Source organism: Embleya sp. NPDC055664 (genome assembly GCF_053618075.1).
The window spans coordinates 57,672-114,759 of record NZ_JBSHGZ010000034.1; the positions used below are offsets into that span (position 1 = coordinate 57,672).

General features: G+C 71.4%; 52 protein-coding genes (2 of these 52 only partly in view). 18 read left to right on the forward strand and 34 right to left on the reverse strand.

Annotation, left to right across the window (positions count from 1 at the left end):
- Positions 1–6,829, forward strand: partial view of an amino acid adenylation domain-containing protein gene (locus tag ACWGR4_RS37365; RefSeq protein WP_452128604.1) — the 3' portion only. The gene continues 410 nt to the left of window position 1, outside the view; only the last 6,829 of its 7,239 coding nucleotides appear in the window; its start codon lies off the left edge, out of view; its stop codon occupies positions 6,827–6,829.
- An 82-nt stretch (positions 6,830–6,911) separates the two neighbouring features.
- Here the strand turns inward: ACWGR4_RS37365 and ACWGR4_RS37370 are convergent, their stop codons facing one another.
- The 5 genes from ACWGR4_RS37370 to ACWGR4_RS37390 all read right to left on the reverse strand — a co-directional run bounded on the left by ACWGR4_RS37370 (position 6,912) and on the right by ACWGR4_RS37390 (position 12,906).
- A complete protein-coding gene (locus ACWGR4_RS37370) occupies positions 6,912–7,670 on the reverse strand; it encodes an AfsR/SARP family transcriptional regulator (protein WP_452128603.1) in 759 nt (252 codons plus the stop codon).
- 135 nt (positions 7,671–7,805) lie between these two features.
- A complete protein-coding gene (locus ACWGR4_RS37375) occupies positions 7,806–8,096 on the reverse strand; it encodes a helix-turn-helix domain-containing protein (protein WP_078975919.1) in 291 nt (96 codons plus the stop codon).
- Positions 8,097–8,363: 267 nt separating this feature from the next.
- A complete protein-coding gene (locus ACWGR4_RS37380) occupies positions 8,364–10,559 on the reverse strand; it encodes an MMPL family transporter (protein WP_452128602.1) in 2,196 nt (731 codons plus the stop codon).
- Positions 10,560–10,720: 161 nt separating this feature from the next.
- Positions 10,721–11,503, reverse strand: coding sequence for a 4'-phosphopantetheinyl transferase family protein (locus tag ACWGR4_RS37385; RefSeq protein WP_452128601.1), 783 nt, complete (start codon positions 11,501–11,503; stop codon positions 10,721–10,723).
- 422 nt (positions 11,504–11,925) lie between these two features.
- Positions 11,926–12,906, reverse strand: a complete 981-nt coding sequence (locus tag ACWGR4_RS37390; protein WP_452128600.1) for a trypsin-like serine peptidase — start codon at positions 12,904–12,906, stop codon at positions 11,926–11,928.
- Between the two features lie 448 nt (positions 12,907–13,354).
- Here ACWGR4_RS37390 and ACWGR4_RS37395 point away from each other — a divergent pair, with 448 nt between their 5' ends.
- The 3 genes from ACWGR4_RS37395 (at position 13,355) to ACWGR4_RS37405 (ending at position 16,013) form a co-directional block, all read left to right on the forward strand.
- On the forward strand, positions 13,355–14,896 hold the full coding sequence (locus ACWGR4_RS37395) for an ATP-binding protein (protein ID WP_452128599.1): 1,542 nt from the start codon (positions 13,355–13,357) through the stop codon (positions 14,894–14,896).
- Positions 14,829–15,305: a Rieske (2Fe-2S) protein gene (locus ACWGR4_RS37400; RefSeq protein WP_380009072.1), complete on the forward strand. Its 477-nt coding sequence runs from the start codon at positions 14,829–14,831 to the stop codon at positions 15,303–15,305. The genes ACWGR4_RS37395 and ACWGR4_RS37400 overlap by 68 nt, the downstream gene beginning before the upstream one ends.
- A gap of 132 nt (positions 15,306–15,437) precedes the next feature.
- Complete coding sequence (locus tag ACWGR4_RS37405) at positions 15,438–16,013, forward strand: DUF4383 domain-containing protein (RefSeq protein ID WP_380009069.1); 576 nt, start codon at positions 15,438–15,440, stop codon at positions 16,011–16,013.
- A gap of 99 nt (positions 16,014–16,112) precedes the next feature.
- Here the strand turns inward: ACWGR4_RS37405 and ACWGR4_RS37410 are convergent, their stop codons facing one another.
- Positions 16,113–17,630, reverse strand: coding sequence for an MFS transporter (locus tag ACWGR4_RS37410; RefSeq protein ID WP_452128598.1), 1,518 nt, complete (start codon positions 17,628–17,630; stop codon positions 16,113–16,115).
- A 168-nt stretch (positions 17,631–17,798) separates the two neighbouring features.
- Here ACWGR4_RS37410 and ACWGR4_RS37415 point away from each other — a divergent pair, with 168 nt between their 5' ends.
- The 4 genes from ACWGR4_RS37415 to ACWGR4_RS37430 all read left to right on the forward strand — a co-directional run bounded on the left by ACWGR4_RS37415 (position 17,799) and on the right by ACWGR4_RS37430 (position 22,008).
- A complete protein-coding gene (locus ACWGR4_RS37415) occupies positions 17,799–18,521 on the forward strand; it encodes a TetR/AcrR family transcriptional regulator (protein ID WP_380009063.1) in 723 nt (240 codons plus the stop codon).
- A 106-nt stretch (positions 18,522–18,627) separates the two neighbouring features.
- A complete protein-coding gene (locus ACWGR4_RS37420; protein ID WP_452128597.1) occupies positions 18,628–19,725 on the forward strand; it encodes a P1 family peptidase in 1,098 nt (365 codons plus the stop codon).
- 132 nt (positions 19,726–19,857) lie between these two features.
- Positions 19,858–20,727 carry an MHYT domain-containing protein gene (locus ACWGR4_RS37425; RefSeq protein WP_380009057.1) on the forward strand — a complete coding sequence of 290 codons (870 nt, stop codon included), beginning with the start codon at positions 19,858–19,860 and terminating at the stop codon, positions 20,725–20,727.
- A gap of 150 nt (positions 20,728–20,877) precedes the next feature.
- Positions 20,878–22,008 carry a hypothetical protein gene (locus ACWGR4_RS37430; RefSeq protein ID WP_380009054.1) on the forward strand — a complete coding sequence of 377 codons (1,131 nt, stop codon included), beginning with the start codon at positions 20,878–20,880 and terminating at the stop codon, positions 22,006–22,008.
- Between the two features lie 217 nt (positions 22,009–22,225).
- On the opposite strand, the gene ACWGR4_RS37435 is transcribed toward ACWGR4_RS37430, so the two are convergent.
- The 4 genes from ACWGR4_RS37435 to ACWGR4_RS37450 all read right to left on the reverse strand — a co-directional run bounded on the left by ACWGR4_RS37435 (position 22,226) and on the right by ACWGR4_RS37450 (position 26,755).
- A complete protein-coding gene (locus tag ACWGR4_RS37435) occupies positions 22,226–23,350 on the reverse strand; it encodes an NAD(P)H-dependent flavin oxidoreductase (RefSeq protein WP_452128596.1) in 1,125 nt (374 codons plus the stop codon).
- A 114-nt stretch (positions 23,351–23,464) separates the two neighbouring features.
- Complete coding sequence (locus ACWGR4_RS37440; RefSeq protein WP_380009048.1) at positions 23,465–24,622, reverse strand: thiolase domain-containing protein; 1,158 nt, start codon at positions 24,620–24,622, stop codon at positions 23,465–23,467.
- On the reverse strand, positions 24,619–25,686 hold the full coding sequence (locus ACWGR4_RS37445; protein ID WP_395799050.1) for a lipid-transfer protein: 1,068 nt from the start codon (positions 25,684–25,686) through the stop codon (positions 24,619–24,621). Before ACWGR4_RS37445 ends, ACWGR4_RS37440 begins: the two co-directional genes overlap by 4 nt.
- 73 nt (positions 25,687–25,759) lie before the next feature.
- On the reverse strand, positions 25,760–26,755 hold the full coding sequence (locus tag ACWGR4_RS37450) for a Zn-ribbon domain-containing OB-fold protein (RefSeq protein ID WP_452128595.1): 996 nt from the start codon (positions 26,753–26,755) through the stop codon (positions 25,760–25,762).
- A 177-nt stretch (positions 26,756–26,932) separates the two neighbouring features.
- Between ACWGR4_RS37450 and ACWGR4_RS37455 the strand changes: the two genes are divergently transcribed.
- Positions 26,933–27,343 carry a VOC family protein gene (locus tag ACWGR4_RS37455; protein WP_380009039.1) on the forward strand — a complete coding sequence of 137 codons (411 nt, stop codon included), beginning with the start codon at positions 26,933–26,935 and terminating at the stop codon, positions 27,341–27,343.
- A gap of 44 nt (positions 27,344–27,387) precedes the next feature.
- Here the strand turns inward: ACWGR4_RS37455 and ACWGR4_RS37460 are convergent, their stop codons facing one another.
- From ACWGR4_RS37460 to tgmA, 6 genes are all read right to left on the reverse strand, one after another.
- Positions 27,388–27,780, reverse strand: a complete 393-nt coding sequence (locus ACWGR4_RS37460; RefSeq protein ID WP_380009036.1) for a helix-turn-helix domain-containing protein — start codon at positions 27,778–27,780, stop codon at positions 27,388–27,390.
- Between the two features lie 115 nt (positions 27,781–27,895).
- A complete protein-coding gene (locus tag ACWGR4_RS37465; RefSeq protein WP_380009033.1) occupies positions 27,896–28,660 on the reverse strand; it encodes an SDR family oxidoreductase in 765 nt (254 codons plus the stop codon).
- A gap of 200 nt (positions 28,661–28,860) precedes the next feature.
- Positions 28,861–29,490, reverse strand: a complete 630-nt coding sequence (locus ACWGR4_RS37470) for a phosphotransferase (protein WP_452128594.1) — start codon at positions 29,488–29,490, stop codon at positions 28,861–28,863.
- Between the two features lie 568 nt (positions 29,491–30,058).
- Positions 30,059–31,279, reverse strand: a complete 1,221-nt coding sequence (gene tgmC, locus ACWGR4_RS37475) for an ATP-grasp peptide maturase system methyltransferase (protein ID WP_452134304.1) — start codon at positions 31,277–31,279, stop codon at positions 30,059–30,061.
- The gene (gene tgmB / locus ACWGR4_RS37480; protein ID WP_452128592.1) at positions 31,177–32,133 is read right to left on the reverse strand and encodes an ATP-grasp ribosomal peptide maturase; all 957 of its coding nucleotides are present in this window, start codon (positions 32,131–32,133) and stop codon (positions 31,177–31,179) included. Before tgmB ends, tgmC begins: the two co-directional genes overlap by 103 nt.
- 3 nt (positions 32,134–32,136) lie before the next feature.
- Positions 32,137–32,397 (reverse strand): putative ATP-grasp-modified RiPP, encoded by a 261-nt coding sequence (gene tgmA / locus ACWGR4_RS37485; RefSeq protein ID WP_452128591.1) that lies wholly within the window; start codon positions 32,395–32,397, stop codon positions 32,137–32,139.
- A gap of 178 nt (positions 32,398–32,575) precedes the next feature.
- On the opposite strand from tgmA, the gene ACWGR4_RS37490 reads away from it, so the two are divergent.
- Entirely contained in the window at positions 32,576–34,159 is a 1,584-nt protein-coding gene (locus ACWGR4_RS37490) for a hypothetical protein (RefSeq protein WP_452128590.1), read from the forward strand.
- Positions 34,160–34,519 carry a signal peptidase I gene (locus ACWGR4_RS37495; protein ID WP_452128589.1) on the forward strand — a complete coding sequence of 120 codons (360 nt, stop codon included), beginning with the start codon at positions 34,160–34,162 and terminating at the stop codon, positions 34,517–34,519.
- Positions 34,520–34,619: 100 nt separating this feature from the next.
- Here ACWGR4_RS37495 and ACWGR4_RS37500 read toward each other — a convergent pair whose 3' ends face one another.
- Positions 34,620–35,195, reverse strand: a complete 576-nt coding sequence (locus tag ACWGR4_RS37500) for a TerD family protein (protein WP_452128588.1) — start codon at positions 35,193–35,195, stop codon at positions 34,620–34,622.
- 252 nt (positions 35,196–35,447) lie between these two features.
- Between ACWGR4_RS37500 and ACWGR4_RS37505 the strand changes: the two genes are divergently transcribed.
- Entirely contained in the window at positions 35,448–35,948 is a 501-nt protein-coding gene (locus tag ACWGR4_RS37505) for a flavin reductase family protein (protein ID WP_452128587.1), read from the forward strand.
- A gap of 16 nt (positions 35,949–35,964) precedes the next feature.
- On the opposite strand, the gene ACWGR4_RS37510 is transcribed toward ACWGR4_RS37505, so the two are convergent.
- Genes ACWGR4_RS37510 through ACWGR4_RS37525 form a run of 4 tightly spaced genes read right to left on the reverse strand, consistent with a single transcriptional unit; the run spans position 35,965 to position 39,465 of the window.
- On the reverse strand, positions 35,965–36,597 hold the full coding sequence (locus ACWGR4_RS37510) for a response regulator transcription factor (protein WP_380009004.1): 633 nt from the start codon (positions 36,595–36,597) through the stop codon (positions 35,965–35,967).
- Complete coding sequence (locus tag ACWGR4_RS37515) at positions 36,594–37,784, reverse strand: sensor histidine kinase (RefSeq protein WP_380009001.1); 1,191 nt, start codon at positions 37,782–37,784, stop codon at positions 36,594–36,596. The genes ACWGR4_RS37510 and ACWGR4_RS37515 overlap by 4 nt, the downstream gene beginning before the upstream one ends.
- 2 nt (positions 37,785–37,786) lie before the next feature.
- Positions 37,787–38,575: an ABC transporter permease gene (locus tag ACWGR4_RS37520; RefSeq protein WP_452128586.1), complete on the reverse strand. Its 789-nt coding sequence runs from the start codon at positions 38,573–38,575 to the stop codon at positions 37,787–37,789.
- A gap of 5 nt (positions 38,576–38,580) precedes the next feature.
- Positions 38,581–39,465, reverse strand: coding sequence for an ABC transporter ATP-binding protein (locus ACWGR4_RS37525; RefSeq protein ID WP_380008995.1), 885 nt, complete (start codon positions 39,463–39,465; stop codon positions 38,581–38,583).
- Positions 39,466–39,741: 276 nt separating this feature from the next.
- On the opposite strand from ACWGR4_RS37525, the gene ACWGR4_RS37530 reads away from it, so the two are divergent.
- The gene (locus ACWGR4_RS37530) at positions 39,742–40,797 is read left to right on the forward strand and encodes a cupin domain-containing protein (protein WP_380008992.1); all 1,056 of its coding nucleotides are present in this window, start codon (positions 39,742–39,744) and stop codon (positions 40,795–40,797) included.
- 259 nt (positions 40,798–41,056) lie between these two features.
- Complete coding sequence (locus tag ACWGR4_RS37535; protein ID WP_452128585.1) at positions 41,057–41,875, forward strand: AfsR/SARP family transcriptional regulator; 819 nt, start codon at positions 41,057–41,059, stop codon at positions 41,873–41,875.
- 113 nt (positions 41,876–41,988) lie between these two features.
- On the opposite strand, the gene ACWGR4_RS37540 is transcribed toward ACWGR4_RS37535, so the two are convergent.
- Positions 41,989–42,693 (reverse strand): L-2-amino-thiazoline-4-carboxylic acid hydrolase, encoded by a 705-nt coding sequence (locus ACWGR4_RS37540; RefSeq protein ID WP_452128584.1) that lies wholly within the window; start codon positions 42,691–42,693, stop codon positions 41,989–41,991.
- A gap of 183 nt (positions 42,694–42,876) precedes the next feature.
- A complete protein-coding gene (locus ACWGR4_RS37545; RefSeq protein ID WP_452128583.1) occupies positions 42,877–44,052 on the reverse strand; it encodes a 4-hydroxybenzoate 3-monooxygenase in 1,176 nt (391 codons plus the stop codon).
- 233 nt (positions 44,053–44,285) lie between these two features.
- Here ACWGR4_RS37545 and ACWGR4_RS37550 point away from each other — a divergent pair, with 233 nt between their 5' ends.
- The gene (locus ACWGR4_RS37550) at positions 44,286–44,981 is read left to right on the forward strand and encodes a hypothetical protein (RefSeq protein ID WP_452128582.1); all 696 of its coding nucleotides are present in this window, start codon (positions 44,286–44,288) and stop codon (positions 44,979–44,981) included.
- A gap of 126 nt (positions 44,982–45,107) precedes the next feature.
- Positions 45,108–45,710: a hypothetical protein gene (locus ACWGR4_RS37555; protein ID WP_452128581.1), complete on the forward strand. Its 603-nt coding sequence runs from the start codon at positions 45,108–45,110 to the stop codon at positions 45,708–45,710.
- Positions 45,711–45,734: 24 nt separating this feature from the next.
- Here ACWGR4_RS37555 and ACWGR4_RS37560 read toward each other — a convergent pair whose 3' ends face one another.
- The 7 genes from ACWGR4_RS37560 to ACWGR4_RS37590 are packed head-to-tail and all read right to left on the reverse strand — an operon-like array spanning position 45,735 to position 51,656.
- Positions 45,735–46,544: an IclR family transcriptional regulator gene (locus ACWGR4_RS37560; RefSeq protein WP_452128580.1), complete on the reverse strand. Its 810-nt coding sequence runs from the start codon at positions 46,542–46,544 to the stop codon at positions 45,735–45,737.
- A 13-nt stretch (positions 46,545–46,557) separates the two neighbouring features.
- The gene (gene pcaC / locus ACWGR4_RS37565; protein WP_380008971.1) at positions 46,558–46,926 is read right to left on the reverse strand and encodes a 4-carboxymuconolactone decarboxylase; all 369 of its coding nucleotides are present in this window, start codon (positions 46,924–46,926) and stop codon (positions 46,558–46,560) included.
- Positions 46,923–47,702, reverse strand: a complete 780-nt coding sequence (gene pcaD / locus ACWGR4_RS37570; RefSeq protein WP_380008968.1) for a 3-oxoadipate enol-lactonase — start codon at positions 47,700–47,702, stop codon at positions 46,923–46,925. Before pcaD ends, pcaC begins: the two co-directional genes overlap by 4 nt.
- Entirely contained in the window at positions 47,699–49,087 is a 1,389-nt protein-coding gene (gene pcaB, locus ACWGR4_RS37575) for a 3-carboxy-cis,cis-muconate cycloisomerase (protein WP_452128579.1), read from the reverse strand. Before pcaB ends, pcaD begins: the two co-directional genes overlap by 4 nt.
- 10 nt (positions 49,088–49,097) lie before the next feature.
- Entirely contained in the window at positions 49,098–49,682 is a 585-nt protein-coding gene (gene pcaG / locus ACWGR4_RS37580) for a protocatechuate 3,4-dioxygenase subunit alpha (RefSeq protein ID WP_380009226.1), read from the reverse strand.
- 41 nt (positions 49,683–49,723) lie between these two features.
- Positions 49,724–50,455 carry a protocatechuate 3,4-dioxygenase subunit beta gene (gene pcaH, locus ACWGR4_RS37585; RefSeq protein WP_380008963.1) on the reverse strand — a complete coding sequence of 244 codons (732 nt, stop codon included), beginning with the start codon at positions 50,453–50,455 and terminating at the stop codon, positions 49,724–49,726.
- A 13-nt stretch (positions 50,456–50,468) separates the two neighbouring features.
- On the reverse strand, positions 50,469–51,656 hold the full coding sequence (locus ACWGR4_RS37590; RefSeq protein WP_452128578.1) for a thiolase family protein: 1,188 nt from the start codon (positions 51,654–51,656) through the stop codon (positions 50,469–50,471).
- Between the two features lie 210 nt (positions 51,657–51,866).
- Between ACWGR4_RS37590 and ACWGR4_RS37595 the strand changes: the two genes are divergently transcribed.
- Positions 51,867–52,532, forward strand: a complete 666-nt coding sequence (locus tag ACWGR4_RS37595; RefSeq protein WP_452128577.1) for a hypothetical protein — start codon at positions 51,867–51,869, stop codon at positions 52,530–52,532.
- A gap of 57 nt (positions 52,533–52,589) precedes the next feature.
- On the opposite strand, the gene ACWGR4_RS37600 is transcribed toward ACWGR4_RS37595, so the two are convergent.
- Positions 52,590–53,576, reverse strand: a complete 987-nt coding sequence (locus ACWGR4_RS37600) for a quinone oxidoreductase family protein (protein ID WP_380008954.1) — start codon at positions 53,574–53,576, stop codon at positions 52,590–52,592.
- Between the two features lie 141 nt (positions 53,577–53,717).
- On the opposite strand from ACWGR4_RS37600, the gene ACWGR4_RS37605 reads away from it, so the two are divergent.
- Positions 53,718–54,062, forward strand: a complete 345-nt coding sequence (locus ACWGR4_RS37605) for an ArsR/SmtB family transcription factor (protein ID WP_380008951.1) — start codon at positions 53,718–53,720, stop codon at positions 54,060–54,062.
- Between the two features lie 62 nt (positions 54,063–54,124).
- On the opposite strand, the gene ACWGR4_RS37610 is transcribed toward ACWGR4_RS37605, so the two are convergent.
- The 3 genes from ACWGR4_RS37610 to ACWGR4_RS37620 all read right to left on the reverse strand — a co-directional run.
- A complete protein-coding gene (locus tag ACWGR4_RS37610; protein ID WP_452128576.1) occupies positions 54,125–54,709 on the reverse strand; it encodes a pyridoxamine 5'-phosphate oxidase family protein in 585 nt (194 codons plus the stop codon).
- Positions 54,710–54,855: 146 nt separating this feature from the next.
- Entirely contained in the window at positions 54,856–56,385 is a 1,530-nt protein-coding gene (locus ACWGR4_RS37615) for a putative PEP-binding protein (protein ID WP_452128575.1), read from the reverse strand.
- A gap of 352 nt (positions 56,386–56,737) precedes the next feature.
- Positions 56,738–57,088 carry the 3' portion of a MarR family winged helix-turn-helix transcriptional regulator gene (locus ACWGR4_RS37620; RefSeq protein WP_380008942.1) on the reverse strand. It continues 153 nt past the right edge of the window, so only the last 351 of its 504 coding nucleotides appear in the window; its start codon lies beyond the right edge, outside the window; its stop codon occupies positions 56,738–56,740.

Sequence of the window (57,088 nt, forward strand, 5' to 3'; positions counted from 1 at the left end):
GGACGACGGGCGTTGCCGCCTGGTGTGGACGGTGCACCACATCCTGGTGGACGGCTGGTCGATGGTCTCGCTGATCGGCGAACTGAGCGCGCTGGTCGAGGAGTCGAAGTCGGGGTCCGCCCACCCCTCGCCGACCGGCGCCGCCTCGGCCTCCTACCACGCGTACCTGGCCTGGCTCGGCGCGCAGGACAAGCCGGCCGCCCGGCAGGCCTGGGCACGGGCACTGGCCGGTGTCACCGAGCCGACCCGGCTCGTCCCGGTGGGCCACGCCCACGCCGAGGGCCGGGGCGCGCTGCCCGAGTCGGTTCCACTCGACCTCTCCCCCGAGGTCTCCGCCGACCTCGTCCGGTTCGCCCGCTCGCGGGGGCTGACCGTCAACGCGGTGGTGCAGGGCTGCTGGGCGCTGCTGCTGTCCAGGTCCACCGGCCAGGACACGGTGTTGTTCGGCGCCGTGACGTCGGGCAGGCCGGCCCAGATCCCCGATGTCGAGCACATGGTGGGCCTGTTCGCCAATACGCTGCCGGTCCGCGTCGACGTCGACCCGTCCCGCACCCCGGCCGAGTTGTTCGCCGCGGTGCAGCGGGCCCAGGCCGACCTTCTGCCGCACGAGCACCTGCCTTTGGCGGAGGTGCAGCAGCTCACCTCCGTGCGCGGTGAACTCTTCGACACGGCGCTGATGTTCCAGAACTATCCGATGGGGCCGATGCCGCACACCGCGGCCGCCGGCTCCCTGGTGACCGGCGTCGACATCCGCTCCGCCACCCACTACCCGATCACCCTCACGGTCTTTCCGGGCACCCCGCTCGGCCTCGCGGTCAATCATCGGCCCGGGGTGGTCGCGCGCGCCGAGGCCCACCGGATCGGGCGGCGCTTCGCGCGGCTCCTGGAGTCCGCCGTCGCCCGGCCCGACGTGCCCTGCGGCCGACTCGACATCCTGGACCGGGCGGAGCGGGCACACATCGTCGACGGGCGCAACGACACCGGGGTACCGCTCCCCGGCCACTGGCTGGCGCCGCTGCTCGACGCCCGGGCCGAGCACACCCCGCACGCACCCGCCGTCAGCTGCGGCAACGAGCGGCTCGACTATCACGAACTGCGGACCAGGGCGGATGAGTTGGCCCGCGCGCTGCGTGCGGCCGGCGCGGGCCCGGAACGCACGGTGGCCATCGCGCTCGACCGGTCCTGCGCCCTTGTCGTGGCTGCCCTGGCCGTGCTCAAGTCCGGCGCGGCCTACCTGCCGCTCGACCCCGACTACCCCGCCGACCGGCTGCGCTACATGCTGGCGGACGCCGCCCCCGTGGTCACCCTCACCGACCGACGGGTGCGCGAACTCCTCATGGGCGACGACGAGACGAGCACGGGGCAGTGGTGGGCCCTGGACGAACCGGGGTCCGTACCCACGGTGCCCGTCGTCCCCGGGGAGGCCCCTGCTCCGACCCCGCACGCCGACCATCCGGCGTACGTGATCTACACCTCGGGCTCGACCGGCCGCCCCAAGGGCGTCGTCGTGCCGCACGGCGCGCTGACCAACCTGGTCCACGACATGGTCGAGCGCTTCGCGGTGACCGCCCGGGACCGATTCCTCGCGGTCACCACCTTCGGCTTCGACATCGCCAACCTGGAGCTGTTCGTACCGCTCGCGGCCGGCGCCGAACTGCTCGTCGCCGCGCGCGAGACCGTGCGCGACCCGGCCGTCCTGGCCGCCGCCGTCACCGACCTCGGCGCCACCCTGATGCAGGCCACCCCCAGCCTGTGGGAGTCCCTCGCCGCCGACCACGCCCCCCGGCTGGCGGGTCTGCGGGCCCTGGTGGGCGGCGAGGCGCTGCCCGAGCCGCTGGCGCGCACGCTCACCGCGCACTGCGCGTCCGTGACCAATGTGTACGGCCCGACGGAGACGACGATCTGGTCGACGGCCGCGCCCCTCACGGCGGACACCCCGACCGCGCCCGGCCCGCCGCCCATCGGCGGCCCCCTCGCCAACACGCGTGTGTACGTGCTCGACGGCGCCCTGCGCCCGGTGCCCGACGGTACCTTCGGCGAGCTGTACATCGCCGGGTCCGGGCTCGCCCGCGGCTACCTCAACCGGCCGGGCCTGACCGCGGAGCGGTTCGTCGCCGACCCGTTCGCGCCGCGCGGCGCGCGCATGTATCGCACCGGGGACGTGGTCCGCTGGGACGGCACCGGCAGTGCCCTGGAGTACTCGGGGCGCAGCGACCACCAGGTCAAGATCCGCGGCCACCGCGTCGAACTCGGCGAGATCGAGTCCGTGCTCGCCGCGCAGCCCGGTGTCCGGCAGGCCGCCGTCACGGCCGCCGCCGACCGGGCGGGGCACACCCGCCTGGTCGCCTATGTCGTACCGGCGGGGACCGATACCGACCGGCTGCGGGAGCGGGTCGCTTCGGTGCTGCCCACGCACATGGTCCCCGCCGTGTACGTTCCCCTGGACGCGCTGCCGCTGACCCCGAACGGCAAGACCGACCGCAAGGCCCTGCCCGCGCCGCCCGACGAGCGGGCGGGCACCGGACGGGCGCCCGTGGGCGAGCACGAGGAACTGCTGTGCGCGGTCTTCGCGGAGGCACTCGGACTCGAACGTGTCGGCGCCGACGACGACTTCTTCGCCCTGGGCGGTCACTCGCTGTCCGCGACCACGGTCACCAACCGGCTGCGCGCGGCCCTGGGTGTGGACGTCCCGGTGCGATCCCTGTTCGATGCCCGCACGGCCGAGGCGCTGGCCCGCACCCTGTCCCCGGCCCTCCCCGGTGCCGAGGCCGGGCCGGACTCCGGCGACGCGTGCTCCGCGACGGTGTCCCGTACCCGGCGCCCCGTGCTGCGCTCCGTGCCGGGTCGCCCGTCGTCGGTGCTCCTGTCCTACGCCCAGGAGCGCCTGTGGTTCCTGGACAAGATGGACGGCCCTTCGGGCGCGTACAACATCCCGCTGGCCGTGCGCCTGACCGGCCCGCTCGATGCCGGGGCGCTGACGGCCGCCGTACGCGACGTGGTGGCCCGACACGAGAGCCTGCGCACCGTGTTCGCCGAGGCCGACGGGCTGCCCTCGCAGTTGATCCTGTCCCCCGACGAGGCGGACCGGGCGGGTGCGCGGCTGGTCCACGTCACCCTGCCGGGCTCGGCACCGGCCGGCCCGACCGCGGACACCGAAGCCGCGCTCGCCGACGCGCTCGCCGCCGAGGCCGTCCACCCCTTCGAGCTGTCCGCCCAGGTGCCCCTGCGGGTCCGGCTGTTCACGATCGGGCCCGACCGCCACGTGCTCGCGCTGACGGTGCATCACATCGCGGCCGACGGCTGGTCGCTCGGCCCGCTCACCCGCGATCTCGCCGACGCCTACGCGGCGCGGCTCGCGGGCGGCGCGCCGCGGTGGGAGCCGCTGCCCGCGCAGTATGCCGACTATGCCCTGTGGCAACGGGAGCTGCTCGGTGCCAAGGCCGACGCGGACAGCCTGGTGGCCTCCGAACTGGCCCACTGGCGCCGGGCGTTGGCGGGCATCCCGGAGGAGCTGGACCTGCCCACCGACTTCCCGCGCCCGGCGCGGGCCGGTCACCGCGGCGCGGAGGTCGCGTGTACGGTGCCCGCCGACGTCCACGTGCGCCTCGCGGAACTCGCGCACACGAGCGGCGCCAGCCTGTTCATGGCGGTCCAGGCCGGACTCGCCGCCCTGCTCACCCGGCTGGGCGCGGGCACCGACATCCCCCTGGGCAGCGCGGTCGCGGGGCGCAGCGACGACGCGCTCCGCGACCTCGTCGGCTTCTTCGTCAATACGCTCGTACTGCGCACCGACACCGGGGGTGATCCCACCTTCGGCGCCCTGCTCGCGCGCGTACGCGAGAGCGATCTGACCGCGTACGCGCACGCCGAGTTGCCCTTCGAGCATCTTGTCGAGGAGCTCAACCCGGTGCGCTCGATGGCCCGGCAGCCGCTCTTCCAGGTGATGCTGGCGTTCGACAACGCGGACCCGCTGCCCGGACTGTCGGGGATCTCGGCCGCGGTCGAGCCGATCGGCACGGTGACGGCGAAATTCGACCTCTCCTTCCACGTGACGGAGCAAACGACCGCGGACGGCGCGCCGAACGGCCTCGACCTTCGCCTGCACTACCGCGAGGACCTGTTCACCGAGGCGACGGCGGATCGCCTCGCGCGGGCCCTCGCCACCCTCCTCGGCTCCGCCGCACGCGCCCCCTACTCCCCCCTCAGTGCCCTCGACCTGCTCACCGCCGAAGAGCGCCGCACGCTCCTGTCGGACCGGAGCGGACGCCTGGTCCCGCGGCCCCCGGTCACGCTGCCGGCCCTCTTCGAGGCGTACGCGGCCCAGGCGCCGGACCACGCGGCGCTGATCACTCCCGACGGCGTACCCGCCGGCCCCGGCTCGGTCCGGCTCGGCTACGCGGAACTCGACACCCGGGCGAACCGTCTCGCCCACCTCCTCCTGGCCCGCGGGATCGGCCCCGGGGACGTGGTCGCGCTGGCCCTGCCCCGGTCCGCACGGATGGTCGTCGCGCTGCTCGCCGTCCTCAAGACCGGCGCGGCCTATCTGCCCGTCGACCCCGCGTATCCCGCCGAGCGCATCGCGTACATGCTCCGGGACGCGGCGCCGGCCGCGGTGTTGACCGACGCGGCGGTCGCCGACCGGCTCCCCGACCTGCCCGGGGGCGCCGTCCCGCTCGTCCTGGATGCCCCCGCCGTCCTGGCCGAGTCGGCCGAGCGGCCCGGCACCGCCCCCACCGACGCCGACCGCACCCGGGCGCTGACCCCGCAGGACACCGCGTACGTCATCTACACCTCCGGCTCGACCGGTCGCCCCAAGGGCGTCGCCGTGCCGCACGTGGGGGCCGCCAACCTGGCCGCCAACCTGCGTTCGGGCCTGGGCGCGGGGCCCGACACGCGGGTCCTGCAGTTCGCCTCGTTCAGCTTCGACGCCACCGTGTGGGAGCTGTGCGCCTCACTGTTCTCCGGCGGCGCCCTCGTCTTCGCCACCGACGACAGCCGGCTGTCCGGCGAACTGCTCGCCGACCTGATCGCGGAGCACGGCGTCAACCACACGATCCTGCCGCCCACCGTCGTCGCCGGCATCCCGGATGCCGCGGTGTTGCCCGAGGGGATGACTCTGCTGGTCGGCGGCGAGGCCTGCCCGCCCGCCGTAAGCAATCGTTTCTGCCGGCACGTCGAACTGCGCAACGCCTATGGCCCGACCGAGGCTTCGGTCTGCGCCACCTGGAGCGACCCGCTGACTCCGGAGGGCAGGCCGCCGATCGGACGACCCCTGGACAACTTCCGGGTGTACGTCCTGGACACCGGCCTGTCCCTGTCACCCATCGGCGTCACCGGCGAGCTGTACCTCGCCGGGGCCGGCCTCGCGCACGGGTATCTGGGCCGCGCCGCCACCACCGCCGAGCGTTTCGTCGCGGACCCGTTCGGGCCGGCCGGCACCCGCATGTACCGCACCGGCGACCTCGTGCGGTGGCGACCCGACGGCACCCTGGACTACGTCGGCCGCTCCGACCACCAGGTCAAGCTGCGCGGCTTCCGCATCGAGTTGGGGGAGATCGAGGCCACCCTCGTCCGCCACCCGGTGATCACCCAGGCCGCCGTCGCCGTCGTGCCCACGCCCACCGGAGAACCCCAACTGATCGGGTACGTCGTGCCCGTGCCCGGCGTCGCTGCCGTCGATGTGCCGGTGCTGCGCGCGTTCACCGCCGAAACGCTGCCGGCGCACATGGTGCCCGTGTCCCTGGTCACCTTGCCCGCGCTGCCGTTGACGGCGAACGGCAAGCTCGACACCCGCGCCCTGGCGGCGGCCGGAACGGGCATCGCCGCCCCGGTCCCGGTGCGCGCGCCGGGCACGGCCGCCGAGCAGGTCGTCGCCGGGGTCTTCGGCGAGATCCTCGGCCTCGAACAGGTCGACGTCGACGGGGACTTCTTCGCGCTGGGCGGCGACAGCCTGCGCTCGGTACAGGTGGTCAGCCGCGCCGCGAAGGCCGGGCTCACCCTCTCGCTGGCCGATGTCTTCACCCACAAGACGGTGGCGGCCCTCGCCGCGGCGGCCCGGCCCACCACCCCGCGGGCACCCGCCACACTCCCGGCCGCCATGACCGCGCCCGTCCTGCCCATCCGACCGGCCGGCACCGCGGAGCCCCTCTTCTGCGTGCACGGCGGGGTCGGCTTCGGGCTGCCGTACGCGGAGTTGGCCCCGCACATCGACGCGGCCCGGCCCGTGTACGCGCTGCAGTCCGACGGCATCGCGCCGCACGGGGACGACGCGGAGCAACCCCGGGACGTACCGGCGCTGGCGGCCACGTATCTGGCGCGCGTCCGGCAGGTGCAACCACAGGGTCCCTACCACCTCCTGGGCTGGTCCTTCGGCGGTCTGGTCGCGCACGAGATGGCCGTCCAGCTCCAGGCAGCGGGTGAACGCGTCGCCTTCCTCGCGGCGTTGGACATCTACCCCGTGGCCCCGCACGACCCGAATCCCTCCGACGAAGAGGTCCGTGCCGCCTTCGTCGAACACCACGCCGCGGGGACCGCGATCACCGAGGAGGAGCTGCGCCGGCTGACCGCGATCATGCGCCGACACATCGATCTGGCGAGGGTGTTCACGCCGGGCCGCTTCACCGGAGCGCTGACCCTGTTCGTCGCCACCGGCGAGCAGCGGGAGATTCCGGTCGCCGAACTCGTGGATCGCTGGCACCCGCACCTGGACGGACCACTCACGGTGCACGAAGTGCCGTGCGACCACGAGCAGATGCTCTCCCCCGAGGCTGCCCGGCAGATCGGCACGGTCACCGACGCGGCCCTGAACCGGGCCGCGACGCGGCCCTGAACCGGGCCTGACCGGGCCTGAACGCACGACGGCAGCTCCGCGGGGAGCTGCCGGTATCAGTGACGAGTCGCCGTCTCGGCGCTCACAACGAAGGGTCCTGCATCAGGATCGCCTGGTAGAGGTGGTGAAGGCGACTGTTCGGCTTGAGCCCCAACTCCTGGTCGAGCCACTTGCGCGTGCGGTGGAAGACGTCGACGGCCTCGGACTGCCGTCCGCAGCGGTACAGGGCGATCATCAACTGCTCGCTGAACCGCTCGCGTTCGGGGTACTGCGCGAGCAACTGCTTGAGTTCGGCGACGACGGTCCCCGCCTCGCCGAGCTGGAGCTGGGCCGCGATGAGGTCTTCGCGCGCGGTCTTGCGCTGTTCGTCGAGACGCAGCGCCACGGCCCGGCACCAGGGGCCGTCACTCGTGTCGAGCAGGGCCGGCCCGCGCCACATGCCGAGCGCCTCGCGCAGCAGATCCATGGCCTCGTGCGGCCGGTCGACGACCAGGCTCGCGCCCTTGCCCGCCGTTTGCAAAAAGCGATACGCGTCCACGGCGTCGGCGGGGATGTTCAGCGTGTAGCCGTTGTCCACCGTACGAATCAGCTCGTGGCCGGGCCCGCCGAGCCCTAACTCGGCCAGTGACCTGCGCACCCGCTTGACGTTCGCCTGTAACGCGTTGCGCGTGTTCTTGAGCGGAGCCTCACCCCACAGCTCGTCGATCAGCTCGTCGAAGGTGACCACCTGACCGATGTTGAGCGCCAGCATGGTGAGCATCACCCGGTTCTTCTTCGCGCGTATACCGACGGTTTTCTGACCGTCTCCTAACAGCAGCGGACCCAATATGGAGATGTACACCAAAATCCCCCGTCTACCGTTGAATTCCAGTCACAAGTTGTTCGCTTGCAACGCCGGGCCTGCCACATGGAACAACGGTCGACTCGTTCCGGGCGACCCGAAGGAGGGTAAGAATCCAGGTGGTATTCACGATGGTCAATTATCGGATACGCTTGACGGCTCCGATACTGTACCTTCGTACATGCTTTCGTAGACTTGCGCAACCAGGCCCGCCTGAAGGCGGGATTCCACTTGTAGCTTGACCAGGATGTTTGCCACATGAGCCTTTACGGTTCGTTCCGTGACGTCGAGTCGGGTGGCAATGCCGCGGTTGGAATGCCCGGCCCCGAGGAGCGCGAAAACCTGTTTCTCGCGCCCGGAGAGCGCCCCGACTCGGGCAAGTTCGGTCTGCCAGCGCACCGAAGCAGGGCCGCTGTCGCTGTGCATGAGTCACCCCCGTGATCGCCCCGCTTCCCGGTTGTGCGCACGTCGGAAGGCGCAGACCTCCGCCACGAGGCAGTTGATCATGCGCCGCCGAACACGCATGCGATTCTATGTTTCCCATCGGAATCCCCACACGGTTTACGGAACCCCCGGCTCGGTGGTTCAACGTGAGCCGGCGAAATTTCCGCGCGCGGAACGCACGAAAAAGGTGGCCGGGGGTGGGCCGAAGCCCATCCCCCGGCCACCCGGAGCCCGACGCGCGAAGAGCGGTCAGGGAACCGACGTTCCCTCCGCGACCACGGCCGGCATCCGCGGCCCCCGGGAACCGTGCTGATAGGCGAGCCGCGAGGGCCACCAGGTTTTCCAACCGACCAGCATGACCACGGCCGGCAGCGCGACGATGCGGATGAGCGTGGCGTCGAGCAGCACCGCACCCGCCATACCCACGCCCAACTGCTTGAACTCGATGAAGTTCAGCGACGCGAGCAGGGCGAACACGGAGACCATCACCATCGCGGCGCCCGTCACGACGCCCGCCGTCCGGGTGATGCCCTGTTCGACGGCGTCCCGAATGCCGAGCCCACCGCGTGCGGCCTCTCTGATCCGGCTGACGACGAAGACGTGGTAATCCATCGACAGACCGAGCAGGATCACGAAAAGCATCAGTGGCAGCCATGCCACCACCCGACCCGTGGACTGGAAGCGCAGGATGCCTTCCGCCCAGGTCCCCTGGAAGATCAGCGCAAGCAGACCGAAAGACGCCACCGCGGACAGGACGTTGAGGACCACCGTGATCAGCGCGAGCACCAGGGATCGGAAGGCGATGGCCATGACCAGAAAGGTCATGGCCAGCGCCGCCCCCAGTACCCAGGGCATCTTGGCGACGACGTTCGCCCGGTAGTCCACGTCGTACGCCACATCGCTGCCGCCGACCGCGAACTCGGCGCCCTCGACGCCGCCGAGGGTGTTCGGGGCGATGTCTTCGCGCAACTTCCTCAGCGACTCGCGCGCCTTGCCGGAGCTGCTCTTGAAGCGGGTGCCGACGGCGATGGTGCTGACCGTGCCGTCCGCCGACGTCCGTACCAGGGGCTGCGGAGTCTGTACGAAGAGGTCGTCGTGCCGCGTGCGGTCGACCAGCGCGGCCACCCCCGTGCGCAGCTCCGCGGCCCGGTCGGCGGAGACCTTCACGGCGATCATGTGCGTGTCCGCCGGGCTGGGGAACGACTTCGTCAGGCGCTCGTTGGCCTGCATCGCGGGGATCGACTTGGGCAGGTCGTCGATACCGGTGGCCTTGAGCCGCAGACCGAGGGCGGGCAGCGCGAGGAGGAGGAGCACGCCGACGGAGAGCACGAGCGCGAGAACCGGGTGGCGCAAGGACGGCTTGAGCATCGCCGACCACAGGCGAGGCTTGACGCCGCCGTTCTGCGTGAGCCGCCACACCAGGGGCACGCGCGGCTTGTCCAGGTAGCGGCCGAACTTGGACAGCATGGCCGGCAGGACGGTCAGCGAGGCGCCCATCGCGATGGCGACGACCAAAATCGCGCCCGTGGCCATCGCCTGGAAGGCGATGTGCCCGGCGAAGTAGAGCGCGCACATGGAGACCATCACCACCAGGCCGGAGACCAGCACGGCGTGGCCGGACGTGGCCGCGGCGACCTCGATGGCATCGACCTCGTTGGCGCCGAGCGCGCGTTCCTCGCGCTGCCGCTTGAGGTAGAAGAGCGAGTAGTCGACGCCGATGGCCATGCCCACCAGGACGATGATGTGGGTCACCGGGCCCGGATCCGGCACGAACTGGGAGGCCACTCCCCACAGGCCGAGTCCGGTCAGCACGGAGGACAGGCCCAGGACGACGGGGACGCTCGCGGCGACCATCGCGCCGAAGACGAAGACCATGACGAGTAACGTCACCGGCAGGCTCAGCACGGTCGCCCGCCGGCGGCCGTCGTCCAGCAGGTCGTTGAGCCCGGCCCGGATGGAACCCTCGCCGACGAGCTCCACATGTACGTCGGAGTGCGCGTCCTGGGTCTTCTGCACGCTGTCGAGCAGCGGTCGCACCCGGCTGTCGGCGGTCTCGGGGTCTCCGTTGAGCGTCACCGGGACCAGCAGGGCCGAGCCGTCCGAGGCGAGGATCGGCTCGCCGATCGAGGCGATGCCCCTGTCGCCCTTCAGGCCGGACACGGTCTCGTCGGCCGCGACCCGGGCCTTGGCCACATCGAGCTTGCCGACGTACGGCGTGACCAGGATGTTCTCCACCGCGCGGACCTGGAGACCCCCGCTCTTGGCGATGGCGGCCGCCCGGCCGGACTGGCCTATGGACAGGTCCGAACTGGTGGCCTGCCGGGTACCCGTGGCGGCGCCGACCGCCAAGGCCCCGAGGACGACCACGAGCCAGAGCGCGAGTGCCCACCAGGGGTGGACAGCGCTCCACCGCGCGGCCTTGGTGATCACGTTCCTGCCTTCCACGATTACCTCCCCCTCCTCGAAAGGAATACCCGGCACCAAAACACGGTCCTGGCTCAAGAATCCGGCCGGTGCTTTACCATCGTGCTCTCGCGCCCTTAAATCTAGCGACGCTCCGGCACGCGACCACGGGTACGACTACGCCTTTTTGAGGGGAGTTTCTTCTACTTGACACCCGGCCTGTGTCGCATGCCGTCGGTTTCTGTCGGCGACATTGGGTACCACATCCTCGGTGAAACGTAAAAGGGCCCGTCACCGAGCAGCGCGACGGACCCCGCATATCCTTCGGGAAGCGGCAGGTCGGCAACTCTCCACGGTCCCGCGAGCGGACCCGAGCGCGAGTACACCGTGGCCTGCCGCGCGGTATGGGCGACGGGAATCGCCATGCTCTCGGTGAGCCTGCCGCCCACCGCCTTCACACACGCCTCCTTCCTCGTCCACAACCGAGTGAAGGCGCCGTTCCCGCCGCGCGCCACCAACTCCCGCTCCTCGTCACCGAAGAAGCGCCGAGCCAACCGCTCGGTGTCCAGGTTCGGGCGGGCCAGTTCCACGTCCACCCCGACCGGTCGCGAGGCCAGGGCGAGCAGGGCGATGTCGCCCGAGTGCGACAGGCTGAAGTGCAGGCCCGCCCCCTCGACCACCGGCTTTCCCCACCGGCCGCGGGTGAAGCGCAGGGCGGCCGGCGGGCGGCCCAGACGCTCGCCGACGACAATCCGGGTCGCGGCGTGCGCGATCACGAAACGGCGCCGCATTCCCGGCACGAGCCCGCGCCCGGCACGGGCCTTCTCGTCCTCGTCGAGGAGATCTTCGAGGGAAGCCGGACAGTGGTCCGGGTCGTCCTCGTCGCCGAGCGATATCCGCCAGACCTCCACCCGTTCCCGACCGTTCTCGTCCTCGACATCCGGCCGGCCGCGCGTGCGGCCGATGTCGCCGCGGTCCGCGCTCACCGCGAGGGCGACCGTGGCATGTCCACGGCAAGCGGCCCGAAGGTGCGAGCGTGGTGCGAGACGAAGCGCCGGTACCGCCTCGGCCGGACAACCGTCGGCTGAAGTTCCTTCCGAAAAAAGGCAATCGACATAGTGTCGGGAAGGCAGCCGGAAACCGCCGAGAGCGACGTCATGCCAACCACATTGGCGGAGAGCGCTGACGCCCAACTGACGGTGGACTGACTACAGTCCCGATGGTGTCGCCGCTTTCCCGGGAGAGCGCGCCCCGGGAGAGCCCGAGGCGCGTCGCGTAAACATCCGCCCCGGCGCACGCAATTGCGCGCACGGCGCGTGCGGGCGCGTGCGCTCGTTCCGACACCCGCCGACATTCGGCGGTATCGGCGCCCCATTTCGCGGTGCTTCGGCGGCCTCTCCGTCGCCCGTCAGGTCGTCGGGGTCTGCGTGGGGTCCGCCGTGCCGGCTCGGTTGTAGAGGGCGGCGATGTCGGGGCCGAAGCGGCTGCTGTACGAGGTGAGGTCGTCGCCGCCCTCCTGGTAGCCGCCGATGACACCGATCACCGTGCCCCGGCCGTTCGCGGGGTCGATGTCGGTGAGCATCGGGCCACCGCTGGTGCCGTCGGGGAAGTCCGCGCAGTCGAAGCGCACCTGGGTGTCGGACAGGGCCGTGGTGGTGTTCTGGCAGCCGATCGGCTGCTCCTCGCCGTCCGGGTAGCCGATCAGTCGGGCCGCGCGATCGACCGGGGAGTCGAAGGACACCTGTTCGGCGCCGGTGACATCCTCGATCCGGTCGCCGGTGCCGGGGCGCCGCACCTGGAGGAACGCGACGTCGTAGGCCGGATCCCGATCCGAGATCCAGCGCGGGTCCACGTCGATCCGGGACGGGACCCACACCCCGTACGGCATGAGCCCGTCGTGATAACCGGGGGCGAAGGCGATGTCGGACGCGAACGCCTCGCCGTAGACGCAGTGCGCGGCGGTGATCACCAGGTTGCGGTTCGGCGAGTGCACCACCGTCGCCGTGCAGAAATGCTCCGGCTCCGTGCCCTCGCCCACGTGCAGGAGCGCGCCGATCGCCGGCGTCGGCGCGATGGCGCCGGCCCGCAGCGGCTCGGACACCGGCAGCGGCTCGACCGCCTCCGAGCTGATCGTCGGCACGGGTGTCCCGGACGGGGCCGCGGGCGCCCCGCCCAGCAGGCTGGCCGCGATGCGATCGCCCTCGGCCGGATCCGGCAGGTGATAGCCCCGGGCCGCGTCGCCGCCCGCCCGCGACCTCGGATGCCCAAAGATCCGGCCCATCGAGGCCAGACCCGCCACCACCAGCACGGCGACCACACAGAAGGCGGTGCCGACCAGCAGTCGGCGCCTTCCCCGGGTCGCTTCGGAATCCGCGGTTCGTCGCGACACTCGATCACCAATCTCGGCGTAAATTCGGCCTCGGCCCTCGGACGCTACCGGGTGGATCGCTACCCGGGTGAGGACGAATCAGACCGCCGATCGCACGGTCACACGCTCGTGACGAAGTGTTCTTGCGACCGTCGCCCCAACAGGTGGGAGGGGGGCGACGGTCGCAGGAAACCCCCGTTATCGCACGCCGGCTCGACGCCGTCTCTCCAAACCGCCCGACCGGCCCTGCGACCGTATCCCGGGGCTCGTCACCGACGGCACCCCGGTATGGGTGATTTATGACTGGCTTAAGGAACCTCCGGGGCTCGGGCCGGTGCTCCGCGGTGACGGGCGGCCGGATCATGCCCTCGTGCCGAGGGGGCCGGCGCTGCCACACTTTCCTTGTTCCGCAGGGGTTGTCGGCGGGGTGTCGGCGGGGCGACGGCGGGCCGGAGAGGGCGGGGTACCGATGGCGGGTTCCGACGACTCGTGGTGGACGGTCCGCGCCCGGCTGCGGCTGATCTGGGTGCCGTGCGCGGCGGTGATGCTGGCCACGGTCGCGGCGCTGGTGGTCGGGCTGACCCTGGACGGCGACGCGCGCTCGCGCGGGCTGCTCCTGGTGCTCGGCGGCGACCTGCTGCTCGTGGTCGGGCTGACCGTGCTGATCGAGGCCGCGCTGCGGCGCACGGTGGAGCGGCCGCTGACCCGGCTGGCCGATCCGAGCGAGCCGCCGAGCCGGGCCGCGCGCTACGACAGCCGGGAGTTCGGCGCAATCGCCGGCGCGATGGCGAGCCTGCGCACCCGGGCCCGCGCCGGGGAGGACCGGGCCCGCCGGGAACGCGAGCACGTCGCCACGCTGACCGCCGTGGTCGCCGAGCGGGACCGGGAGTTGGCCGCCGAGCGCGAGCGGGCCCGAGCGTCGGCGCGGGAGCGGGACGAACTGCGCGCCCGGCTCGACGAACAGGACCGCCGGGCCCGACTCGCCCAGGCCGACCTCGACCAGTTCGCCCACGCCGCGACACACGACATGCAGGATCCGCTGCGCCGGATCGTGTCCTTCGGCCGCATGCTCCAGGAGCGCTACGAGGACGTGTTGGACCGGCGCGGCCGGCAGTACATCGACTTCACCATCGACAACGCGCGCCGACTCCAGGTGCTCATCGACGAGATGGTCACCCTGACCGAGGTCGGCCGCTCGCGCGCGGAGAGCGTCGCGGTGGACCTGGACGAGGTGGTGCGGCAGACGTGGTTGGACATGGCGGATCGGGTCGAGGACACCGGCGCCGAGTTGGCGCACGCCGAACTGCCGGTGGTGGACGCCGATCCGGTGTTGCTGGCCACCCTGATCCGGCATCTGCTCGGCAACGCGGTCAAGTTCGCCCGCCCGTACGAGCGCCCGCTGGTACGGGTCGACGCCGAACCGATCGCGGAAGGATGGCGGATCACCGTCACCGACAACGGGATCGGCATCCCGGCCGAATCGGCGGAACGAGTGTTCGCCGCCTTCCGCCGACTGCACCCGCGCGAGACGTACACGGGCAGCGGGATCGGCCTGGCGATGGCCAAGCGCATCGTCGAACAACACGGCGGCCGAATCGCGGTGGACACCGAGTACACGGCGGGCACGCGGATCGTCTTCACGCTGCCGGAACCCTCGGCGGAGGACGCGGAGCCGAAGGAGATGTCGCCCGAGGGCACGGAGGCGGAGGACATGGCGCCGGCAGGCACGGAATCGGAGGATGTGACGCCCGACGGCACGGAACCGGAGGACTCGGCGCCGGAAGGCACCGAGCCGGCGGACGCGGAGCCGGAGTACGGACAACCCGAGCCGATTGAACCCGTTCGCTTCACCGATCCGTCGAACCACGAACCCCTCGCGTACGTTTCCGTTGCGTCGGCGCCGCGTGAACGACCGGTGCCGGGAACCACGACGGAGGCAGCCCATGCGAGCGACGGACCCGAGCACCGACCCGACGACCGTCGACCCGACGGGCACCCCGTCGACGAGTAGTGCCGAACCCACTCGGCGGATCCTGCTCTGCGGCGCCCTGGTCGCGGCCGGCGGCGCCACGCTGGTGGCCTGCGGCAGCGGCGGCGACGACGGCAAGGACAAGGCCCCGGCCGCCGACAAGGTGCTGGGCCCGGTCGGCGACGTACCGGTCGGCGGCGGCAAGGTCTACGACGACGCCAAGGTGGTGGTCACCCAGCCCGCCGCCGGCGACTTCAAGGCGTTCACCGCCGTGTGCACCCACCAGCAGTGCCTGGTCGGCAGCGTCTCCGGCGGGCAGATCCACTGCCCCTGTCACAACAGCAGCTACGACGCGAACACCGGCGCCGTACTCGGCGGCCCCGCCCCGCGCCCGCTCGCGGCCAAGTCGATCGTGGTCACGAACGGTCAGGTCGTTCTCAAGCCCGCGTAACCGACCGGCCCCGCCCAAGCCCGTGGCCGCGCCCGCACCCGTGTCGACGATCTCGAACCGGTACTTCCCGGCAAATCCGGGAAAAGAGATCAAGTAGGAGTTTTCACGCACACCGGATGTTGGGAGGCGGCCATGACGGGCTTGGACGAGGCGCTGCCGGTCGACCATCGACTCGGGCAGGTCTACCGGTACGGCGGCGGCTTCATGGGCCTCGCGCTGATCGTGTTCGGCATCCTGGGCTTCACGCACAACGTCGGCTTCTTCTCCACCACCGGACGCGAGGTCGCGGGCATGTCGACCAACGGCGCGCTCAGCCTGATCTCGGTCGTGGTCGGCGCGATCCTGATCATCGGCGCGATCATCGGCGGCAACACCGCCTCGACGGTGAACATCGTGGTCGGCGCGCTGTTCGTGATCAGCGGCTTCGTGAACCTGGGTCTGATCGGCACATCCGACATCAACTACCTGTCCTTCAAGATGCCGAACATCATCTTCAGCTTCGTGGTCGGTCTGCTGGTGATGACGTTCGGCCTGTACGGGCGGGTCAGCGGCCATCTGCCGCACGACAACCCGTACTGGCGCGCGCGCCACCCCGAGCAGGCCGCCCGCGAGGACGCCTTCCGCAGCCGGGCCTCGGTCCTGGCCCGCGACGGCGCGTCCGCGCTCGGGACGGGTTCGTCCCGCCCGGGCATCGCCGGCAGCCGCTGAGTCGCCCCCGGCGGGCGATCACCGTACGCGAAGGCGCCGGAACGGAGAGCATCCCGTTCCGGCGCCTTCCCGCGTACTCGCCCACGCGGGCCCGCACGCTCAGTGCCCGGCCGTCCCCTCCGCACCGGGCGGGCGCTCGAAGCGCGGCATCAGGAATGCCAGCCCCCACGCCACGGCCAGGGCGGCGGCGCTGCCGAGGGCGCCGACCGTGAACGCGTCGTCGAACACCCCGCGCACCGCGTCCAGGCTGTGTGCGGCGGGCGCGTTGTCCTCCACGTGGGTGAAGAACAGCGTCCCGAACAGCGCCACCCCCAGCGCCCCCGCGAGCTGCTGCACCGCGTTGAGCACGCCGGAGGCCGAGCCGACCTCGTGATCGGCCACCCCGGCCAGCGCGATCCCGAAGAACGGCGCCATCAGCAGCCCGAACCCGAAGCCCGCGACGGCGGTCGCCGGCAGCAGGATCCAGGTGTTCACCGGGCCGTCGTGCATCGTGATGGTGGCCGCGGTCCCGAGCACGCCGAGCAGGCCGACCACCAAGCCGGCGTGCAGCACCCGACGGCCGTATTTCGCGGCGAGCACGGCCCCCGCCAGGCCCGCGCCGACGGTCGAGCCCAGCGACCACGGGATCAGCGCGAGCGCCGCGTGCGTCGCGGACCAGTCCAGGCCGATCTGAAGATAGACGCCGAGCACGAGCATCAGGCCGATCATCGAGGCGAACATCATCAGGCCGACCGCCAGGGCGCCGGTGAACGCACGATTGGCGAACAGGCTGACCTCGACCAGCGCGTCGCGACCCGCACGGGTGGTGCGCACCTCGTACCAGGCGAACAGCCCGAGCACCGGCAGCGAGGCCGCCAGGCAGCCGAACGTCCAGGCGGGCCAGCCCTCTTCGCGGCCCTGGACGAGCGGGTAGACGAGCAGCATCATCGCCGCGGTGACCAGGACGACACCGACGAGGTCCAGGCCGGGTCGGCGGGTGGTCGTACTCGGCTCGGGCCGGGGCACCACGCGGGCGCCGGCGACCAGGGCGAACAGGCCCAGCGGCACGTTCACCATGAACACCGCGCGCCAGCCGAGGCCGAACACGTCGGCGTCCATGACCACGCCGCCCAGGATCGGGCCGAGCACCGCGGCCAGCCCCATCGAGGGGCCGAACACCGCGAACGCGGCGCCGACCTCGCTCTCGTGGAACATGTCCCGGATCAGGCCGAGCGCCTGCGGCACCATCATCGCCGCGGCCAACCCCTGCAGGCCGCGGGCCCCGATCAGCATCTCCGGCGACTGGGCCAGCCCGCACAGCGCGGAGGTGACGGTAAACGCGGTCACCCCCATCAGGAACATCCGCCGCCGGCCCAGGATGTCGCCCAGTCGGGCGCCGGTGATCAGGAACATCGCGAACGCGAGCGTGTACGCGGCGGAGAACCACTGGAGGTGGGTGGAATTGCCGCCGAGCGCGTCTCGGATGCCGGGACCGGCGACGTTGACGATCGTCGCGTCGAGCAGGTCCATGATGTCGGCGCCCATGACCACCGCGAGGCCGATCCAGCGCAATCGGTAGGACGTGCGCTTCCCCGTCTCGGCCGCGGCCGGCGCGGCGTTGGTGACGTCGGTGTCCATCGTCTCCCCCGTCTCCCCTTCTGCTTCTGCTCCGGTTTTCGAACACTGTTCGTGCTCCGAACAGTGTTCCTGTCTCGAACACACTGTTTTAGATGCGAACACCGTTCGAGTCAAGTACAGTGTTCGTAAAGTCGCAGGATTCGTGGGATTGGTCGAGGAGGTGGCGCCGTGTCCGAGGCTCCCGAAGTACCCCTGCCGCCGTGGCGCACGACGCCCAAGGCTCGGGGCCCGCGCAAACCGGCGCTCTCGCAGGAGGCGATCGTCACCGCCGCGCTGGAGATCATCGACGCGGAGGGCATGGACGCGCTGAGCATGCGCCGGCTGGCCCAGCGCTTCGAGACGGGGGCGGCGTCGCTGTACGCCTACGTCGCCAACAAGGAGGAACTCGTCGAACTCGTGGTGGACCGGGTCAACGGTGAGGTGCACATCCCGGTCGCCGATCCCGAGCGCTGGCGCGAGCAACTGCGCGAGACGATGTTCGCGATCCGCGACGTCTACGCGGCACACCGCGACCTGGGCCGGGCCACGATCGGCTCGGTGCCGATGGGTCCCAACTCGCTCCACTCGTCGGAGCGGCTGCTGGCCATCCTGCGCGCGGGCGGACTGTCCAAGCGGGTCTGCGCGTTCGCCGCCGACGTGTTGTCCATGTACACCGTGATGTCCGGCCTCGAACTGGGCGGGCCGGAGGCCGGGCACGGCTCGACCGACGCCGAGCGCGGCGCCTACTACGCGCGGATCCGGGAATACTTCACGGCCCTGCCCGCGGCCCGTTTCCCCACGCTGGCCTCGCTGAGCGCCGAGTTGACCAGCGGCGATGGCGACGAGCGTTTCGCGTTCGGGATCGACGTCCTTCTGCTCGGCCTGATCGCGTACTCCGAACGGGAGTCCTGACCCGGACCCGACGTCGACACCTCCTCGCGCCGGCTCCCCGCCGATAGGTGTGCAGCAGCATGGGGAACAGGGACCACGGTACGGTCCGACGTTCTCGGGAGGCTGCATGTTCGACATCGGGGAATTCAAGGCCGGACCGCGCAACGCGATCACCGACGTGGCCGGGCTGCGGGTCGGGCACGCGGCGTACACCGACGCCGGCGCGATGACCGGGACCACCGTCCTGCTCGGCCCGGTCGGCGGTTTCGTGGCGGGGGTGGACGTGCGCGGCGGCGCACCGGGCACGCGCGAGTTGGACGCGCTCGATCCGCGCAACCTGGTGCCGCGGATCGAGGCGATCGTGCTCAGCGGGGGCAGTGCGTTCGGGCTCGACGCGGCGGGCGGGGCGGTGGCGTGGTTGGCCGAGCGCGGGCGGGGGTTCCCGGTCGGCGCCGAGCCGCACCAGGTGGTGCCGGTGGTGCCCGCGGCCTCGCTGTTCGACCTCGGGCGCGGCGGCGACTGGCAGCGCCGGCCCGACGCGGCGCTCGGGCGGGCGGCGATCGCGGCGGCGGACGCCGAGCCGGAGCACGCGCCGGTGCCGACGGGCAGCGTGGGCGCGGGCACGGGGGCGATGGTCGGCGGCCTGCGCGGCGGGGTGGGTACGGCGAGCGTGGTGCTGCCCGGCGGGGTCACGGTCGCCGCGCTCGCGGTGGTCAACGCGGCCGGGTCGCCGGTCGACCCGATCGGCGGGCTGCCCTACGCGGTCGGCCTCGGCCTACCCGGCGAGTTCCCGCTCACCCCGCCCGAACACGCCGAGCACGCCGCCGCGTTGACCCGCGCGGCGGCCGCGGCGCAGACCCCGCCCACGCTCAACACCACGATCGGGATCGTCGCCACCGACGCGACGCTGACCAGGTCCCAGGCGCAGAAGGTGGCGGGCGTCGCGCACGACGGGCTGGCCCGGGCGATCCGTCCCGTACACACCCTCTACGACGGCGACACGATCTTCGCGGTGTCCACGGCCCGCGTCCCGCTGCCCGCGCCCGACCCGACCACGCCGTACGGGGTCAACGAGGAGGCCGCCGCGCTGACCCTGTTGCACGCCGCGGCGGCGGACGTGTTCGGCCGGGCCGTCCTGCACGGGGTGCTCGCGGCAAAGCGCGGCGGGTCGGTGCCGGCGTACCGCGATCTTTATCCGAATTCCACCTGTCGATACGACGGGTGACGTTTCGGCGAATTCCCAAACCCGGTCGCGGCTCGGCTTCGGAGCCGGCCTATCATCTTCGATTCGAGGACGAGTTTTCCCGTTTCCGAAGGGGCTCGAAAAACTGACGGAGCGGTCGCCGACGTGGGTCACGTGGATCATTTCCAGTACGGAGCGTTGACCCCGGTCATCGCCTACCTGATGTCGTGTCTCGGCTCGGCGCTCGGGTTGTTGTGCACGACGCGGGCCCGCGCGGTGCGCGGTTGGGTGCGGGCACGCTGGTTGGTACTGGGCGCGGCCTCGATCGGCGGTACCGGAATCTGGGTCATGCATTTCATCGGCATGCTCGGTTTCTCGGTGCGCGGCACGCCGATCCGCTACGACGTGTCCAAGACCATCACCTCGCTGGTGCTCGCGGTGATCGTGGTCGGCATCGGCATGGCCATCGCGGGTCGACGCAACGCGGGCTGGGTCGGCTTGGTGCTGGGCGGCGTGGTCACCGGCGGCGGCGTGGCGAGCATGCATTACATGGGCATGGCCGCGCTGAGCCTGGACGGCAGGATCCACTACGACACGCTGCGCGTGACCTTGTCGATCGTGATCGCGGTGGTCGCGGCCACCGCCGCGTTGTGGGCCGCGCTGCACGTGAGCGGATTCGCGGCGACCGGGGGCGCCGCGTTGATCATGGGCCTGGCGGTCGGCGGAATGCACTACACGGGAATGTCGGCGATGAGTGTGCGTACCGAGGGTGCGCACGGGTTGGCACACGGTGTGGAGGCGACACAATTCCTCGCGCCGTTGATCACCGGCATCAGTCTTTTCACGGTGATCACGTTGTTCATGGTGGCCCTGTCGCCGTCCGCCGACGAGATCAGGGAAGAAGCCGAACTCAGGGCCCGGCTGGCCCGGTTGGAAGACAATCGGGGCACCCCGTTCGCGGCCGGGAATGCCGGCGGCGAACGGGTATCGCATCGGCGGCGCGCCGAAGACGATCCCCGGGATTACTTCCGCGGCGGACGCTGATCCGGGCTTCGTGCCGAGCGAGGCGGGCCGGAGCGGTCGAGGCGGCCCGGATAACGCTTGATTGCGTCAATGATTTGGCGCAGACTCGCACGACGTCTCAACCAGCCCGACGCGTCGGCGCACCGTCGGCGCGTGGTCAGGAGGAACCCGATGCCGATCCCCGTGCCCCTGGACGAATATCCGGTCCACCAGGTCCCGCTGTTCCACAGCGAGGTCGGCTCGACCGACCGGAATTTCTACGACCGCTGCATCATGCACGCCTACGACCGCACGGGCGGCGTACAGATCGCCACCGGCCTGGGCGTCTACCCGAACCTGGGCGTGATCGACGCGTACGTGGTGGTCCGCAGGGACGGTCGCCAGCACGCGGTGCGGATGTCGGGCGCGCTCGGCCCGGACCGGATGCGGCAGGAGGTCGGCCCGTACCGCATCGAGGTGTTGGAGCCGCTGTCCAGCGTGCGCGTGGTGTGCGACGCGCCGGAGCAGGGCATCACGATCGACCTCACCTTCACCTCGCCGTTCGCGCCGCTGCCGGAACCTCGACACGTGCAGCGCAGCGACTTCAAGCCGATGCTGGACGCGTCGCGCTTCGTCCAGATCGGCGACTGGACCGGCACGGTGACCCTGGACGGCGAGGAGATCACGGTCACCCCGCGGACCTGGTCCGGCTCGCGCGACCGCTCGTGGGGCATCCGCCCGTCGGGCGAGGCGCCGCCGGCCGGACGGCCCGCGCAGACCGCCGGGTTCTGGTGGAACTGGATCCCGCTGCACCTGGGCGACCAGGCGCTGATGATCATCGCGCAGGAGTCCGCCGACGGGCACCGTTTCCTGACCGAGGCCATCCGGATGTACCCGATCGCCTCCGGGAAGGCTCCCGAGCAGTTGGGCTGGCCCGAGTTCGACGTGCGGTACACGCCCGGCACCCGGCACCCCGAGGGCGCCGACATCCACCTGACCGACCGCAAACGCAACGCGCTCACGCTGCGCCTGGAAAACCACGGGTACATCGCGCTCAACGTCGGCGCGGGCTACGGCGGCGACCCCGACTGGGGGCACGGGCAGTGGAAGGGCGAGGACTACCTCGACGGCGCGGTGTACGAGCAGAAGGACCCCGGGGTGGCCAAGCGCATCCCGTTCGGTGTGATCGACCATGTGGCCACCGCTCGGCTGCTCGGTCCGGACGGCGCCCTGATCGCGGAGGGTCTGGGCATCTTCGAGCACGGCACGTTCGGGCGGCACGACCCGTCGGGGTTCACGGGGTGGGATTCGGTGGCGCCGTAGCGGCGGGGGCTCGCCCCCGGCGCAACCCGCGCACCTTACCGGACATGCACCGTTGATGCCCGCAAAACGCATAGATTGCTGAAATACCGGGACAGTTCGCGGTATTCATAGGCGCGGGACCGGTGTCACTCACTCCCGTGACCCGCCGACCGCCGGGCCGTGCACGCGAGTCCTCCCGCGCGCCCGGCCCGGCCGGTCTCGGCCGGAGCGGTCCGGCTCAGTCGTCGGCCAGGAACGCGTTCAGCCGCTCCGTGGTCTCGATCCACTCCTCGACCAGCGACATCACGACCTCCTGGGTCGGCCGGACCCGGTCGAGCATGCCGACCACCTGGCCGACCGGCCAGCCGTTGAGTTCCTTGTTCTTCGTCCGGGTGAACCGCCGGGACGCCGCGTTGAAGATGATGCCCTGGAGCGGCATCGGCAGCGGGTCGGGGTTGGCCGGGTCCTCCCACGCCTCGGTCCACGCGCTCCTGAGCTGGCGGGCGGGCTTGCCGGTCATCGCGCGCGAGCGCACGGTGTCGGTGGACTTGGCCTCCAGGAGGTTTTGTACCGAGACCTCGTGGGTGTCCGCCTCGGCGACGGTGAGCCACAGGCTGCCGGTCCACACCCCCTGCGCGCCGAGCGCCAGCGCGGCGGCCATCTGCCGGCCGCCGCCGATGCCGCCGGCGGCGAGCACCGGGATGTCGGGGCCGACCGTGTCCACCACCTGCGGGATGAGCACCATCGTGGAGATCTCGCCGCAGTGCCCGCCGGCCTCGGTGCCCTGCGCGACCACCACGTCCACGCCCGCCTCGACCTGCTTCTGCGCGTGCCGGGGGCTGCCGCACAGGGCGCCGACCAGGACCCCCGCCGCGTGGCAGGCGTCGATGATGTCGGCCGGCGGCGGGCCGAGCGCGTTGACGAACATCTTCACCAGCGGGTGCTTCAGCGAGACCTCGATCTGCGCGCGCGACTCCAGGTCCACGTTCAGTCCGGCCGCCTTGACCGGTCGGTCCGCCAACTCCGGGGGCAGCGGCGGGATGTGGTGCGTCTCCAGGAGTTCGTCGACGAACTTCCAGTGCTGCTCCGGGATCAGCTTCTCCAGGTTGGCGGGCAACGCCGCCTCGCCGCCGCCCTTGCCGACGTAGGCCATCGGGATCGCCAGGTCGACGCCGTACGGCTTGCCGTCGGTGTGCTCGTCGAGCCAGGCCAGCTCGACCTCCAGCTGCTCGGGGTCGAACGCGAGCGCGCCGAGGACCCCGAAGCCTCCGGCTCGGCTGACCGCCGCGACCACGTCGCGGCAGTGGGAGAACGCGAAGATCGGGAACTCGATCCCTAGCTTCGCGCAGATGGGGGGCTTCATCGGCACAACCTCCGGTCACCGGGTGAAGGCCCCAGAATAGGAAGGCTCCTTGACCAAATCAAGGTCAAGGAGCCTTACCATTTGCACCGGGGCGCCGGGGCGGCACCCGCGCCGCTACGGCTTGTCCGTGCCGACCGCCCACATCGCGAAGTACTGCGCCGCCGCGCCGTACGCCTGGGCGAGGGCGACCTTCGCGCCGTCCACCTGGTGCTCGCCGGCCGTGCCCCGGACCTGGAGCGCCGCCTCCAGGAAGCGGAGCATGCCGGAGGCGCCGATCGGGTTCGAGGACAACACGCCGCCGGACGGGTTGACCGGGAAGTCGCCGTCGAAGGCGGTCTCGCCCCGGTCGACCATCTTCCAGCCCTCGCCCACCGGCGCGATGTCGTGGCCCTCCAGCCACATCGGCTCGTACCAGGAGAACGGCACGTACAACTCGGCCACGTCGATCTGCCGGCGCGGGTCGGTGATGCCGGCCTGGCGGTACACGTCCCACGCGCAGTCGACGCCGGCCTGCGGGCGGATCGGGTCGCGGCCGTTGAAGGACGACGGCTCGGAGCGCATCGAGGTGCCCAGGACCCAGGCCGGCGCCCGCCCGTCGGCCGCCGCCGCGTCGCCGCCCGCCTCGTCGGTGAGCACGATCGCGCCGGCGCCGTCGGAGGACGGGCACGACTCCAGGAAGTGCAGCGGGTCCCACATCATCGGCGACTCGCGGACCTTGTCGATCGAGATGTCCTTGAGCTGGAGATGCGCGTACTCGTTGCGCAGCGCGTTCTGCCGGTCCTTGACCGCCACCTGCCAGCCGATGTGCTCGGGCGCGCCGGACTTGCGGATGTAGGCGCGAATCCACGGCGCGAACGCGCCGCCCGCGCCGATCGAGCCGGACTTGCCGCCGCCCAGGCCGAATTGCGCGTTCCCCTCGGACTGCTTCTCCCACGCCACCGCCAGTACCCGCTTGTGGACGCGGCTGCTGATCAGGTGGGAGGCCACGATCGCGGTGGATCCGCCCACGCTGCCGGCGGTGTGTACCCGGAACACCGGCTTGCCGGCGCCGCCGAGCGCGTCCGAGAGGTAGAGCTCGGGCTTCATCACGCCCTCGAAGATGTCGGGGGCCTTCCCGATCACCACCGCGTCGATGTCGCTCCACGTCATCCGTGCGTCGTCGAGCGCGCGCTGGGCGGCCTCGCGGACGAGCCCGGCGATCGACAGGTCGTCGCGCCGCTTCTTGTGCTTGGTCTGGCCGATGCCGACGACGGCAACGCGCTCATGGGTCATCGGTTGTCACCTTCCAGGACACAGACGAGGTTCTGCTGGAGTGCCGGGCCCGAGGTGGCGTGCCCGAGCGTGCGCGAGCGTCCGTCGACGAGGATCGCCTCGGCCGCGTCGGCGATCCGGACCAGGCCGGTGGCCATCAGCGGGTTGCCGGTGAGCGCGCCGCCGGAGGGGTTGATCAGGACGTCGTCGGCCAGGCCGAGCGACTGCCGCAGGATCACCTCCTGCGCGGTGAACGGCGCCATCAGTTCGGCCACTTCGACGCCGGCCACGCCGCCGGCGCGCGCCGCGGCGAGCCGGGTGGAGGCGGAGTCGGTCAGGTCGCGCAGGGCCGGGTTGTGCACCTCGCTGCGGTGGTCGATCCCGGTGATCCAGGCCGGGCGCTCGGTCAGTTCGGCGGCCCGCGGGCCGCGCACCAGGACCACCGCGCAGGCGCCGTCCGAGATCGGCGGCAGATCGCTCCTGCGCAGCGGATTGCGCAGGTAGCCCTCGGCGAGCAGCTTGTCCACGTCCTGCTCGGCGGTGCGTACCTGCTGGTTCGGGTTGCCGGCCGCGTCCCGGCGCGAGCGCGCGGCGATCTCGGCGAGTTCGCGTTCGGTGCTCTTGCCGGACTCGATCAGCTGCCGGGCCTGGAGCGCGGCCAGCGAGACCGGGTCCAGGCCGAGCGGCGCGAGGTAGTACGGGTCGAGTTCGAGCGGATAGATCGCGGCCGGGTCGCCGGTGGAGGACTTGCCCGAGCCCATCGCCACCGCGATGTCGATGTCGCCGTGCCGCAGCCGCACCCACGCCTCGTACATCGCCCACGCGCCGTCCATCTCGACGTGCGATTCGTGGATCGGCGGCCAGGCGCCCATCGCGTCCAGGTTCGGCACGAACGAGAACGTGCCGCCGGAGATGTAGTCGCACGACCCCTGGCAGCTGAAGCCGATGTCGGAGCGCCGCAACCCGACCTTGCCCAGCGCCTCGTCGACGACGATGAGCAACATCTCGGTCTCGGTGAGCTCCTGCCGGCGTACCGCCGGGAGCTGCGCGGTCGCGACGATCGCGATGTCGCTGTCCTGCCGCACTGCCGTCTCCCTTGTCTCGCCCGCCTTTTGACGTGTCGTCATTTTTGACCTGCCGTCATGTGACGCGTCGTCATCAGAACACCCGGTTCATGTAGTGCTCGGCGGGCTCGTCCGGCTCGCCGGTGGGCCGCCAGCCCTTGATGAAGCCCGCGACGGTGCCCCAGCCCTTGCTGGTGATCTCCGCGGCGTCGCGTTCGGCCTCGGGCATCCACTCCGCTTGCACCCGCATGCCGACCCGGATCTCGGACACGGGGAGGTCCAGGATCTGCTGCTGGGCGATCACCATCTCGTCGCCTTCGAGCACGACCGAGGCGCGCGCGAACGGCTCGGTCTCCTTCTGCCCGGGGTACGGGGTGGGGGTGATGATGGTGTAGTTGGACACCACACCCCGGTCGGGCAGGTCCTCGTCCAGCTCGGGACCGAGTCGGATGGCGTCCACGGAGCAGTAGCCCCGGCCCAGGAACACCCGGTTGCACTGCGGGCAGCGCTGACCGGTCAGCTTGCCCGCGCGCAGGTTGCTCGCGTAGCGGACCAGGGTGGGCGAGAGCACGTCGGTGTAGGTGATCGTGGAGAAGTACTCCATCGTGGTCACCTCCTGCGCCTCGCCGGGCTCGCCCTCCGGGGTCTCGGCGTGCTCGCCGGGGACGAAGCAGACGATGTCGTCGATCCGGCCCACGGGCTCGTCCCGCCAGCGCGGCGCGACCCGCATGCCGGTGTACACGGCGTCCTCGGCGCCCGCGTCGAGCACGTGCACCAGGTCGGTGTCGGCGCCGTCCAGGCGGATCAGGACGAAGGCGAACGGGCGGTCCAGCGGGTGCGATGCGATCGGTTCGGCGACCCAGGTCCAGGACCGGACGGTGCCGGCGGGGCCCACCTCGACGAAGTCGCGCGCGAGCTCGTTCCCGGTCTCCGGGTCGTACTCCATCGGCGGCACGATCACCCGCTCGCCGGAGCGGATGCCGACGATCCGACGGGCGGTCAACTCGGAGAAGAAGCGGCCCATGACCGGCCCGAGTGTGCGCTTGTAGGGGAACTGGATGGTACTGACGGTCTGTGTCGACACGGTCATCCTCTCGGCCTTGGAACGAGGTCGGCCACCGGCCGAACGATAGGTAAGGTTCCTTGACGAGGTCAATGGATAGCGAAAACATGTTCTCTCCAGGGCTGTTCGAGGGCCCTGGGGCGACGGGTCGACTCAGCGGTTTTGGATAAGTTTTCGACCGGGCGGCGAACTAGCGTTGGGGCCATGTTCACCTCGATCTTCCAATCACAGATCTTCGTCCTCGACCAGAACGAGGCACTCGACTTCTACGTGGGCAAGCTCGGCCTGGAGGTCAAGGCCGATGTCGACATGGGCTTCATGCGCTGGCTGACCGTCGGCATCCCCGGCGAGGCCGGCCGCGAGATCCTGCTGGAAAAGCCCGGACCGCCGTCGATGTCCGCCGAGACGGCCGACCAGGTGCGGGAGTTGGTGACCAAGGGGGCGATGGGCGGCTGGCTCATCTTCATCACCGCGGACTGCCGCAAGACCTACGAGACGCTGCTGGCCATGGGCGTCGAGTTCACCGAGGAGCCGACCGAGCGGCCGTACGGGGTCGACTGTGGGCTGCGTGACCCGTTCGGGAACCGGATCCGGTTCACCCAGCCGAACACCTGAGGACGCCGGCGCCCGGTCCGCCTCGGGCGGTCGGGCGCGGGCGGTCAGCCGCTCGGGCGGGACCAGGCCATCGTGAAGCAGGTCGGCACCCGGGCGGCCACCGCCTCCTTGCGATAGGCGCGCGGTGATCGGCCGACGATGTCGTGGAAGGTACGGCTGAACGTGCCGGGGCTGGCGAAGCCGACCTCGAAGCAGATGTCGGTCACGCTGCGGTCGCTCTCACGGAGCAGGAACATCGCCCGTTCGACCCGGCGCCGCTGGAGATAGCGATGCGGCGTCTCACCGAAGGTGGCCCGGAAGGTGCGGGTGAAGTGCGCCTCGGACACGTGCGCGATGCGGGCCAGGGCCGGGACGTCCAGCGGCTGCGCGTACGCGCGGTCCATCGCGTCGCGGGCCCGCAACATGCGGCGGTTGGTGTCCTCGGTGGCACGGCTCACGGGGCCATCCCATCACGGTTGCGTCCATGGCCGGTCGCGCGGTCGACACACTCCGCCGGCGAGCCCGCTCCGGCTCCCGCCGGGGCGGCGCGCTCGTCGGTGTGCCGGTCGGGTGTCAGCGGCCGACGTGCTCGGCCAGGAAGTCCTCCCAGGTGCGGGTGCCGACGGTGGCCTTGTCGAGCGACAGATTGACGCCCGCCCGGTAGGCGCGGCCGATCTTGCCGGGGATGCGGACCGGGAGGTGGAGGCGGCGCTTGCCGGCCGCGGCGAGGTAGCCGCGCGCGAGTTCGCCCATCGTGTAGACCTTGGGGCCGGTCAGGTCGGCGACCAGGCCCGACGGGGCGCCGAGGGTGAGTTCGACCATGCGCTCCGCGACATCGCGGCCGTCGACGGGCTGGAAGCGCAGGCCGCCCGGGTTGGGCACCACCGGGAACTTGGTCATCGAGCCCATCATCTTCAGCACGAGCTCGTTGAACTGGGCGGCGCGCAGGGTGGTCCAGGGCAGCCCGGACGCGGTCACCGCCTGCTCGGCGCCGAGCTTGGCGCGGAAGTACCCGATCGGCATGGTGTTCGCGCCGATCACCGAGATGTACACGAGGTGCCGCACACCCGCGTCCTTCGCGGCGCGCACCAGGTTGCGGGTCGCCTCGTCGTCGCCCTTGGCGCCGCCGGCCAGGTGCAGCACGGTGTCGACGCCCTTCACCGCCTCGTCGATCCCCTCGTTCTTCAGCAGATCGGCGCGCACCTGCTCGACGCCGTCGGCCGAGGTGCCGCCGCGCCGGCTGAGCACGCGGACCTCGCGACCGGCCTCGCGCAGCTGCGGGACGATCAGGCTGCCGAGGGTGCCGGTACCGCCGGTGACCAGGATCGATGCGCTCATGACGACTCCTTCGGAAACCGCCCCGGCTCGTTCCGGGGCCTCTGCTTCCTTGACGGAGCCCCCGCGAAAAGTGTGACTACGAATTTCCGCGCGGGTTTCGACACCTGTTCGGGGACGCGTGACGAGCGACCGAGCCGAGGGGGCGGCCATCCCACCAATGACCGCCCGGCCCGGCCCCAGTAGGTGCAGAGAGGCACCCGTCAGCCTGCGATCGGGGCCTCGATCATGTTGAGCCACCAGGTCGACCGGCCGTTCGTGTGGTCGACCATCGCCTCGGCGAGGAGGCGCCGTGTCGTGTGCGGGGTGCGGCGCCATTCGGGAAAGCGCCACATCCAACGCCGTACCTCCCCGAGGTTGTGCCCCTCGTCCACCAGGTGCGACCCGACGAAGGCGACCTCCGCCCACCGCGGCCCGAGCGCCACCTGGCCCCAATCGACGACGGACAACCGACCGTCGGGCCGAATGATCATGTTGGCCGAGGTCAGATCGGTATGCAGGAGCCGATCCCCACACAGCGGCCCCGACCGCCCCGGCGGCAAATGCTCCCGCAACCGCCCGACCAGGGTCGGCAATCCGGCACTACGTCCGGGCCGGATCCGCCCGATTCGATCCATCGCACCGACCACCTGCACCAGATCCGGCGAATCGAGACACAACCGAACGGCCCGACCCTCCACGTACTCGAAGACCAACACCCGCCACCCGTCGACGGCCCCGTAATGCAGCAGCCGAGGCGAGAGCACACCGGTCACGGCGCTCGCCGCAATCTCACTCGTCTGCGCCCGAGCCGAAAGCGGCGCGGTGGCCTCCTCGGCGGCCTTGACGAACACGGCCCCATCGGCGGTGCCGACAACAGCCGCAAAGGAACTGGTATGCGGCCCGGCGACAGCCTGCACCGTGCCCACGACCCCAACCGACTTCTCCACGAAATCGCATACGCCCCAGGGAAGTTGGCCCCACCCCACCCCCGCACTCACGATGCCCTCCGCCCCGCGAGGATGGGCAGGGCAACCACCCCGACCTGCCGCCCGAGCGCATCCAAGTGCCTCAACTCCCGTACAGCGCGCGCCAATTCATCTCCGAGATCAAGCACCACCAGGTGCTCGACCGGACACGGATACGGCGACCGCCCACCCTCCCGGGGCTGCACCACGGCCACCCGCTCCGAAGCGGCGGGCAACGCAACCACGGTCCCCTCCGGCAACTCGGCATGCCGCACCCGAGCCCCGACAACAACCGGCAGCCCACTCTCGGATCGATACTCTTGAATCTCCATCCCTGCCTCACGGTGGATAGATGGAAGACAGCGGCCGGGCGCCCGCCTCGAATCGAGACGCCCGACCGCTGTCGCTTGAAAGAGCGGCAACACAAAGCCGCCACCCCGGCACTACTCTCGGGCTACTCCCACACAAGCCGCTGCCCGTCCGGTCCCACTCGGATCCGCAGGCTTTCCGTCGGGAGTTCGGCCGCACGCCATTCGGCCACGCGCTCGCTGATCGTGTCCCACAACCGTGCGGGCCCACCTTGCCGCACACGTGGCCGACCGTTGCGTTCGTACACGCACGCCCACGCGCCGGCTTCGACGTCGACCAAGACCTCTTCCCGATGCCCGAGGCGATTCATCGTGAGCCGTTGCGCGCTGGGCGCGGCGAATTGTGCGACCCATCGGGTCGTGTGATCGTCCAGCACATCCGGGCCGAGGTCGCTCGACTGTTCGTCGCCCGAGTCGAGATCGGGCAGCAGTCCGAGTGGCGGCGGCGTCTGCGGTCTCGCGATCATGAACCCGACCTGCCCGCCCAGCATCGGCCCCGCGGCCGTGCCGTCATCGGCGACCGTCAGCCGTACCAGTTCGCTCGCCCCCATCCACCCGCCGTACACCGGGGCCAGAATCTCGCCGCCGGGTCGGGTCTGTGCGATCCACTCGGTGGGCACGGTTCGCACTCCGCACGTGGCGATCACCCGGTCGTACGGTGCCCCGTCGGAGTGTCCGCCGAGTCCGTCGCTGGCGACCAGGGCCGGGCGATATCCCAGCCCGGCGAGTGCCACGCCGGCGATTGCCGACACGGTTGGATCGACCTCGACACTGGTCACCAGGTCGTCGCCGAGCCGGTGCGCGAGAAGCGCCGTCGAATATCCGGTCCCGGTGCCGACTTCGAGCACTCGCATACCCGCCGACACCCGCAGTTCCTGCAGCATTCGAACGACCAGCCCCGGCATCGTGCTCGAGGACGTCGGCAGTTGTCGCACGCGCCCGTCGACATCGCGCGGCACGAGGACCCCGCCGAGCTGCGTGACGAGCGTGGCGTTCTCGTACGCCCTGGCAAGCTTGTCCGGGCCGTCCTCGACCGATGTCGGGCGGTACCAGCCCTCGTCCTCGTACTCGAACCACCCCCCGGTCAGGAACGCTTCACGAGGCACCGCGCGAACCGCCGCTTCCCACTCGGGCGAACGCACGATCCCTTCCTTCACCATCAATTCGGCCAGCCGGCCGCGAAGCACTGCGGCTTCGTCGTCGCTCATGCTCTGGTCACTCCGTTCTGGAGAAGATCGGCGAGTGCCGACGCGATCGGTTGCTCCGTCGCGCTTTCCAGCCACGCCCATTGGCCGTTCGGGTTGCACTCCAGGAACCACCAGACGTCATCGGCGGTCACGGCGAAGTCGAACGCGCCGAATACGAGCCCGAAGTATTCGAGAAAGGCGAGCATCGCCCGACGGATGTTGTCCGAACAGGAAACGGCTTCGTAGACAAGCGACTTGTAGGCCGCTCTCCAATCCGGCACGCCTGGCGGTGCGATGATCCGGACGCAGAAGACTCGATCACCGACGACGGTCGCCCTGATGTCGGCGATCTTGTCGACGTATCCCTGAAACAGGTGTGGGCTGAGGCTTACCGCACCGGTGATCTCCTCCGGATCGACGATCGCCGCCCAAATCCCGGCGGGTGACCCGTCGACGGTGTACTCACCCGCGTGCAATGGCTTGTAGATCGCCCTGCGTTGCCGACAGAACGCCTTTGCTTCCGTTGGGTCGTTGGTGATGATCGTCGGCGGTACCGGCATACCGAATCGCCCTGCCGCGACGAGTTGAGCGGTCTTGTACTCGGCGCGGGCAATCGCAAGGGGGTGACTCACATACAGACAGCCGGGCAACGAGCCGAGCACACCCCCGAAGCCGCGTCGGTGCTCCTGGGCCGCGAAACGCTCACCTTGCTCGCTTGCGGACACGGAATACGGGGTCGGTCGGCGGTGATACAGGGCACGCACATTCGCGAGGTCGACGGAACGATCGCCGACGACCAGCCGACCACCCCAACCATCGCGGGTAGTCCGGGCCGCGAGCGTTGTCATCCCTCGCCTGCCGGGATCGACGCGCAGGACGGGCACCCGGCGACGGTTGAGTTCGGTGATCACCAGATCGGCCGTCGGATCCAAATCCTCGGTGGCAACCAACACCGGGCGCCAGTCCACGCGCACCCCTTAATCCTGCGTCGCGTCGTGGCCGGTGTCCGCGTCCTGCCGACCGTCCTTGCTGATCTGCGTGGGCGGGTACGAGTTCACCGACGTCCCGTGCTTGCCCATTTCGGCCCGCTTCGGCCGGCCATCCGCCCCTACCCAACGACCGGTCTGCGTCTCCGGGTCCACCCCGGCGTACCGAACGTCCGTCGCTCCGCCCACATTGTCGAGCGGCAGCATTCGACCGAACCCCCATGGGACAGCCTGCTGTTTGCTATTCACCATCGTTGTCAACTCCTCGTACGGATGCTCGGTTTCGAAGACTTCGCCGGGCTCCCTCAGCTGATGGTCGATAGGCTGTCGTCTTCACGGTCACGAGTTAACTCGTTGTAGCGGTCGGCAGAAATGAACTGGCGATGCACCGGCGATGCACTGGTGATGCATCCGGGAAGGCGGATCAGCAGTGATCTTCATCGACAGGTGGACCGGTCGCGAGGCTGCCGCCCTTCAACGCGCGATGCGCTTGACCAATGAGGGATTCGCACAACATCTGGGAATGGCCACACGCACCGTTGCCGGATGGCACGCCCGACCGGAAAGAGTTGTCGTTCCTGTCACCCAATCCATCCTCGACACTGCCCTCCATCAGGCAGAAGAGGCAGTACAGACCCGGTTTCGACACGTCCTGGACAACGTATGGAGCGCGGCGCCAAGCCCGGCACACGCGTCGTCGGTCATGGCCGAAGTCGAGGAGCGACTTACCTCGGATCCGGATGTCGCCGCAGCCTTGACATGGCTGGACCGTTGCACGGATGCGGACGTCGGCAGCAGTCGCGCCAAGGTGACCGATCGACTGACCGCTCTCGATCGCGGAAGCCTGCACGATCGTGCATATCGACGCGGACGGATTCAACGAGGAGACCTCGCGACCGCACTGTCCACCTACTACCGCCTCGGCGGCGGTCACCACCGCGCATACTCCGCCAAATGTGCGGAAGACCTACTCGAGACCACCGTTCTCACGACACCCGAATGGCTGGACATCTCACAACCGGTCGCATCCGTGACTTCGAAGTTCAGTCTGTCCGGGCCGCGCCAAGGGGCGAGACAGTCATTGCCGGCATTCGTGGCAAGTGCTGCCGTCGAGCGCTTGGCCGAAGTAGTCGCCCACCGAACCAAGCTTGTGAACGCTCCGATCTATCGCCTTCTAGACCATCGGATTTGCCAGGAACGAGTGGAAGCGGCTTTCGCACTGGCAGAGTTCGTGGAATACGCATTGACCATGGACCTCCTCGAGTGGGAACTCGTCGACGCGTTGATCGACGGCAGGGAAGTGGCGCCGGGTTCCCTGCCACTCCGCGACCACTACCTGGGCGACGTCTCGGCTGTACTGGCCACGCAACGGCGACTGTGCGTCGGCGGGCCGGTCGCGTTGTGCGCCTTCGCCAGACCCGGTCGGATGTCCCGGGGATCCCCTCCGGACTACGTGCTGTTGGTCCAAGAGCGAGGCAGCAAGGTGCTGAACTCGGCACGTCGGCTCGCCGTCATCCCCAAGGCGTTTCACGGACCTCTCGTGGACTACGGCGAGGACGCCCACGTGGCCGCCACACTCGAACGAGAGATGGAAGAAGAACTCTTCGGGCGAAGCGACGTCGATTCCACCATGGGCCACGTGCGTCACGCGGATCCGATGCACCCCAACCGACTCTCTCCACCGATGCGTTGGCTCTCGGAGCATCCGGATCACTGGCGCATGGAACACACCGGCTTCGGCATCAATCTCATAAGCGGAAACTTCGAGTTCGGCACCCTGATCGTGGTGGAGGACGAGGACTGGTGGGATCTGTTCGGCGGTGACATCCAGGCAAACTGGGAGTCGTTGGGGCTACGGCGATACTCCAGTCTCGACCGACCTGGTCTCGCCGGCCTAGCGGGGGAGCCGTCCTGGAGCAACGAAGGGCTCTTCGCCCTCCTTCAGGGTTTGCGACGGCTCTCGGAAATCGGGGGCTCCAGGGTGGACATGCCGAGCATCGAGGTGAGGTTGTAAGTGGCGGACAACTGGTACGGCGGCAACGCCAATGACGACGCCGAACAGCATCGCGGTTGGCTTCTGGGGCACTTCGTCGATCCGGTGAATGGCGGCGTCCGCGCCACCGGTGACCTCGAAGTGAAGTGGGGCATCCATCCGGCGGGCGAGGCCCGCCCCGAATGGACCGCCGGCGATCAGCGCACCACGATGCTTCTGCTCGTGTCGGGGCGGTTCCGGCTGGATCTCACCACCGGCAGCACGACCCTGGCACGCCAAGGCGACTACGTCGTCTGGGGGCCCGGAATCGACCACTCCTGGGCGGCCGAGGAGGACTCGGTGGTCGTGACGATCCGTTGGCCGTCCATCCCCGGGCACTGAAGGCCGACCCGGCGCCATCGACGCGGGGGCCGGGGTGAAACGGCGAACGCCGGCCGGGGTGATCGGCTTGCCCGGCCGGCGTTCGAGGGGTGCTTTCGGGTCAGACGCTGACGCCGAAGTCCTTGGCGATGCCCGCGAGGCCGGAGGCGTAGCCCTGGCCGAGGGCGCGGAACTTCCAGTCGGCGCCGGCGCGGTACAGCTCGCCGAACAGCATCGCGGTCTCGGTGGAGGCGTCCTCGGAGAGGTCGTAGCGGGCCAGCTCGACGTTGTCCGCGGCGTTCAGCACGCGGATGAACGCGTTGCGGACCTGGCCGAACGACTGCTTGCGGTTCTCCGCGTCGTAGACCGAGACCGGGAAGACGACCTTGTCCACGTCGGCGGGCAGGCCGGCGAGGTTGACCTTGATCTGCTCGTCGTCGCCCTCGCCCTCACCGGTGCGGTTGTCGCCGGTGTGCTCGACAGTGCCGTCCGGGGTCTTCATGTTGTTGAAGAACACGAAGTGCTGGTCGGAGTAGACCTTGCCGGTCGCGTTCACGACGATCGCGCTCGCGTCGAGGTCGAAGTCCTCGCCCGTGGTCGTGCGCAGGTCCCAGCCGAGGCCGACGACGACGGCGGTCAGGCCAGGGGCCTCCTTGGTGAGGGAGACGTTTCCGCCCTTGCTCAGGCTCACGGCCATGGATGGTGTCCTTCCAGAGGATGTCTGACGTCGCGGACGACGCTACTGCTACTGATCCGGACGTGCAGCAGGCACGCGTAAGTTCCCGAACACCCCGAAAGGGGCCGTCAAGGTGGCGGTGATCACGGGGTGCGACCCGGCGCCAGGTTATTGACGGTTCGTCAGATCAGCCGTTCAATGGCTGGAACAAACAGGGATACGACTATTAGTCATATCCGGCTCACATCCAGCTTCGCACCCCTGGGGGCAGCCATGTCCAGCGCAACGACGCCGTCGGCCGGGATCGATCAGGCGCGGATGCGCCAGGTCATGGGGCACTTCGCGACCGGAGTCACCGTGGTCACGGCGATCCACGACGGCGCGCCGGTGGGCATGGCCTGCCAGTCGTTCACGTCGCTCTCGCTGGAGCCGGCCTACATCTCCATCGCCCCGGCCCTCACCTCGACGACCTACCCGAAGGTGCGCGCCGCCGGCCGCTTCGTGGTCAACATCCTGGCCGAGGACCAGCAGGACGTGTGCCGGGCGATGGGCCGCAGCGGCGGCGACAAGTTCGCCGGCGTCGACTGGTCGCCCGCCGGCAACGGCGCGCCGCGGCTGGCCGGCGCGGTGGCCTGGATCGAGTGCGACATCGCGCACGAGTTGCCCGGCGGCGACCACGTGATCGTGATCGGCGCGGTGACCGCCCTGGACCTGCCCCGGGACACCGCCCCGCTGATGTTCCACAAGGGCCGCTACGCCCGCCTGGCCGCATAGCCCGCCGGACGCGACCTCAGCCCCCGGCGCCCGGCAACAACCCGTCCGCCATCGCCACCGTGACCGCGGCGGTGCGGTCGTCGACGCCGAGCTTGTTGAACGTGCGCAGCAGGTGCGTCTTGACCGTGGCCTCGCTGATGTACAGCTCGCGGCCGATCTCGGCGTTGGTCATCCCGCGCGCGACCAGACCGAGCACCTGCGTCTCGCGCGGGCTCAGCGCGTCGCGCACCGGGGCCTTCATCCGGGTGACCAGCTTGGCCGCCACCGGCGGCGCCAGCACGGTCTCGCCGCGCGCCGCGGCCCGGATCGCGGCGGCCAGTTCGACCCTCGGGGTGTCCTTGAGCAGGTAGCCGGTCGCGCCCGCCTCGACCGCGCGCACGATGTCGGCGTCGGTGTCGTACGTGGTCAGGATCAGCACATGGACCCCGGGCAGTTCGCGCACGATCCGCCGGGTCGCGGCGACTCCGTCGGTCCCGGGCATCCGCAGGTCCATCAACACCACGTCGGGCCGCAGTTCGGCGGCCTCGTCCACGGCCTGTGCGCCATCCTCGACGGAGGCGACCACCTCGAAGTCGGGCTCGGCCGCGAGCATGCCCGCGAGACCCTCCCGCACCACGGGATGGTCGTCGGCGATGAGCAGCCGGATCACTGCGGTACCTCCACGCGTACGGTCGTGCCCCGGCCGGGAGCCGAGACCACCTCGGCCTCTCCGCCGACCTGTGCGAGACGGGCTCGCATGCCGGGAAGACCGTATCCCCCCTTCCCCGACCCCGGTTCGAAGCCCCGTCCGTCGTCCACCACGGTCAGCCTGGTGGCGAACGGCCGATAGGCCAGTTCCACCACCACGGACTTCGCCTCGGCGTGCTTGCGGATGTTGGCCAGCGACTCCTGGAGCACCCGGACCAGCACCACCTGCACGGACGAGGACAACTCGTACTCGGTGCCGGCGACCGCGAAGGACGCCGCCACCTCCAACTCCTCGCCGAGCGCGGCGACGGTGCGACCGAGCACCTCGGCGAGCGGTTCGGCCGGCTCGGCGCCCTCGGCCGGGCCCTGGGCGGCGACCAGCGCACGAGCCTCGGCGAGGTTGTCCCGGGCCACCCGCTCGGCCAGGTCCAGCCGTTTGCGGGTGGCCTCGGAGTCGGAGTCCACGGTGATCCCGGCCGCCTGGATCAGCATCAGGATGCTGGTGAAGCCCTGGGCCAGGGTGTCGTGGATCTCGCGCGCCATACGCTCGCGCTCGACCCGTACCCCCGCCTGGTGGTGCGTCTCGGCCAGCTCCGCGCGGGTGGCCTCCAACTCGCGCAGCAGTCGGCCGCGCTCCTCCACCCGGTCGGCCAACCACTGGACCAGCCGGGCCATCAGGAAGCTGAAGCCGAGCACGACGACGACCTCCACCACGATGCCCGCCACCGCACCGTGCTCCCAGTGCGCCTTGCGGGCGCGCAGCGCGCCGTTCATACCGAAGACGTAGGTGCTCAGCAACATCGCGGGGATCGTCGCCTCGACGAAGGTGAAGGTCAGCGGCATCAGCACGTACATCAGCACGATTCCCTCGGGATCGTGGAGGCTGAGCGCGGTCACCGCGGCGTAGGCGATCGCGAGGTGGGCCCGGCCGCGCCGGTCCCACTGGGTCGGGTCCACGCCCGGCGGCACCATCACCCAGAACGACACGGGCATGACGAGCAGCACGGCGTAGCACCACGGCGGTGCGTCACGTCCGGCGAACTCGACCGCGGTGATCGCCGCGAGCAGGAAGTAGGCGCCGCGGTAGACGGTGGCCAGTTTGGCCCCGAAGGCCAACTCCTCCGCGTCCTGCGCGTCGGCGGTCGTCATGGTCACCGCTCGTTCTCGATCCACCTGAATGTCCTGATCCACACGACCAAGGCGACCACACCCCACGCGGCCAAGACCAGGACCACCCGACCGTGCTCCCACGAGCCCGCCGGCTCCACCGCCTGGAATGTGTCCGGCAGGAAGACCGAGCGCATCCCCTGGGTGAGCCACTTCAGCGGAAACAGCGCAGCGAACTGTTGGACGCCCTGCGGCAGTTGGCTCGGCTCGACGAACACGCCCGAGACGAACTGAAGCACCGTGAAGGGCAGGATGATCAGCGCCCCGTTGGCGCCCTTGCGCATCAGCCCGCTCGCGGCCAGGCCCAGCAGTGTGGCCACGGTCACGCCCAGGACGAACACCCAGGCGAAGGTCAGCCACCGCGTCGGGTCGTGCGGAAGGGTCAGGTCCAGGCCCACCACTCCGACCACGAGCAGCAGCGCGACCTGGGCCAGGCTGACCACGATCACCTGGGCGATCTTGCCCAGGAGGTACGCCGCCGGCGGCATCGGCGTGCCGCGCAGCCGCTTGAGCGTGCCGTCCTGGCGTTCGGCGGCCACCGCGAGCGCCAGGCCCTGGAATCCGGCGGAGACGATGCCGACCGCGATCATGCCCGCCGCGTGCACCTGGCTCTGGGCCACACCGGTGCCCTCCACCGTGCCACCGCTGATCAGCGCGAGCAGTACCAGGAGCAGCACCGGCATCGCGAAGGTCACCGCCATCTGCTCGCGGTGTCGGGCGAACATCTTCAGTTCGAGGCGGGTCCGCGCCGCCACGACGGTTCCCCTCGACATCGACATCACCGGGCTCCGATCAGGTCGAGATAGACGTCTTCCAGGGACGGTCGGGTCACGGTCAGTTCGGGTACCTCGCCGCCGAACCTGGCCGCGAGCCGGGCCACGTCGGCGGTCGGTTCGGCGGTGGCGAGTTCGTGCGTGCCCTCGGCGTCGCGCCAGCGCAGTACCGATCGGGCCAGGTGCCGGCCGCCGAGCCGCTCGGGGGTGTCCACGTCCACGACCCGCCCCGCCCGGATCACCCCGACCCGGTCCGCGAGGTGTTCGGCCTCGTCCAGGTAGTGCGTGGTGAGCAGGATCGTCGTCCCGGCCGCCCGCAGGCCCGCGATCAAGGCCCAGAACCGGCGGCGCACCTCGGGGTCGAACCCGGTGGTCGGCTCGTCCAGGAAGAGCAGCTCCGGCCCGCCCAGGATGCCGAGCGCGACGTCGAGGCGGCGCCGCTGCCCACCGGAGAGGGCGCCGGCCCGGGTGTCCCGCCTGTCGGTCAGCCCGACCGCTTCGATCACCTCGTCGGGATCGCGGGGCCTGGGGTAGTAGTGCGCGAAGTGCCGCACACTCTCGCGCACGGTCAGCCCGGACACGTCCGCCGACTCCTGGAGCACGATGCCGATCCGGGCCCGCCACCGCGCCCCGGCGCGCGCCGGATCCACGCCCAGGACGGCGACCTCGCCCGCGTCGCGCGAGCGGTAGCCCTCCAGGATCTCGGTCGTGGTGGTCTTGCCCGCCCCGTTCGGGCCGAGCAGTGCGAAGATCTCGCCCCGGCGCACGTCCAGGTCCAGTCCGTCCACCGCCCGATGTCCGCCGTACGCGCGCCGCAACCCGCGCACCCTGATCGCCGTTTCGGCGCCGCCCGCCTCGCCCGCCGGGGCGAGTGTCCGTTCCGCTGTCATGCCTCGACGATGGCGCAGCGGGCTCGGGCGCCGGGACGTACGAACGACGGACGCCGGGTGTCCACCGAACGACGGACAGCGGCGCGGGAGCGCTCGACGGGTCAGCCGGCGAGGCGTTCGCGCAACTCGCCGACGGGCTCGGCGGTTTCCGTGTGCGCGACGGGGCGCCGGGCGACCGGGGCGAACCGCGCGGAATGTGACCGATTCCGCAGTTTGCCGCAACCGGTTCGGTGGGAGCATGGCCGGGTCGGGGAATCGTTCGCGAAGGGATCTCGGATGACTGCGCAGGCTGAGGTGACGGCCGGTCGAAACCCGTCCGGAGCAGGGGAATCCACGCTCTTCGATCCGACCGTCGCGGCGCCGCCCCTGGTCGACGTGGCGCGCCTGGGGTTCGAGGGGCCGCTGGCGGCGAGCGCCGCCGCGTGGGCCGAGGACGCGGTGTACTGGGAATACACGAAGGCGGCCAACCCGATCGGCTCGGGCCACATCACACCCGTCCCGGTGCAGCGTTTTCCGGCCGAACTGCACACCGGCGGCGACACCCGGGTGGTCCCGCTCGACCTCGCCGAGCCGATGCGGATCGAGGGCGGCCCGGCGACCAGTCCGGCACTGCTGGCCAACTTCGTCCGGATCAACGCGGGCGATCGGCTCGCGGTGCGGCCCAACGCCACCTCGCAGCTGTACTACGTGCTGTACGGGCGGGGCCTGTCACTGGTCGGCGGCCAGGCCGTGGAGTGGGAGAAGGGCGACTTCCTGGTCCTGCCCGACCTGGGCGAGATCACCCACCACGCGACCCAGGACGCCGTGCTCTATTGGGTGCACGACGAGCCCCTGTTGCGCTACCTCGGGGTCGTGCCGAGCACGGCCCGGTTCCGGCCCACCAAGTTCGCCCGGCATCGTGCGGTCGAGGAGCTGACCCGGATCGCCGAGGCGCCCGGCGCCAACGCCAAGAACCGGGTCAGCGTGCTGCTGAACACCGTCGACCAGGACCGGACGTTGACCGTCACCCACACCCTGTGGGCGATGTTCGGCCTGCTGCCGGTGGACCAGATCCAGCGCCCGCACCGCCACCAGTCGGTCGCGCTCGATCTGATCCTGGACTGCGAGCCGGGCTGCTACACGCTGCTCGGCGACCGGCTGGACGAGCGCGGCGAGATCGTCGACCCGCTGCGGGTGGACTGGGAACCGGGCGGCGCGTTCGTCACCCCGCCCGGAAAGTGGCACGCCCACCACAACGAGTCGGGCAGCCCGGCACACCTGATCCCGATTCAGGACGCGGGACTCCAGACGTATCTGCGCAGCCTGGACATCCGCTTCAGCGACCGGCGCTAGATGTATCCACCCAGGGCTTCCCGGCCATGCCCCTCCGTGAGGCGGGAATTCCCCAACGGAGGCGCACGGTCGGGGCGAGGGTCCCTCAACCCTGGGCCGGCGCGGAACCCGCTCGGGCGGTGTGTCCGTCGTCTTCCACATGACGAGGGGGATTCCGTCGCGCGGGCAGGTTGGGGAGCCACCGCGCAGCGATGAGTCGGGGGGCCTGTCCTTCCGTGTGTCGGGGCCTACCCAGGTTTTGGGCCCCGACGGACGCGCGTTGAACATCGGACCCAGGCGGCAGCGGGAGTTGCTGACCCTGCTGCTGCTCCGGCCGGGGGTGGCCGTGCCGGTGGAGCGGCTGGCCGAGGAATTGTGGAACGGGCGTCCGCCGCCTGGGGCCCGGTCGACGCTGCACGCCTATCTGTCCGGCCTGCGCCGGGTGTTGGAGCCGGGGCGGCGTGCGCCCTACCGCCTGTTGACTACGCGCGATGACTCCTACGCCCTGGAGGTGCCGGCCGGGAGCCTGGACGTGGCGCGGCTGTGCGCGCTGACCGACGCGGGGCGCGCGGCGGGTGCGGTGGGGGCGTACGAGCGAGCGGACGAACTGCTCGGTGAGGCACGCCTGTTGTGGCGGGGCGAGCCGTTCGCCGAGCTGGCCGACCACGACGCGGCCGCGTCCGAACGGGCCCGGCTGGTCGAGGAGTACACCTCGCTGCGCGAGGAGGCGGCCGAGTACCGGTTGGCGATGGGCGCGCACGCGTCGGCGATCGGCGACCTGATGTCGCTGGTCCGGGCGTACCCGCTGCGGGAGCGGCCGAGGGCGCAACTCGTGCTCGCCCTCTACCGATCCGGTCGGCAGGCGGAGGCGCTGCAGGTCCTGGAGGCGGGTCGCCGGTTGTGCGCGGAGGAACTCGGCCTGGATCCGGGCCCGCGCCTGCGCGACCTCCAGGCGGCCATCCTGCGCCAGGACCCGGCGCTGAGCGCGCCCCCACGCCCGCCGGCGCCCGCGCCGATCTGCGGGCACCGCCGCCCCCTCGTGGGCGGCCGGGCCCATCACCCGCGCCCGCACCGGGATTCGCCGCACCGACGGCGCTAACGCGTGCCTTCACTGCTCCCGGCGGCCGAAAACGCACGGGTGGTGTCCGAGGCCGCGAGCCTCGGACACCCTCGCCCACAACCTTCACACACAGCCTGTGGACAACCTTGTCGTCAGCCTTCGTCGATCACGGGCGACTCCGGCGGGTCGGTGCGGTGGAAGTGGAATGTGCAGTGGGTGTCGCCGTGGCCGATGGCGCCGGCGCGGTCGAAGCGCAGACCGTGTCGGTTCGGGTCGATGGCCCGGATCCAGTTCAGGTCGAAGGCGCACATCGCGGGCGTCAACTCCGGGGCGGAGTTGGCGACCAGCACGTCGTGGTAGAAGCAGCGGTGGATGTCGAGGAGGTAGCGCCGGTCGTCGTCCGCCGGGCGAACGAAGGTGAAGGTCCGTCCGAAGGACTCCTCCTCGCGGGACTTCGACAGCGCGACGATCGCCGCGAACGGGTCGGGCGCGGCATCGAGCATCGCCGCGGTGGCCGACTCGGTGATCGCGCCGAGCGGTTCGACGATCGCGTCCCGGACGAGGGCGACGGCGTCGTCGCGATCCAGGTGCGGCCGCAGGATCCGGTACGCCGCGACCAGCGCGAGGGTGATCCGCAGGTTGTGCCGGGACGGCTCGTCGTCGATCAGGTGCGCGTTGGCGACTTCGAGTTCGCGGTGCAGCGCGGTCGCATCGCCCGGGAGGCACTCCGGCAGGCCCCGCTCGCGAACCGCGTTCGCGATGTGCGCGACGAAGGCCTCCAGCAGGATCGTGGTGTCCCGCTCGGCGTCCGGCGTATACCCGCCGTCGCCGAAGGTGTCGTGGTCGGTGGTCATCATGGCCCTTCCGAGACAGGCCCGGATCCGGGAAACGACCGCACACCGCCGAGGCGGAGCCGCGCCGAACCCGCATGCCGAGCGAGCCCGACAGCACACTCCACCGACCGACCCGGCGCTGACGAACTTCCTTGTGAAGATGGCGTATTGCCGGCATCAGCCTACGACGTCCGGCCGGCCGCGGGGTCAGTCGGCCCAGGTGTAGCCGACATAGTTCTCGGCCAGCGTGGCCATCGCCGCATCGGAGTCGGCCAGATACGCCAACTGCGCCTCCTGGCACCGTCGTTCGAACGCGTCCGCATCCCCACGCGCATGCAACAACGTCGTCATCCAGTACGAGAACTGCTCCGCCCGCCACACCCGCCGCAAACACGCGTCGCTGTAGCCGTCGAGCCCCGCCCGCGACCCGGCCAGGAAAAACTCCTCACACGCCCGCGCCAGCACCCGCACGTCCGCCATCGCGAGATTCAACCCCTTCGCGCCCGTGGGCGGCACGATGTGCGCCGCGTCGCCCGCCAGGAACAGCCGCCCGAAGCTCATCGGCTCGGCCACGAAACTCCGCATCGGGGTGATGCTCCGCTCCCTGATCGGCCCCTCGTCCAGCGTCCAGCCCGGTAGCGCCAACCGCTCGCGCAACTCCGCCCAGATCCGCTCGTCCGGCCAGTCGGCGAGATCCGCGTCCGGGTCCACCTGGAGATACAGCCGGCTCACCGCACGCGAGCGCATGCTGTGCAGCGCGAACCCCCGCTCGCTGTAGGCGTAGATCAGATCGTCGGTGGACGGCGCCACATCCGCCAGGATGCCCAGCCACGCGAACGGATGGACCCGCTCGTGAATCTTCAGCACATCCGCCGGAATCGCCCCGCGCGAGACGCCGTGGAACCCGTCGCACCCCGCCACCAGGTCGCACTCCAGCACCTCCTCCACACCGTCGCGCAGGAACCGCACGCGCGGCGCGTCGCCGTCGATGCCCTCGATCGCGGTCACCGGCGCGTCGAAGTACATCCGCGCGCCCTCGGCGACCCGCTTGGCGATCAGGTCCTTGACGATCTCGGTCTGCCCGTACACGGTCACCGACCGCCCCCCGGTCCGGCTCGGGAAGTCGATGTGCCGATCCCGACCGGCGAAGCGCAGATGGATCCCGTGATGGACCAGCCCCTCACGATCCAGCCGGTCCGCCGCGCCGGCCTCGCGCAGCACGTCGACCGTGGCCTGCTCCAGCATGCCCGCCCGCTGCCGGCCCTCGCAGTACGCGCGATCGCGCGCCTCCAGCAACACCGCGTCGATCCCACGATCGTGCAGCAGTTGCGACAGCAGCAGACCCGCAGGCCCCGCACCGATGATCGCGACCCGTGTCCGCATCCGCCCGCTCCTCGTCCCGCCCTACCCGATCCGCCTCAGGCTCGCCCATCGCGGGCCCGGCCGACCCGCCCGCCTTCCGGTGGCCGGAAGCCGGTGCACCCGGTCGAGTTTGCTCGGCGCGGACCCGGCAAGGGATGGGATGTCGAGCACGGCCGGATACCTCCGCTATGCGGAGTGCATCCGCTATTCCACCGAAAGGCACGATCCGAGACCCGACACTCCTGGAGTCCCCCGTGAACACGGCAGCGACCATCGTCCTGATCGTGGTGATCGTCGTCCTCCTCGCCGGCGCGGCCGTCCTCGTGGGCCGCCCGATGATGCGACGCAAGCACCTGCAAGACCGCTTCGGCCCCGAGTACGACAAGGCGGTCGAACAGTACGGCGACCGACGCCTGGCCGAACGCCGACTGGCCGATCGCGAGCGCAAGCACCGCGACCTCGACCTCAAACCCCTGGAGCCCGCCGCGCGGGAGCAGTACGCCACCGAGTGGACCAACGTCCAGGAACGTTTCGTGGACGCCCCCGGCGACGCGGTGGCCGAGGCCGACGCGCTGATCACCCGGCTGATGCACGAGCGCGGCTACCCCACCGGCGCACACGACACGCGGATCGAACTGCTGTCCGTGGAGCACGGCCACACCCTCGAGCACTACCGCCAGGCGCACGAGATCGCCCGACTCAACGAGGCCGGCCGCGCCGAGACCGAGGACCTGCGCCAGGCGATGATCCACCACCGGGCCCTGTTCGACGACCTGTTGGGGCAGACGTATCGCCCCAGGAACAGCGCCGCGTCCAGGGGCACGCACAACCATCGGACCGGCACGACGGACCCGACGGGCACGCCCGGTACGACCGGTACGACCACGACAGCGGCCGAATACGACACGCGGGCACCCCGATTCGACACCACGAAGCCGGAGACCCGCTGACCGGGTACACACCCGGGTAGGCATGGACAAAGCGGAAGACCGACCACACCGGAGCGGTCCCGAACGGGGGGACGCTCGGAGGAACGGCGCCACGGCCAGTCGTACCGGACGAGAGGACCCAGACCGATGCGCAAGACGAACTCCCCGAACGCGCCGAGTACTTCCGGCGCCCCGCCGGAAGACGCGCCCGTCGTGGAGCGTGACGACCGCGACCGCGCCGCCCGCCAGGCCCGGATCACCGACGGCGCCGGCCCGATCCCGCCCGCGCCCACCGACCCGCCGCCGGCCCCGGCCGCCGATCTGCCGCACCGCCAGCACGACGACGTGGAGCCGTACGGGACCTCGGTCCTGCCGGTGCGCGGCGCGGGCAAGAGCAGCACGGCCGCGGCCGGTGCCGGGACGGCGAGTGCGAGCGGTCGCCGGCCGGCGGCGCGGCGCACCCCCGCGCGCCGTACCGTCGCCGGCGACGCGCTGGTCGACCGGGACACCGGCGAGGAGTTGAACGCCCGCTTCCGGGACACCCTGTCGACCTTCGTGGACAGCCCCGCCGAAGCGGTCTCCGACGCCGACGAGGTGACCGCGCAGGTGGCCAAGCTGGCGACCGACGCCATCCAGGCCCGGCGCACCGAGTTGGAGCAGCTGCGGCGCGAGGCCGGGGACGACACCGAGCAACTGCGGCTCGCCCTGCAGAAGTACCGGGCCTTCGTACAGGTGATGCTCAAGCTCTGAGGACGTGATCCCCGGTGGGGACTGTCACCCACGTGGGTGACAGTCCCCACCCGCGCCCTCGTCCGCGTCGGCGCCGATGTCCCCACTCCCGGACCAGTGCAGCGCCACGTCCCGGGACAGTGCCCGAGCCGCCGTGGTCACCGTCGGCACCAGCCGCCGCAGGTCGGCCGTACGCCGCCCGGTCACCAGGGACAACGCCGCGACCACCGTGTCGTGCCGATCCCGGATCGGCGCCGCCACCGAGTGCGCGCCGACCGTCATCTCCCCCGACGTGGTGGCCACTCCGGTGCGCCGGACCTCGGCCAGGCACCCGCGCAGCCGCTCCGGATCGGTGATGGTGCGCTCGGTGTGCGCGGCCAACGGCTGTGCCAGCACCCGCTCGCGCAACTGTCGGGGCGCGTAGGCGAGCAACACCTTGCCGACCCCGGTGGCGTGCAGCGGCAACTCCACGCCCACGCGGGTGACGATCGGCATCGAGCGGGTGCCGCGCAGGCGTTCCAGATACAGCGCCTTGCCGTCGCGCAGCACCGCGAGCTGCACGTTCTCGTGGGTCGCCTCGTACAGGTCCTCCATGTGCGGCAGCGCCAGATCGCGCAGATCGGTCGCGGCGTGCGCCTGCGCGCCGATGTGCCACAGCTTGACCCCGACCCGATACGACCCGTCGTCCAGCCGCTCCAGAAAACCCCCGCCGACCAGCTCGGCGACGAGGCGATGCCCGGTGGCGAGCGCCAGATCGGCCCGCCGGCACACCTCCGTCAGGGTCAACCGGCCGTCCCCGGCTGCGAACGCGCCGAGGATGGCCATCACCTTGCCGGTCACCGTGACGGGCGTCATCGGCGGCCCTCCCTCACTCGCCCAGCTCGGCCCGGACCCGCTGCGCCACCGCGAAGGCGCTGTTCGCCGCCGGCACGCCGCAATAGACGGCGGTCTGCAACAGCACCTCCTTGATCTCGTCCCAGCTCAGGCCATTGGTCCGGGCCGCCTTCAGGTGCATCGCGAGTTCGTCCAAGTGGTGGCCGGCCACCAGGGCGGTGAGGGTGACGCAGCTGCGGGTACGGCGGTCCAGGCCGGGACGGGTCCAGATCTCGCCCCACGCGTAGCGGGTGATCAGGTCCTGGTAGTCGGCGGTCAGTTCGGTGGTACCCGCGACCGCCCGATCCACATGCGCGTCGCCCAGCACCTCGCGCCGCACCCGCATCCCGTCGGCGTGGCTCATCCCCGCACCCCCGCCGCCAGGTGCGCCAGCATCGCCGAGGTGACCGCCTCGGCCTGCTGGATGTTCGCCAGGTGCGCGGCGTCGGCGACCTCCACCAGCGTCGCGTCGGGGATGCCGGCGGCCAGCTCGCGGGCGTGTTCGAGCGGCGTGGACGGGTCCCGCTCGGCGCCGATCACCAGCGTGGGCGCGCTGATCCGGCCCAGCTCGGCGCGCAGGTCGTAACCCGCGAGCGCGTCGCAACAACCGGCATAGCCCTCCGGCGGGCAGGCGTACAACATCTCCAGGATCCGCTGCACCGCGGCCGGCTCGCGTTCGATGTACTCCGGGGTGAACCAGCGCCGGATCACCGTGTCGGCGAGTTGCCGCATGCCCTGCGCACGCACCGTCGCGGCCCGCTCCCGCCAGCCCTCGGGCTCGCCGAATCGCGCCGAGGTGCAACACGCGATCAGCCCGGTCAGCCGTTCGGGATGATGCACGCCCATCCACAGGCCGACCGCGCCGCCGAGCGAGACCCCGGCGTAGGCGAACCGCCTGATCCCGTACGAGTCGGCCAGCGTCAGCACGTCGCCGACCAGGTCGGCGATCGAGTCGGTGCCCGGTACCGGGTGCGAGCGACCGTGTCCGCGCAGGTCGTAGCGCAGCACCCGGTGCTCCCTGGACAACTCCGGGATCTGCGCGTCCCACATGCCCAGTTCGGTGCCGAGCGAGGGGCCGAGGATCACCACCGGGGCGTCGGCCGGGCCGTCGAAGCGGTGGTTGAGCGTGGCGATCGTCATGTGACCTTCTCTTGGAACCGGAACACGGTGCGGTGGTGCGCGAGCGCCCGATCGATCAGGGCCGGGGTGGAGCCGAGATGGCCGGCGGGGTCGAACAGCGTCTCGTCAGCCTCCCCCAGCACATCACGAAGGTGCCGGCCGGTTCGCGCCGAGGTCCGGGAGGCGTCGGTGAGCAGCCGGCGAGCCTGCGTCGCGCCGTGCTCGGCGGTCAACTCGGCGACCAGCCGCTCGGACACGATCCGCCCTCCGGTCAGCTCCAGGTTGGCCCGCATGCGGTCCGGGAAGACGACCAGCCCCTCGGCCAGTTCGGCAGCCGTCGAGGCCGCGCCGCCCGCCAGGCGCAGTGCCGCGCGCAGCGGCTGCCACTCGGCGTGCCAGGCGCCGGCCGGGCGCTGGTACTCGGCGCCCGCCGCCGAGGCGGCCAGGATCGAGACGTGGCCGGGCACCTGCCGGGCGGCCGCGACGATCAGCACCGACAACACCGGGTTGTGCTTGTGCGGCATCGCCGAGGAACCGCCGCGCCCGGCGCCGGTCGCCTCCGCCACCTCGCCCACCTCGGTCTGCCCCAGCAGCGCGACATCGCCGGCGAACTTGCCCAGCGCGCCGGTGATCCGGGCGAGCGCACCGGCCAGGTCCAGGACCGGGGCACGCAGCGTATGCCAGGGCAACACCGGTTCGGCCAAACCCAGTTCCTCGGCGAACGGGGCGAGCAGCGCGACCCCGTGCGCACCGAGGGCGGCCAGGGTGCCCGCCGCGCCGCCCAGTTGCGCGGGCAGCGCGGCGCGGACCGCGCGGGTGTGCGCCCAGGCGTCGGTGACCGCGACGCACCAGCCGGCCGCGACCAGCCCGAACGTGGTCGGCACCGCGTGCTGGGTGAGCGTACGACCGGCCTGGAGCGTGTCGCGGTGGCGTTCGGCCAGGTGGGCCAGCGCGGCGGCGGTGCGGGCCAGGTCGGACAGCGTGATGTCCAGGGCGCGGGCGGCGACCAGCATCGCGGCGCTGTCCACGATGTCCTGGCTGGTCGCGCCCAGGTGCACCTGGGCGGCGGCGGCCGGGTCGAGGGCGCGCACCGCCGCTTGGAGGTCCTGGACGAGCGGGACCACCGGGTTGCCCGCGCCGCGTGCGCGACGGGCCAGGTCGACCGGGTCGAACGTGCCCCGGGCGCCCGCCTCGATCGCGGCGGCGGCCTCGGCCGGGATCAGCCCGACCCGGGCCTGGGCCCGGGCCAGCGCGGCCTCCGCGTCGAGCAGCGCCCGCAGGTACGCGGCGTCGCTCGTGGCCGCTTCGACGGGCGTCCCGGCCCGGACCGGTTCGAGCAGCCCCGCATCGACCTCGTCGTACGCGGGGTCCGGATTGTGGTCGGGCACGGCGTCACGGCCGGCCACGGGGTCACGGTCACACGGCAAGGAAAACGGTCTCCTGTTCGCCCTGGATGTGCACATCGAAGCGGTAGGCTCCCGATTCCTCCCGCACGGCGATCAGCGTCTCATGCCGGCTCGCCGGAACCAGCGCGAACAGCGGGTCCGCGTGGCGGTCGTCCTCGGGGAAGTACACCCGGGTGACCACTCGGCGCAGCATGCCGCGCGCGAACACCGACATGGCCAGGTATGGATTCGCGTCGGCCCCGGGCGCACCGGGCCGAACCGTGCTGAACGCGTAGCGGCCGAGCCGGTCCACCGCCGCCCGCCCCCACCCCGTGAAGGTCACCCCGTCGCGCGCGAAGGAACCGGGCGCGCACGGGATCCGGCCCGCCGCGTCGGCCTGCCAGATCTCCACGACGGCGTCCGGGACGGGCACACCCGCGCCGTCGTACACCGTGCCGTGCACCCGGATCGCGCCGGGCGTGTGCGGCGGGACCAGGTCCGGGCCGCCGGCGAAGGGCAGCGCGTAGCCGAAGAACGGCCCGACGGTCTGCGACGGGGTGAGCCCGCCGTCCGGATTCGGCGTGCCGCCCTCGGCGCCGATCGGCCAGGTGTGCATCGGCGGAGTGTTCATCGGCCGGATGTCGATCGGCGGGGTGCTCATCGGTCCTCCGTCGGGGTCGCGCTCGCGCCGCCGAGCACGATGTCCCACCGGTAGCCGAGCGCCCAGTCGCTCACGGTGGTGTCCATGTCGAAGCCGGCGATCATCCGGCGCCGGGCCCGCTCGTCGCGGACCGAGTTGAAGATCGGGTCGTAGGCGAACAGCGGGTCGCCCGGGAAGTACATCTGGGTCACCAGGCGCTGGGTGAAGGCGGTGCCGAAGAGCGAGAAGTGGATGTGCGCGGGACGCCAGGCGTTGTGGTGATTGCCCCACGGGTACGCGCCGGGCTTGATCGTGACGAACCGGTAGCGGCCCTCGTCGTCGGTCAGACAACGGCCGGCGCCGGTGAAGTTGGGGTCGAGCGGGGCGGGGTGACGGTCGCCCTTGTGCGGGTAGCGGCCGGCCGCGTTGGCCTGCCACAGCTCGACGAGTTGCCCGCGCAGCGGCCGACCCGACTCGTCCAGCACCCGACCGCCGACCACGATGCGCTCGCCGAGCGGTTCGCCGACGTGTTGCGCGGTGAGGTCGGCGTCGAGCGGGTGTACGTCGGCGACGCCGAACACCGGGCCGGTGCGCTCGGTGGCGCCGCTCGGCGGGATCACCAACGGCCGCCGGGGGCTGCGCAGTTCGGTACTCCGGTAGGCGGCGAAGTCGAACTCGGGGAGGCGGCGCGGGGGTTCGGGTGCATGGCGGTCCGGTCGGCCGTCGGTGCGGTCGTACGGGATGGTCATCGGGCGTCTCTCCTCAGTTCTCCACCGTGACGGCCAGGCCCTGGCCGACGCCGATGCACAGTGCGGCCATGCCCAGGCCGCCGCCCCGGCGGTGCAACCGGTGCGCGAGCGTGCCCAGGATCCGGGCGCCGGAGGCGCCGAGCGGGTGGCCGAGCGCGAGCGCGCCGCCGAGCGGGTTGACCACGGCCGGGTCCACCTCGGGCCATTCGCCCAGGCAGGCGAGCGCCTGGGCGGCGAATGCCTCGTTGAGTTCGACCGCGTCCAGGTCGGCGAGGCCGCGACCGGCCCTGGCCAACGCGCGGCGGCCCGCCTCGACCGGGCCGATGCCGAACCGGCGCGGGTCCACGCCGTGCACGCCGCTCGCGGTGATCCGGGCCAGCGGCTCGCGGCCGATGGCCCGCAGTCCCGCCGCGTCGGCCACGAGCAGCGCGGCGGCGCCGTCGTTGAGCGGCGAGGCGTTGCCCGCGGTGATCGTGCCGTCCGGGCGAAATGACGGCTTCAGCCCGGCCAACACCTCCGGGGTGCTGCCGGGCCGGACCGACTCGTCCCGGACCAGGTCCACGCCGGGGACCGGGACCACCTCGTCGGCGAACGCGCCGGCGGCCCATGCGGCGGCGGCCCCGGCGTGCGACGCGGCGGCGTAGGCGTCCTGCGCCTCCCGGGTCACGCCGTATTCCGCCGCCAGTTGCTCCGTCGCCTCGCCGAGGCCGACCATCCATTCGGCGGGCATGCGCGGATTGACCATGCGCCAGCCGAGCGTGGTCGAGTGCAGCGTCTCGTGGCCGGTGGGATAACCCCGGCCGGGCTTGGCCAGCACCCACGGCGCGCGCGACATCGACTCGACCCCGCCCGCGACCACGATCGAGGCATCGCCGACCGCGACCGCGCGGGCCGCCTGGATCACCGCCTCCAGGCCGGATCCGCACAGCCGGTTCACCGTGACGCCGGGCACCGAGGCGGGCAGTCCGGCGAGCAGCACCGCCATCCGCGCCACGTCCCGGTTGTCCTCGCCGGCCCCGTTGGCGGCGCCGAACACCACGTCGTCGATGCGCTCGGGGTCCAGGTCCGGCGCCCGGTCGAGCAGGGCGCGCAGCACGGTCGCGGCCAGATCGTCCGGCCGCACCCCGGCCAGCGCGCCGCCGTGACGACCGATGGGCGTGCGTACGGCGTCCACCAGATAGACGTCCTCGAGCCCGTTCATGCGCTCTCCCCTGCGGCGGTGATGTCGTACCGCCCACCGTGCCGCCTGCCGCCCGCCCGCCGGGCGCCCGGTTTCCGCTCAGCGGAAGCGCACACCCTCGATCGAAGTCGAACATTTGCCCGGATCGGGCCCCGTGGACGGCCCCCACGGGACTAGCCTTCGATCGCCCGCCGCGGCGGCGCGCGGCACACCCACGGGGAGGACCGACACATGGCAATGCGCAAGGCGACCATGCAGCGACAGGTCGCGGAGGTGGTGGCCGCGGCCGTGCCCGGCGACGAACCGCTGTGCACGATGTTCGTGGTCCGCGGGCCGAACCCGATGTTGTTCGCGCTCTTCGGCGGCATCGGCGCGCTGATCGGGGCGTCGATGTCCGACTACTACTTCTTCACCGTCACCCGCCAGGGCGTGCTGTTCCACCGCGCGAGCTCGCTGAGCAGCAGGCCGAAGGAGGTGGCCTACGCGCTGACCCACGCGCAGGCCGGGGCACTGCTGAGCGGGTTGGAGACGAAGACGACCTGGAGCCGGATGTTCTTCCACTTCCCCGGCAAGGACAAGCCCGCCAAACTCAACTTCCCGCGCCCGTGGCGCACCGAGGGCGAGTGGATCTTCCGCTACCTCACCGACGCGTACGCGGCGTCCGGCGGCGTTCCGCACGGCGGCGGCCACCCGGGCCAGATGCCGAACCAGTACGCGCCGCAGGCGGCGAGCCAATACCCGGGTCGGACACCGCAGCAGTACGCCGGCCAGGTGCCGCAGCAATACCCGGGCCAGGCACCCGGCCAGTACGCACCGCAGCCGCCCAACCAGCCGCCGGGCCGTTACGCGCCGCAGCCCCCGCACCAGCCGCCCGGCCAATACCCGGCACAGGGCTGATCCGCCCCGGCGCGCGCCCGACCGAGGTCGGCCCGGCGCGCCGGGGGTGACGGCCCGTCAGCCGGTGACCCGAACCACGTACTTGCCCGCACCCCGCCCCGCGGCGAGCAGGTCGTGCGCGGCCGGAACCTCGGCCAACGACGACAGTTCGGTGACCGGGAAGTCCAGCCGGCCGCCCGCGAGCAGGTCCAGGGTGCCCCGGATGGCCCGGGCCACCCGCCGGGGCGCGCCCGCGACCAGGCCGCGATGGCTGAAGCCGGTCACGGTGATGTTGCCGCCGATCAGTCGACCGGCCGCCGGCATCGGGTCGAGCGCGCCGCCGGAGGCGTTGCCGAACAGCACGATCCGGGCACCGGTCGCCGCCGCGTCCAGGTCCAGGGCCAGCGCACTGGTGCCCAGCGGGTCCAGGATCACATCCACGCCGTGGCCCTCGTTGGCCGCCCGGATGGCGTCCGCGTCCGCCTCGTCGCGCACGAACACCTCGTCGTAGCCGCTCTTCCGGGCCGCCTCGACCTTCTCCGCCCGGCCCACCGTGCCGATCAGCCGACCACCGCCGAGCAGCGGGACCAGTTGCGCCAGCGCACTGCCGATGCCACCGCTCGCGGAGTGCACCAGGACACTGTCCCCCGGGGCGAACCGACCCGCCTCGGCCAGCAGCAACATCGCCGTGGCCAGGCCCAGTGGCACCGCCGCCGCCGTGCGCAGCGACACCTCGGCGGGCACGGTCATGGTCAACCCGGCCCGGGCAATGGCCACTTCGGCGAGGCCGCCGCCGTCGGGCACCGCCGCGACCCGGTCGCCGACCGCCAGGCCGACCACGTCCGCGCCGACCTCGCGCACCGTGCCGGCGACCTCCAGGCCGGGGCGATACGGCCAACTCCGGACATATCCCGGATCGCCGCGCCGGGCCATCACGTCCATGAAGTTCAGCCCGGCGTACGCGACGTCGATCGCCACCTCGCCCGGGCCCGGACGGGGCACCTCCACGTCCACGATCCGCGACCGGCGCGCGTCCCCCGGCTCGGTCATCAGCAATGCGCGCATGTCCGTCCCCGTCCACGGTTACGATGTTCGACGTACGTCGAAAGTAGTACCACGATGATCGGGGACGCCGGGCAAAATCACCGCCAAGGCGGTCGGGGAAACCCTCCGCGCGCCGGGACCCGTGGAGAAGAGGAGCCGCCCGTGCCCCGCTCGCATCGACGGCGCCCGGCGCCGGTCCACGTGGCCACCGCCGAGATGAACGTGCTCGACGTACTGCACGCACTGTCCGACCCGACCCGGATGACCATCACCCGCACACTCCACGCCGACCCCGAGCGCGCGTGCGGCACCTTCCCGGTCGAGGTGGCCCCGTCCACGCTCAGCCACCACTTCCGGGTGTTGCGCGAGGCGGGCGTGATCCACCAGCGCGAGGACGGCAACCGCCGGCTGACCACGCTGCGGCAGGCGGATCTGGAGGAACGCTTCCCGGGATTGCTCGCGGCGATCCTGGGAGCGTACGAGCGGCAGGCGACCGGGGACGGCTGAGCCCCGCGGGCCCGGGTCGCCACCCGCCACCCCGCCGACCGCCATCCCCCACCCGCTGCCCGCTACCCGCGCAGCGGCAACGGCAGTGGTATGGCAGGCAGTCCGTCAATGCTCGCGATGTTGTACGGCTTGGTGCCGACGTACTCGACGAACTCCTCGTCGGTCTTGCGGGCCATGTACTCCTCGTGCAGGGTCCGCTCCTCGCGATAGTCCATGAACGGGACGGCGAACCCGCACGTGTCGCTGATCAGCTTCGCTCGCACCACCACCACCACCACCGCACGCAACCCGGCCGCATCCGCGTCACCGAAGCGGGCCACCAGGTCCACGAAGCGCGGGTCGTCGCGGAAGACCGGCTCGCCCACACCGTGCACCCGCACGATCTTCGGCGGCCCCTCGAAAGCGCACCACATCAGGGTGATCCGGCCGTTCTCCCGCAGGTGCGCGATGGTCTCGGCGTGGCTGCCGCCGAAGTCCAGGTAGGCCACGGTCTGTTCGTCCAGCACGAGGAGGGTGCCGGCCCGCCCCTTGGGCGACACGTTGACATGGCCGTCGTCGGCGAGCGGCGCGCTCCCCACGAAGAAGACGGGTTGGTCCTCGATGAACTTGCGCAGTCGGTCGTCGATCCGCTCGTACGTTTTTCCCATGTCCGCATTATCCGACGTGGGTCGTTCCACCCCGGGCAATATCCGGCCCGTCCCGATCCGCGGACGCGTATCCCACCATGTGGCCACCCGCAGTGCACGCGACCTGCACCGATCCGTCGCCGTCGCCCACGGAGGCACTCGTGCCGTCAGTACGACCGGACCGCCGCCCGCACCCCCGCGAGCGCGGTCGGCGCCACCGAGACCGCGTCGCAGCCGAGCCGGACCAGATGCGGCAGGACCGCCGGATCCGCCGCCGCGTCGCCGCACAGCGACACCGCGCGCCCGTGCGCATGGCCCGCCCGGATGGTCTGCGCGATCGCGTCCAACACCCTCGGGTCCGCGGCGGAGGCGGGCGTCAGTCGGGGGTCGTCCCGGCTCAGGCCGAGCAGCCGCGAGGTGAGGTCGTTGGTGCCCAGGGACAGGAAGTCGGCGTGCTCGGCGAGATCGTCCACCTGGTCCAGCACCTGGGGCAGTTCGACCATCGCGCCCAGTGGCGGCGGGAGCAGGCCCAGACTCGCGCACGCGTCGGCGAGCAGGCCGCGCACGTGCTTGATCCGCCGGGGATGGTCGACCATCGGCAGCAGCAGCGCCACCTCGACCCCCGTGTCGCTCGCCGCGCGCATCACGCCGCGCAGTTGTGCGGTCAGCGCGTCGGGTCCGGGCAGCGTGATCCGCCGGTCGCGCAGGAACGGCGGGCGTTTGTCGCCGGTGAAGTCCAGCGTCCGCACCACCACCAACCCCGGCGGCACCGCGGCCAGCACCGGGGTCAACATCGCCACGTGCCGTTCCTCGTCCGGCCAGCCGGACTCCTCGGTCAGGAAGGGCAGTTCGGTACGCAGCAGGCCCACTCCCTCGGAGCCGGCCTCGCCCGCCGCGAGCGCGTCCGTCACGGTCGCCACATTGGCCCGCACCCGGATCCGGCGCCCGTCCCGGGTGATCGCCTGCCCCGCGCCGCCACCGGGTACCCGCCGCGGCGCCGGGATGGTTCGTACGCCCGCGCCCGCGTTGGCCTCGACCGTACCCGCCTCGCCGTCCACCAGGATCAGGTCCTCGGCCAGCTCGGCCAGCGCCGCCACCGGGATGCCGAGGACCAGCGGGATGCCCAACGAGCGTGCCACGATGGCCAGATGCCCGGTCGGCCCGCCCCGCTCGGACACCGCCGCCGCCGGCCGCGCGCCACGCAGCAGGTCCATCGCGGCCAACTCCTCGCCGACCAGCACCGCCGGCGCCCCGCCCGGCGGTGCACCGCCCGTCGGGTCCTCGCCGCGCAGCAGCGCCTCGGCCTGGCGGCCGATATCGCGCACGTCCACCGCCCGCTCGGCGAGCAGTTCGTCGTCGAAACCGGCCACCACGTCGGCGAATTCGCGCACCGCCTCGGCGAGCGCGTCGATCGGCGCCAGGCCCGCCGCGAGCTGTCGGGCCGCGCCGTCGCGCAGCTCGCGGTCCCGGGCGATCAGCGCGGCGAACTCGACGATGTCGGCCTCCGCCGCCCGGCCGCGCGTGCGCAGCGCCCCGGCCAGGTCGTCCATGTGCCGGGCCACGGTGTCCAGCGCGGCCGGGATGTCGGTCGGCGGCACCGGGTCCGGCCGGGCCGCCGGTGCGCCGACCCGGGCCGCCACGAGGCGGCCGACCGCGGACCCCGGCGCGGCTCCCGTGCCGCGCAGTACCGCGCTCACGCGACCCGCATGCGGTCGCGGCCGGCGCAGTGCAGCTCTCCCACGGTGCGTCCTCTTCCTTCCACGTCGTCCCACCCGCCGCAGACCGGCACGCGTGCCCGCGGGCACGCGAGTTCGACCCGGCGGACGACAAACCGCCCGGTCCAGGCACACAGTCTGATGGACACGCGGACGCTGTCCAGCCGAGCCGCCCACAAAGGAGCCGGCGGAGCACGGCGTAGGAAGAGGCGGGACGCGCCGAACGGGGCCCGCCAACCGCTCGAGCGGCCTTCTCGGCTCACGCGACAGCCGCGCGCAACGGCCGGGTCGAGGCGTCGCGTCGGCCGATCCGACGAACGAGCCGACGGCCGGCTCAGGCAGTGTCGTCGGCCTCGCGGTAGCGAACGGCGGAGAGGTCGTCGACGAAGCGGCCCATCAGCGCGCCGAGGGCGGCGAGGTCCTCGTCGGACCAGCCCGACAGCGCGTCCTCGAAGTGCCGGTCCCGCACCCGACGCAGCCGGCGGACCACACCGCGACCCTTGGGGGTGAGGCCGACCCGGGTGATCCGGCCGTCGCGCGCGTCGGTGGTGCGGGTGACCAGCTCGTCCGCCTCCAGCTTGCGCAACTCCCGGCTGACCAGCGACATGTCCATCCGGGCGAGCTTGGCCAGATCGCCGATCGCCAGGCCGCCGCCGCCCGCCTGCAACCGGGCCAACAACACCAC

Excerpts from the sequence above, each read along its gene's own strand:
- ACWGR4_RS37420 (WP_452128597.1), top strand. The coding sequence starts at position 18,628 with ATGTTCGACATCGGGGAATTCAAGGCCGGACCGCGCAACGCGATCACC.
- ACWGR4_RS37465 (WP_380009033.1), bottom strand. The coding sequence starts at position 28,660 with ATGAGCGCATCGATCCTGGTCACCGGCGGTACCGGCACCCTCGGCAGC.
- ACWGR4_RS37405 (WP_380009069.1), top strand. The coding sequence starts at position 15,438 with ATGACGGGCTTGGACGAGGCGCTGCCGGTCGACCATCGACTCGGGCAG.
- pcaC (WP_380008971.1), bottom strand. The coding sequence starts at position 46,926 with ATGAGCCACGCCGACGGGATGCGGGTGCGGCGCGAGGTGCTGGGCGAC.
- ACWGR4_RS37375 (WP_078975919.1), bottom strand. The coding sequence starts at position 8,096 with ATGCACAGCGACAGCGGCCCTGCTTCGGTGCGCTGGCAGACCGAACTT.
- ACWGR4_RS37410 (WP_452128598.1), bottom strand. The coding sequence starts at position 17,630 with ATGGACACCGACGTCACCAACGCCGCGCCGGCCGCGGCCGAGACGGGG.
- ACWGR4_RS37545 (WP_452128583.1), bottom strand. The coding sequence starts at position 44,052 with ATGCGGACACGGGTCGCGATCATCGGTGCGGGGCCTGCGGGTCTGCTG.
- ACWGR4_RS37450 (WP_452128595.1), bottom strand. The coding sequence starts at position 26,755 with ATGACCGTGTCGACACAGACCGTCAGTACCATCCAGTTCCCCTACAAG.
- ACWGR4_RS37540 (WP_452128584.1), bottom strand. The coding sequence starts at position 42,693 with ATGATGACCACCGACCACGACACCTTCGGCGACGGCGGGTATACGCCG.
- ACWGR4_RS37530 (WP_380008992.1), top strand. The coding sequence starts at position 39,742 with ATGACTGCGCAGGCTGAGGTGACGGCCGGTCGAAACCCGTCCGGAGCA.
- pcaH (WP_380008963.1), bottom strand. The coding sequence starts at position 50,455 with ATGACCATCCCGTACGACCGCACCGACGGCCGACCGGACCGCCATGCA.
- ACWGR4_RS37515 (WP_380009001.1), bottom strand. The coding sequence starts at position 37,784 with ATGACGACCGCCGACGCGCAGGACGCGGAGGAGTTGGCCTTCGGGGCC.
- pcaG (WP_380009226.1), bottom strand. The coding sequence starts at position 49,682 with ATGCACACCTGGCCGATCGGCGCCGAGGGCGGCACGCCGAATCCGGAC.
- ACWGR4_RS37600 (WP_380008954.1), bottom strand. The coding sequence starts at position 53,576 with ATGCGCGCATTGCTGATGACCGAGCCGGGGGACGCGCGCCGGTCGCGG.
- ACWGR4_RS37595 (WP_452128577.1), top strand. The coding sequence starts at position 51,867 with ATGGCAATGCGCAAGGCGACCATGCAGCGACAGGTCGCGGAGGTGGTG.
- pcaD (WP_380008968.1), bottom strand. The coding sequence starts at position 47,702 with ATGACGATCGCCACGCTCAACCACCGCTTCGACGGCCCGGCCGACGCC.
- ACWGR4_RS37440 (WP_380009048.1), bottom strand. The coding sequence starts at position 24,622 with ATGACCCATGAGCGCGTTGCCGTCGTCGGCATCGGCCAGACCAAGCAC.
- ACWGR4_RS37590 (WP_452128578.1), bottom strand. The coding sequence starts at position 51,656 with ATGAACGGGCTCGAGGACGTCTATCTGGTGGACGCCGTACGCACGCCC.
- ACWGR4_RS37400 (WP_380009072.1), top strand. The coding sequence starts at position 14,829 with ATGCGAGCGACGGACCCGAGCACCGACCCGACGACCGTCGACCCGACG.
- ACWGR4_RS37525 (WP_380008995.1), bottom strand. The coding sequence starts at position 39,465 with ATGACAGCGGAACGGACACTCGCCCCGGCGGGCGAGGCGGGCGGCGCC.
- ACWGR4_RS37395 (WP_452128599.1), top strand. The coding sequence starts at position 13,355 with ATGGCGGGTTCCGACGACTCGTGGTGGACGGTCCGCGCCCGGCTGCGG.
- tgmA (WP_452128591.1), bottom strand. The coding sequence starts at position 32,397 with ATGGTGAATAGCAAACAGCAGGCTGTCCCATGGGGGTTCGGTCGAATG.
- ACWGR4_RS37610 (WP_452128576.1), bottom strand. The coding sequence starts at position 54,709 with ATGGGAAAAACGTACGAGCGGATCGACGACCGACTGCGCAAGTTCATC.
- ACWGR4_RS37560 (WP_452128580.1), bottom strand. The coding sequence starts at position 46,544 with ATGACGCCCGTCACGGTGACCGGCAAGGTGATGGCCATCCTCGGCGCG.
- ACWGR4_RS37430 (WP_380009054.1), top strand. The coding sequence starts at position 20,878 with ATGCCGATCCCCGTGCCCCTGGACGAATATCCGGTCCACCAGGTCCCG.
- ACWGR4_RS37555 (WP_452128581.1), top strand. The coding sequence starts at position 45,108 with ATGCGCAAGACGAACTCCCCGAACGCGCCGAGTACTTCCGGCGCCCCG.
- ACWGR4_RS37520 (WP_452128586.1), bottom strand. The coding sequence starts at position 38,575 with ATGTCGAGGGGAACCGTCGTGGCGGCGCGGACCCGCCTCGAACTGAAG.
- ACWGR4_RS37505 (WP_452128587.1), top strand. The coding sequence starts at position 35,448 with ATGTCCAGCGCAACGACGCCGTCGGCCGGGATCGATCAGGCGCGGATG.
- ACWGR4_RS37500 (WP_452128588.1), bottom strand. The coding sequence starts at position 35,195 with ATGGCCGTGAGCCTGAGCAAGGGCGGAAACGTCTCCCTCACCAAGGAG.
- ACWGR4_RS37455 (WP_380009039.1), top strand. The coding sequence starts at position 26,933 with ATGTTCACCTCGATCTTCCAATCACAGATCTTCGTCCTCGACCAGAAC.
- ACWGR4_RS37435 (WP_452128596.1), bottom strand. The coding sequence starts at position 23,350 with ATGAAGCCCCCCATCTGCGCGAAGCTAGGGATCGAGTTCCCGATCTTC.